Here is a 57,671-nt window from a genome sequence, read left to right as displayed (position 1 = left end):
TATACTTGAAAATATCGAACTGCAGAACAATATATTCCATGATGCCCTCATCCTTAAAGGAATGATGAGGTTCAAAGGAACCGATAATAGCCACATCCCCGGCAGTCAGTCTGAATATTCTGTCTTTGGTGTAAATACTGAATTCTCCTCTGACCACTGCTATGAGCTCCAGTTCATTATGATAATGCCACTTGCCCGTAACCTTTTCATTCCTGAATTCGTGCAAGACCCGGACAGGCTGCAGAGGATTATCATATACAATTTCTTCGCTGATATGGAACCATAGTATTCTCCTGAATCTTCCAGTAGTCCCCGATAAACTTTATTAATATTATAGCACAGCAATGTATTTTTTACTTTTTATTTTGTGCCTGCTGGGTCGGACCATAGTTAGCGGCACCGGTATATTGAACATCTTTAGCCGACGGGTAGTATACAGGCTTGTTCAACTCTCTCTGGTAAAGCCGCAAATGCTCTCCGCGAGGGAATATATCTATAACATCGCATCCTCTCCACCAAACCGAGTATTCCTCACCGCGTACCGTTTCTTTTACTACTGCTGTCTCTATGGAATGTTCCAGCTCTACTTTTCTGCCTGCCGCTACATTCCTGAATACTGCAAGGTTACCTACAATTACGGGAGTATAATCCATTCCATTGATTTTTCCCCGGATATCCTTACCCATCCATCTATAAATCCTTATTGCCACATCACACTCCTGTGCCGGAGTGACGGAAATATAGCCCCTATCCGGATACTCCATTGTCACCGCGGCTTGTTCTGTCTCCCTGTCAATGGGCATATTTACAATTACCATTCCATTATTGTATTCTACAGATCTGTTCCATACAATCTCCAGGGCCACAGGAGCCATCCCTACACAGCAGCCTGCTATGGAACGGAATTTTGACAACGATATGGAGTTTATCAAAGAGTCCCCGGTAAAACCTCCGAGCATTCTCTTGTCCATATCTCTGTAAGTTATTCCGTCACTGTCAGGCAGTGTATTGTCTGTAACAACGTAGGATGAAACCTTTACCTGATTTTCAACCAGTTGGTTCCGGGCAAACAGGGTCATATCATTCCAGTATTCCTCATATCCCGCAAGTATCAACTCGTTTGCGCACTCAATCATATCTTTTATACAACAGGTTTCACAGTGTTCTTCATTCAAAGGATGCCATTGCGCATATTCGGGAACCCAGCCGAAGGAAGATGATATGGAACGGATATAATCATATATGCCTTTACCAGCCTTTATACAGCGTTCATTACGGGTTATACGGCCAAGTCTTGCAAGTCCGGATGCAACCCAGCCTGCTGAATGAACATGACCGAAAAATTCCATCTTATAATTAAAATAATGTGAAGGACCCAGGAGATAGTTTGCAATACCGCCGGCCAGATCAATTGCAATTTCGTCATTTGCTATTTCATACCTGCGTACCAGAGCATGCAGCATGACTGCATTCCTGATTGCCTGTTCGCCCCGTCCGGTATGTCTTGTCAGGTCAAAGCCTCCATCCTTGAGATATACATCGTTGGGAAATTGGTATATAGGTTCTTTTTCTTCATAATCACCCGACCAGAAGGTTCTGACCTTTCTTTCCACGACCAGGTTCCTCATGCCTCTTATAAGCTCAGATGCCCTCTTTTCTGCTTCCTTATCCTCAGGATTATTCTCCAGCATCCTGTTCAGTGCCGGGAGTATGTACCCCATTTCATGAAAGGAACTGTGATTTGTGTGTGTCCATGGATATTGTTCATGAAAGCGCAGTCCGTGCTCTCCCCAGGACTTTAATACATGCCTGTAAAATGACTGCTGGACCGATGCTCCTTCTTCCGTTTTAAGCATTTTCCTGACCGCATCTATAGCTTCATACCATGAACCAACCAGCTCTGCATCGTCTACCCGGCAATGAGCTGCTTCAGCAGGCTTTTTATGAGGTAAAACCAGCCAATAGGGCAGATTGTCATATTTCTCATCCACCATCGATGTAAGATACCCTAAAACAAGTTTCGCATTTTTTAAAGGTTCGAATTTTTCATATATCCGATCTGACATATAAAATCCCTCCGACTGTATATTCTATTTAGTCATTACTTTGTTAAAGCAATTGACAGTTCCCGCAGGTTTATAAATAGATTATAAAGTTGATGGTCCTTAAATAAAATACAGCTTTTTGTCAGATTTATATGCTATTTTGTTATTTGGTAGATTTTGTGGTGGACGACTTCCCAACCCAGCCAAGGCGCCACCCGGACTTGAGCTTGGTCAAGTCTGAATATATGTACATGCAAAAACCCCAATCTTACGACTGGGGTTTTAATCTGGAGGCGCCACCCAGATTTGAACTGGGGATAAAGGTTTTGCAGACCCTCGATTCGTAGTTTTGTCTATTTAAATTTCATGCCAAACCCGTGTATTTTAAGGGTTTTTCGATGGCAATCCATAGGCCGGATGCAATAGTATTCGATCTGATTTTATAGGCGTAGTACCCAAATAGTACCCAATAGTTTTTTGTAGAAAGTGTCCCGAATTTTGTGGTTTTCTCATTTTAAGGCTTGCATAGGTTACATAGACTTATGCTACCGGTAAGCTTATTCTTTGCTTTCTTTAAACCGGGTACAGCTGTGTCACTCCACCAACGTTTAATATGCGGAGCCGTTTTGTAAATTCCATAAGTAGCTGCAGCAGTAAGTAGTGTACTTACTGCTATAACAAAAACATCAGTATTACTCTCACTCGTATTTTCGTTGCTATTTTCATAATATTCAACTGCAGTATATTCCTCTTCCTGCGCATTCACCTTTTGTTTAGCAAGAGCAATTGCCTGTCGAATTTCTCTTATTCTTTCCTCTGTTATATCTATTTCATCTTGTATTTCGTCATTCCATGTTCTGGTAGTCCAGTAACGATTATAGTGGGCATATCCTCCAGTCCCTCGATGATAGTCACGTTCTTCTGCATACTTTTCGCCTTTTTCCGTGACAGTATAGTCTCCGGACTCTCCATTCAGATATCCTTCTTCTTTAAGCACAAAATTCATCTCTTGAGCTGTTAGACCATAATCTTGCCCCAAAGATCTGGCAGATTTTCTCATAAGAATTCCTCCATTATACTACTTATTGACGAAGCAAAAGTTTCAAGTCCTGCAACAGTACCAGGTAGCATCTTTTGCTGCGCACCGATATCTTCTGATTTAGCAAGTTCCTCTGCAAACAGCCAATCCAATGAAATTTCCAACTCTTTAGCCAATTTAATCAGAGTATCAACTTTAGGGTACACAGTGCCTTGTTCCCACTGAGAAACGGTCTGCCTGGAAACACTCAATAACTCTGCCAAGCCCTCTTGTGTCAAATCTTTTTTGTTTCGACTCTTTATTAAATTCTCAGCAAAACACATATTGATTACCTCGCTTCGTTGTTGTACATTTATTATAAATTCTTTAGGGTCTTTACTCCACCAATCTGTATTTGCTTTTGCACAATTTGAAATTGCGCTCACATCTATAACACTAGCCTTTCTCATCAAAACACTTCCCCCAAGACAACTTTAAAATTTTCTTCTATTTCGGCATATATCCGTAAATATAAACCTCTTTAAATAAATTACTCCAGAGATTCCCATTCTTCGCAATCACATCAGGACTTTCAACTTTCTCATCCAGTATTAGTGAAACTAATTTTTGTCCGATTGCATTCCAAACTTCCTGTGGAGGTTTTGCCCAATAGTATTTACCCTCACTATCAATTTGGACAAGAGCTCTAAAAGAGCCCACAATAGGATATAGCAGACCTCTTGGAATATAATATGTTAGGTCTTTTTGTGAAAAAAGTGCATTTCCAACAACTTCACCATTATTATATTTGGAATACTTCCTTGTTCCATAGCGTTTTCCTGCACCACTTGATACTGAAGCAAAAGTTGTCTCAACAGTGTCCCATAAGTTAAAAATGTCCGGTATAATGTTTTCCATATTGATAATCATTTTTTCTCTATTAGTCTTTTGTGTTTTTTTATCGCTACTATTTAAGTATAAAAATTTCTTTAAACTAGCTTCTTTACCTGAATAGCATTGTATCGGTTGTACATCTGAAAGAGTTCCATAGGATGTTTTATATGCATATATTTCTTGACTGAACATTATTAGAATCGCAATAACCTCACGTACATCAATTTCTTCAATTTCATCATTTGTATAGTGCTCATTCATTTTATACTGAATTCTATTTGCAAACGGAAGACGCTTGAACGCTTTTTTTATAGCATCAAAACTATTTTCTAATTCAGCAATAGATTTTAAATCAACTTGCACAGATGTGTTTCTTGCTGCAGCAAGTTCGACTGGTGAATCAATACCAGTTATAAATTCAAAAAAAACATATTTATCTCCGGACAATGAGTTGTTTTTCTTTGCAGTTAAAATTGCCCTTAGGGTATGTCCCCCATCAATGTTTCCATGTTTTTCAGGATCTGACATTGATATGAGCAAATCATTTGTTTTGTTATCCCATTCAACCTTTTCATCAACCGACATAAGAATGCCCCTATTTAATTCATGAAAATTCGAGTTTTCCATTAAACTCTCTTTAATTTTAATAGCGACATTAGTAGTCATTTTTTGTTCTCTTGGATTTGTAGACATCCAATTATCAAATTCCATAGGTATGCTATTTGCTTGCACATAACATACATACTTGATGTGCCCATTGTCTTTATCAATGGGGTCCTCCATTTTCTTAAAAGCCTTTGCTTTTAATTTGAACTTTTCCATAAGCCAAATCTCCTTTACAAAATAAAAATTCTGTCTCCCTGTAGAAACAGAAAAACAGAATTACATTATCAATTGCAATAATGAGATTTTGAATTCCACATCTACAAAGAGATACTGGCAACTTACTGAGCCAATCCGCTCACAAGTTATTCGACTATTAAAGTATATTCCAATATTCACCAACTGTTAATCGTGTGTTTTAAAATAACATCTGTCCAATAAAACTTCTCTAAGTTTGAATTATTTGTTCCATTATATAATTTCATAAATTCATCTGCAAATTTCCTTACAAAATCTCGATCAAGTGCAGTAGCTAAAGTCTCGTCGTTACCTCTGGCATTCTTACTCCAGTTATATGAGCCATGCATTACAAATTCAAAATCAATTAAACAAAATTTATCATGGAGTCTATTTGATAAGTAATTACCTCTAAGCGGTACTTTTACTATTTCAAAGTTTGCCTCTAGCTTTTCCATAAGATATTGATTTGATTGTTCATCAGAAGTAATAATTCTTATATTTACTCCAGCTCTTTTTCGTAAAATAAGTTCTTCATAAATTTCATTATCAGTAAACCATGCTATAGCTGCCCATATAGTATATTGGGCATTTCTAATACCTTGAATTACTGTATCCTTTATTTCATCAAAAACAACATCGTGTTCAGTTGGTTCGTCAGTATCGAGTTCAACAGGCTTCGGCTTTATATTTAATCCTCCAAAATCATAATCAGTTGACTCTATATATACAATCGATGCCAACTCTTCTAGCGTATTTTTTAGGTTTCTTGCTACCTTCAATATAGGCACTGAAACTCTTAAATCTATATTCTCCCAACATTGCCATGACTTCCGGGTGAAATTACTTGTCTTGTTATATGTAATTATTGAATTCCTCAAAATTCCTAATAGTTCATCCTTATTTTCATACTCATCATACTTTACAATCTCTATCATTGTTTTTAAAAATTGCTGCTCGTTCATTTTATTCACCCAAAAACAACTTCTTAAGAGGTTGCTAATCTTAAATATATTACTGCAATATCTTTAAGACAATAACGTTGGGTAATACCCACCGCTATTGTCTTTCCTCAATTTTCAAGAGCTTACTTTCTTGGGAAAGTTCAACTGCTACATGAGCTTTTTTTATAATTCCTTCCGGGAGTTTATCTTTTAGTATTGATACTATTAATTGAATATTTTTGTTTTGTACAAAATCTGCTACTTTAACTAATTGATTATCATGCATTAATTCTTTTTTATCATTAAGCAAGAAATGCAAACAGGGAATATCTTCTTCATCAGCAAACAAGATATATGCCAAATCAAAGCACAATATCTCTCCTTGTTTTTTTCCTGAGCTCATATTAGCATTGAAAGCACTAAACTTGTAAACTTGTTGATTATTTTTGTTTGTTATTCTATCATATTTCAAAGCATACTTTTCTCCATATAAATCTTGGGATATAGCAGAAAAATGCTTATTAAATTTTTTAATCTGAATTTTTAATATTTCCTCAAAATCATTTGAAAACAACTTATCATCAATTATTTTAATTTCACTATTTAAATCTTTAATATTATTATCAACCTCGTCTAATTGCGAAATAATACTTTCGTATTCACCTTTAGTACGATACTTTTCATTCAATTCAACAATTATCTTTTCTAATTCTTCAAAAGAATCTCCTTTAGCTATTTTTTCAGATAGTTCTTTTTCCGTGGTTAATAATGTTATCATCATTTTTTCTTCTTCTTTTATCTTCTCGACTAAAGAAGGCAAATCTGCTGCAATGAATTTCGCCTTTTCAACTAGCATATTGTTGTGATAAGCAACTAGGTCTTCAAAAGTCTTCTGTATACCTTCCACGTTAACTGTGGCTTCTGAATACAATGTTTCTAACTGTTTTAGATCAATTGATGAAATACTTTGCTCTAATTCTGTTTTTGACTCTTCAATAAGATTTTTACGAATATTCATTTTGCTAATCATGGAACTGGCTTTGTTGATCTTATATTTTATATTGTTAAGTTTCTCCAGGTCATTTTCAAAATCTTCATTTAAATTAAAACTTGATTTCTTTTCATTTAGGGCTGATATTTCATCTTCAATCATCGATAACGCAATTTCATAAGCAGTTTTAGTTTGTTTCTTTTCTAAACGCTCTTTAAAATTATCTTCTTGTTTCATTTTTGTCAGCAAAGCTTGTTTTTTTGCCCCATCGTCAAATGTGCAACCTAATAAAAAAAGATGTAAGGTTTCATACTCAACATCAGAAGTATATCTATCTAATGTCTTAAGTGTATTATTAATACTATCATCTTTGTATCTAATATTATGTGATATTATCTGCCTAAATGTCGGCTTCTCAGATTTTTGATTTGGTATTAACAATTTTAGCAGTTCATCTTCAAAATCTTTATCAAGGACAGCGTTCCCATTTATATTTCTAACAGTGTTTTTTCTTGACAAGAAATTACGCTGTATTACAATTTCTTTTGAATTTGGATCGTTTAAATCCTCTTTCAAGATTAAAGTAATTTCAATTTCTTCATTAACTAAATAGTTTTTTACTAAGTCATAAACTTCCTTTTTGTTTTCGGTATCAGTATAAATAATTGATGGTGCTGCTCCTAAGCAAAAATCTACAAGCTTTAAAACTGTAGTTTTTCCAACATTATTTCCAGTTAATTTCACATCAGTAGTGGGAGTATTATCTATAATTAAATTCAATCCCGGCTTAAATTCAATATCTCTTATTACTTCTCTAGAGCTTGTTATTATCAACTTTTTTATGAACATAGTTCTACCCACCCATTCTCATCTATAATTGCCAAATCGATAAGATACAACCAATCCAAACTTAACATAAAGGTCGGAAAGGACATATCATTTTTGTTTTTTACTCTTTGATATAAATCAAAAACAGGTTGTTTTTCTTTTATTATTAATTCTTCCAGCACTATTGAGCCATTATAATAAATACTTAGTTCCGGATGTATATTATCTGGTAATAACATGGTTATAGCCCTCCGGATTTTTAAAGATTTTACACCTAACGAATGCATCTACAACCAATATATGCACACACATTTCTAATTCTTCATAAGGAATTTCTTTATAATTTTTGCTATTTATTATTATTCCTATTACCCCATCAATTATCGCAAAAAACAAATCGTGTGAGCTTTTACATTCTGGTAAAAGCTTGGTATACTGACTCTTTATCACACGGAAAACAGATAAACTTTTATTTGCTCCTTGTTTGTCAAATTCCGAATACTTTTCATCAAGTTTATGATAATATACCTTATATTCATCAATAGTATCGTTAACGGATACCAAGTTATTAAAATTTATTTTCTTTTCAATTTCAAACTTATTGATTTCTGGAGATTCAATATTATGTACCAAATTTTCACTTGCAAGTATATTTAATATAGTTGCTAAATTACTATCCACTTTTACAATATCAATTTCATTACCAAGTTCTTTTTGAATAAATTCATATACTTGTCTTTGCTTATTGATTGACATATTCAAAATTACATTTATTATGGTGACGGTATCAATGATATCATCTTCTGGTGAAAACATAGCGTCATATGGGTTCTCAAACTCTTGCTCACGTAATTTTTCAGCATTCTTTGAAATCGAAACAAATTTAAATCGAAATCCTTTATATGTATTAAATATTTCTTTTTTTAATGAAGATTCAACTTTTTGTTTTGTACAAGTTGATGAAACTTGAGCAATAACTTTATTTTTTTCATCAATTAAATCAATTCCCTCAACATTTTGCTTAATGATATTTAAGTTTATTAATTTATAATCAAAAAGCATATTCAATAACTCAGCAAAAAATGTTTCAGAATATATATTTAAATCTAGAAGATTAATTTTTCCACGCTTTTCTATACGTAATGCCAATAACTCTATCTTTTCCTCTATATAATTAAAATAGTTGCTTCTATTCAAGAATATGCCCCCTCTCTATCTGCCTAGATATTCTTATCTGCATTAGGATCTAAAAATAGCAAGTATGTGTCAACTTCTAATGCATCTGCAATTTTCTGAACATTATCTAATGCAATACTTCGTTTCTCTCGCTCCACAGCACTAATATATGTTCTATGCAAACCTGTTTTTTCAGCAAAGGCCTCTTGTGATAACCCTTTTAATGTTCTATATTTTTTTACATTATTAGCAAAGACCTTTATTATATCCATTATCGTTTAACACCTCAAATTTATATTACAAAATTGAATACAATGAGTCAACATACAATGAGTCACAATAGGCACATTTTTTTAGCCAACATTAAGGTCATCATCTTTATAAAGATTTTAGTTTGACAGCTTATATTTGGCAGGAATAGAAGGACTGTATCTATTGTTGCCAAATGTTAATCAAAATATGGAGACCTTTGCTTCATAACAATCCTCGATTTAGACTGAATTCGAGTGCAGAAGTCTGTAAACCAAATCACTATCATATTCGTATACTGCGCAGGATATTTTTTTCAGGCAGGTATTCATATCGCTGATCCGTTGTTGAAAATTCTTGGACCGTTGATGTTTCCAGATTCTGTTCAGCTTCTTATATGCTAGGTAAACATAACCGTGTACCAGTATATTGTTTAAAAACATCTTCTATTTCAGATAAGTATACAGATTTTGCAGATAGTTCTTTAGTGCGCTTACTGATGGTCACAGGCGACAAATTCAGTTTAGTGAACATATCCATTATACTATCAATGTTGCGATCATTCGGTTCTTTTTGTGCTAACAGAAGGGACTCCTTTTTATATAAAATCCTTTAAGCTTTTATGTTTCGCATAATAGTACATCACATCGTCAAGAGCTTGTTTATCTGATATTTCCTTTAATTGTTCATCTGCAATTTTATTGTAGTACGCATTGAGAAGATTTGGTATATGTTTTATGCCCCATTCTCTCGGAATAATAACTGGATTTACTCCTATTTCAGCTAATTCTCTTAATGTCCTTCTAAACTCTTCCAACTCTCCATCTTGAAGTTTAGATTTTGCCCTTGAATGGAGTGATATATCAGGAAATATTCTCTCAATTAACAAAGCAAGACAGTATGTTCCTGGGAAAGGCTGTTTTGAAAAATCTACAAAAACAGATTCAAGCAACCGGGAAATTACTTTGCCTAACAATGTTATCTCTTTGCTCGAAGAGTATCATACCTGGCAAAACGAAGAGCAATATAAATTGGGTGATCTGTGGAAAGGCAGCAACAAGCTTTTCACACAGACCGACGGTACTCCTATATTCCCCCTCCCGGCCTACGGTTTGGTTTCATGCCTTTCTAAAGCGCCATAACCTGCCTCCGATAACATTCCATCAGCTCAGGCATACAAATGCTTCGCTTCTCGTATCTCTCGGAGTAGATATAACAACAGTCAGCAAACGTTTAGGACATTCTCGCACATCAACCACCCTGGATATTTACGCTCATTCCTTAAAAAGCAGGGATGAAGAAGCAGCAAGTAGATTAGAAAATTTGCTGTTCGTTGATAAAGAAGCCGATAAAGAAACTCCCCAAAAATAAAAGGGTTGTTTTTTCGTAGTACCCAAATAGTGCCCAACCTAAATTCCCGCATTTTTATACTATACAGGAAGCAAAACCCCCGAAAATAAAGCTCTTTAAGAAATGACTCTATTATCGTGTATGTTATAAATATAACATACACAGTATAACCTAAAAAATCCAAAAGCCACATAAATACTGAGTTTCTCAATTTGTATAGTATAATTTTATGGAAATTTAGGGCCCAAACAAAAAAGCTATACATCGCAAAAACCCCAATCTTACGACTGGGGTTTTAATCTGGAGGCGCCACCCAGATTTGAACTGGGGATAAAGGTTTTGCAGACCTCTGCCTTACCACTTGGCTATGGCGCCGTCAATATTGAGACAGACTACATCAGCAATCTGTCTCATTTTTTTGGAGCGGGTTAAGAGATTCGAACTCTCGACTTTCACCTTGGCAAGGTGACACTCTACCACTGAGTTAAACCCGCATTTTAAATTGTAAAAACCATCGGATTACTTCGTCAGACATCCTATTCTGCGCTCCTCACTTATCACATAAGCTCCGGTGCTCGACACTCGTCTTCCTTGTACTCCTCGCTTTTTCCAATTTACTAATCATTAAACCATCGGATTACTTCGTCAGACATCCTGTTCTGCGCTCCTCACTTATCACATAAGCTCCGGTGCTCGACACTCGTCTTCCTTGTACTCCTCGCTTTTTTACATTTATAGTCGGATTACTTCGTCAGACTTCCTGTCCTGCACTCCTCACCTGTTACATAAGATGCAATGCTCAACACCTGTCTGTCTTGTACTTCTTGCTTTTCTGATTTAATGATTATAAAACCCTCGGATCAGTTCCACAGATTTTAAAAATCTAATGGTGCCCAGAGCCGGAATCGAACCAGCGACACGGGGATTTTCAGTCCCCTGCTCTACCGACTGAGCTATCTGGGCAAATTGGCGACCCGGAACGGGCTCGAACCGTCGACCTCCAGCGTGACAGGCTGGCATTCTAACCAACTGAACTACCGGGCCAATTTGTGTCTTCACGGAAATGGTGGGAACTATAGGGCTCGAACCTATGACCCTCTGCTTGTAAGGCAGATGCTCTCCCAGCTGAGCTAAGCTCCCAAGGTTATTTCCGTGAGCGACAATTGATAGTATATACAAGTTGCTGTATAAAGTCAATAACTTTTTTTCTTTTTTTTTAGAATTATTATCCGCAGACGTTAATATACTCTGAAAATCTTTCAAAATCAACGTATTATCAACTTTTTGCTGCTCTTCAGGTGTTTTCTTTTATAAGCTTTTCAATGTCTTCATGGCTAAAATTATACATTTTATTGCAAAAATGACACTGGAGTTCGGCCCCTTTTCCATCCTCAAGAATTTCCAGCAAATCGTTCCTGCCTATGCTTATAAGATTTCTTTCCATCCTGTCATGAGAGCAGTTGCAGGTAAAGCTTGTGGGGATCTTTTCAATCACTCTGGGATTCATATCCTCAAGGAGCATGTCAAGAATCTGCTCAGGCGTTGCTCCGTCAGCAAGCAGCTTTGAAATGGACGGGAAGCCGATAAGTCTTTTTTCAAGCTTCTCCACCGTCTCCTCTTCCGCTCCCGGCATCAGCTGTATTATAAAGCCTCCTGCACTTGTAACTCCATCCTTGTCCACCAGGACACCCAGTGCAACGGTGGATGGAACCTGCTCTGAGGTGGCAAAATAATAGGTGAGGTCATCGGCTATTTCGCCTGAAACCAGATCTGCAAACCCTATATACGGCTCTCTAAGTCCCATATCCTTTATGACATTTATATACCCGTAACCCACCGCTGTCCTTATATCGAGCTTTCCACGCTCATTCAAAGGCAAATCCACATCGGGATTATGAACATACCCTCTTACATTTGCCATTGAATCTGCAGCCACTACAATGCCTCCAAGCGGCCCATCCCCTTTTATCTGGATGGTAAGCTTGTCCTTCTCGCCCTTCAGCATTTTGGACATCATTCCGGCCGCTGTCAGAGTCCTGCCCAGTGCAGCCGTAGCTATGGGTGACAGGCCATGTATTGCTGAGGCTTTGTTGACAAGCTCTGTGGTTACAGCTGCAAATGCCCTTACTGTTCCTTCTGCTGCTGTCGCACGTATAATGTAATCCTTCATAAATTTCTCCAATTTCCCAATTTATACTTTTCTAAAAATATTGAAAACCCCGATATATCGAATATATCGGGGTATAATGGCTACTTCAGTATATAGTTAAAGCAATTATTATGCTCTCTGAACGTTTGCAGCCTGAGGACCCTTAGCTCCTTCAACAACTTCAAAAACTACTTCTGAGCCTTCCTCAAGTGTTTTGTATCCATCCATAGTGATTGCTGAAAAATGAACAAATACGTCATTTCCGCCATCCCTTTCGATAAATCCAAATCCTTTTTCGGCATTAAACCATTTAACTCTTCCCTTTTCCATTGATTAATTCCTCCTGAAATATAACTAAACTGTTCTGCGACATAAGTCGCTGATTTGTAACAACATATAGAAGTTTAACATATATAGTCTAACCTGTCAAATCATATTTAATGTATGAATTTAGATAACCAAGTTATTAAATGTTGTTAGTATAAAATTATTTTACCACATTGGTATACATTTATTCCATAAAACCAAACCAAATATTAGTCTTTTCTGCAAACGTAAAAATTTCGTTCACTCTTTAAGGATGGTTTTCTAAGTGTCAAATGGTCATATACTGAAATAAATTTTAAACCTGATTGATTTATAAATTGCATTATTTCCCCTTCATCATATGCTCTTTCAAAATGGGTTTCGTCAAATCTTCTATATAACTGTCCGTCCCTTACGAAAAAGGTTAAATCAAATCTTGCTTTTCTGGTTTTGGGATTGTATTCGTTTTCCCAAATGTAGGCGATGTCATCATCAACTTCATAAAAAATATTGTTTGATAATATATTTTCAAACTTATAGGGTGTATTGACGTCAAATATAAACAAACCGCCCGGATTAAGGTAATTATGTACCAGCCTGAACATCCTTTGAACCTGAGCCGGCTTTATGAGGTAATTAAAACTGTCAAGCAGGCATACGATAACATCAACCGTTCCATACAGTTCAAAACTGCTCATATCCTGGTTTAAAAAAAGTATATCGGCACCCTCCTCCGCCGCTTTTTCAGCTGCACGGTCCAGCATGTCACTGGATAAATCCAGGCAGATCATCTCATAGCCTCTTTTTGACATTTCAATTCCGAAACTGCCTGTCCCGCAGCCCAATTCCAATACCATGGACGCTTCTTTTTTATTTTTATGTATTATCTTTTCAATGAAATCCGCCCACCCGGGATAGTCTATGTCAAGGGTCAAATTATCATATACATAGGCAAAACTGTTATAAATAACAAACACATCCTTAGTTTTTATTGTATTTTTCAGTATGTATTTTACCATATATTCAAGAAAGCCAGCAAATTATATCTGCTGACTTTCCTGCAATTGAGTCTTTTTTCTTTTTGTGACCAGACCGCCTATCCTTCCGGTTTCCTTCGGGCTTAAACTTTTCCAGCCATATTTCATTACTTTTTCAATTAAACCCAATTCCTGTGCAATTTCATATTTTAACTTCTCATTTTCATCCACCTGTCAACACCTCCTAATGGTATTATGTGGATATTTTTATGATTTTATACCTGAAATTGCCTTATACAAAAAATTTTCATTAAACTATCCGGCTTCCCGTTTAAATATATTATTCATTATCTGTCCTGCAGGACCTGTACGGCTTTTTGAAGCTGAAGATCATCCTCTCGGGGTATTGCAGACACAGGTGTGTCTTTATACTTATCCGGGAGTTTTATTTCAATATCCGGCTTGATACCCTCTCCGTGAATACAAACACCGGAAGGGGTAAAATATCTCGCAATAGTCACCTTTAAACCGGTTCCGTCGTCGAAGCTGTATGTGGTCTGTACCAGGCCCTTACCGAAGGTTTTTGTACCGATGAGCGTACCCTTTTTAAAGTCCTTGATGGCTCCGGCCAATATTTCCGAGGCACTTGCACTATTCCCGTTGGTCAATACGGCAATAGGCAGGTTCAGCTCGGTTGCATCGGATTTTTGGAAGTTTTTTTTGCCCTGTCTGTCTTCGGTATAAACTATCGTCCCTTTCGGCAGAATTCTATCGGCCATGGATACAACTTCATTATAAAGGCCTCCGGGATTATCCCGCACATCAATTATTACAGATTTGGCCCCCTGCTCAACAAGCTTGTTAAGCTGGCTGATGAAGTTCTCACTGATATTTTCATCAAACATTTTTATTTTGATGTAGGCAATATTATTTTCCAGCATTTCACTCCTGATATTGCGTATGGCCTTGATCTTTTTTCTTACAACCCGCACATCAAAAGTACTGTTTTCGGATTGTCTGAGTATGGTCAGCACCGTTTCGGTATTCTCCTGCCCCTTGATCATACTGGCAACCAGTGCTTCATCTCTGAGCCCGGTAATGTCCTTTCCGTCTATTTTAAGTATCTTGTCGCCCTGCCTGATGCCGGCAGCCTTTGCAGGTGAGTCATCAAAGGGCTCCAGGACAGTTATTATCCCGTTTTTATCAAGCATTATTGGCAGACCCACACCTACATATTCATCTTCGGTATGTCTCTGCATATCGGTAAATGCTTTCATCTGGTCTTTGTTATAATATACTGTATAGGGGTCCTTAAGCGAATCCGCCATTCCTGAGATTGCACCTTCCAGCAGTTTATTTGTATCTATTTCTTCATAGAAGGATTTCTGCAAAATGCTTCTGGCTTCATTGAATTTTTGTACAGAAGATCTGGTGACATTACTTTTTTCAAACGACAATGAATACCTTCCGTTAATATAGGTAAATCCCACAAACAGCAGCGCCGATACCGTAAAACATATGATTGCTGTCATTGCTATTACTCCGGCCATTTGTCTGTTATCTTTTTTGTAGATATTCAATATGATACACCCCTAATCCTTATAATTTATCAACATGATTTCAAACTATAATGTAGTATTTATTAAACCAGCATAGATTGTCATATATATTGATATGCTTAAAAACATAATATTAAACCCGCATTTTTATATGCGGGTTTTTGAAATAGCTATAAATATTTTTGTTCAATGGTTCACCTGTTAAACATAACCCTGGGGATTAACGGTAGATCCATCCTTACGAACCTCAAAGTGCAGGTGAGGACCCGTTGACAGGCCTGTGCTGCCCACTTTGCCTATGGTGTCACCCCGTTCAACCCTGTCTCCTACTTTTACCAGGATTTTACTTTGATGGGCATACAGTGTGGCTAATCCGCCGCCATGGTCAATTATAACACAATTGCCGTAACCGCCGTTCCAGCCGGCCATTATTACTTTTCCTGAATTGGCCGCTATTATCTTGGCACCTGACGGAGCATCTATATCAATACCTGTGTGCATTTTCTTAACTTTATATATAGGATGTATTCTCATTCCATATGGTGAAGACACCCTTGTATACCCCGGAGTGGGCCATTTCATAATACCGCCGGCATATTTGGTGTTCTTATCCATTAATTGAGCCAGCTGCTTTTCCAGCTTCTTGGACAATTCAATTAATTCATCTTCTTTTTTCTCAGCCTGCTTCAGTCTGTTTTTGGACTCTTCAATTTCCGATTCGGCCTTGGCCCTTGAAATCTTATAGTCCGAAGCCTTGGCGCTCAGTTTTTTCAGCTCTGCTTCCTTGGTTTCAAGCTCCTGGTATTTTGTCTGTTTCTGAAGCTCGGTGTTTTCCTTGCTGAGAGCTATGTCCTGAATAAGCTTTTCATCATTTTTCTTGACAATTGACATCAGGTCCATCCTGGAGAAGAATTCGCTCAGGTTTTTTGATTCAACATACAGCTCCAGGGTCGATTGGTTCATATTCTGATACATTACCCGCATTCTTGTTTTAAATAACTCGGTCTTCTTTTCATAGTTAGCCTGAATGTTATCTATCTCCTGGCTGATTTTCTCAATGTCCGACTGAACATTCGAAACCTCTTTTGATTTATCGTTTAAGCTTTTTTCGACCTTTTGTGTCTGGGCCTCATAATATTCTTTTTCTTTGGTACTTTCCTTTATTTGCTGGGAAGCCGCCTTTTTCTCTCCGGCCACCTTCTTGATTTCACTGCTTACACTCTGCTGCTGCTGTTTTGTTTTATCAATAGTGGATGCTGCGCTGGCAGGTATAATGACACATGAAAATATGTAAATAGCAACCAACGCTACCGTTGATAATCTCTTCATCTTATCCCCCCATATTTATCCTATGTTTTTTTAAAATAAAATAATAAACCCACAAATCTTATTATACAACAAAAATTTATTTATTTAAAGATAATTACTAAACATGCAAATGCTTCCTGATTGACATTACACTTCCCGAAGCACCTATCAGAGCACTGATTCCCACATATATCAGAATCAGAGTACTCCATACGCCCCCAAACTGAACCATTTCAAATCCTCCGCTGAACTGTTCGGACAGCCTGGGCTGTGCAAACCCGTATATATAAGCTACCAGAACAAATGCAATAACGGCCCCCAGAAACCCCATCAATACTCCTTCAAAAACAAAGGGCCAGCGGATAAACCAGTCGGTCGCACCTATGTATTTCATTATATTTATTTCCTTGCGCCTTGCAAATACCGTCAGCTTGATAGTATTGGAAATAATAAATAACGATATAATCAGCAATAGCCCAATCAGCACAAAGCTGACAATTTTAACCCAGTTTGACACCTGCAAAATAAAATCTATGGTTTTCTGAGAATACCTGACATTGTCAACACCGGCCAGTGACTCCAGCTCTTTTGCCACACTGGCGCTGTTCTGTGGATCTTTTACCTTTACTGTAAATGATACGAACATCATGCTCTCATCATAGCCTTCCAAAATGTCCGAACCGCCCAAATCCTTTTTTTCAGTATCAAGGTATTGTTTTAATTTTTCAAAGGCTTCTTTTTTTGAAACCTCCTCGTAGCTCTCTATGTATTGGTTATTGGCAATTTCGGTTTTAACAGCCTCCACCTGCTCATCCGTCAGTTCCGGCAGGCAGTTTACCTGCATTTGAGGAGTCTTATACAATAAATCCAGATTATGATTTAAATTAATCAATATCAGGTAAAAAACTCCGAACAAAATCAGTGCAGCGCTGATAATACTTATTGATGCCAAAGACATTAATCGGTTTCTGTACGCGTTTTTAAAACTTTCCTTCAGAATATATCTTAAACTCCGTATCTTCATCCCCGTAAAGCCCTTTCTGCTGATCTCTGATAATTTTACCCTTGTCGATGGCAATAACTCTCTTTTTCATTGCATCAACGATACTTTTTTCATGTGTAGCAACTATTACTGTGGTACCTCTCTGATTTACCTCGGAAAGAAGTTTAACTATTTCCCAGGAGTTTTCGGGATCAAGATTTCCTGTCGGTTCATCAGCAATCAGTAAAGCCGGATTATTAACCAGGGATCTGGCAATGGCAACACGCTGCTGCTCACCACCTGACAGCTGGTGAGGATATGCGTTGGCTTTACGGCTCAGACCAACCAATGCCAGAGACATCGGCACCTGCCTGCGGATTTCTCTTGGGAGGCATTCGGTTATTTCCATGGCGAAAGCAACATTTTCATATACAGTTTTGTTTGGAAGCAGCCTGAAATCCTGAAACACCATTCCCATGCCGCGGCGTAAATATGGAATTTGTTTGGGTACTAAAGTCGACAGTTGATAGCCGTTAACTATTACTTCGCCCTCCGTTACAGTTTCCTCTTTCATTAAAAGCTTTAGCAGTGTCGATTTGCCTGACCCGCTTGTCCCGACAATAAAAGCAAAGTCACCCTTATTTATTTTGAGATTTATTCCTTTTAGAGCAACTGTTCCATTGGGATATCTTTTCATTACATCTATAAACTCAACCAATTGGATTACCCCTTATCTTTTAGTCATTTATATTGGCCAGGTATTTTTTGACCAATATAGCCAGTTTGAAGATAACAGCATCATCAAAGCTGGTCAGCTCCAGCCCGGTCAGCCTCTTGATTTTTTCCAGTCTGTAAACAAGAGTATTTCTGTGGATATAGAGCTGCCTTGCGGTTTCGCTAACATTCAGATTGTTTTCAAAGAACTTCTGTATTGTCAGCATGGTTTCATTATCCAATGAATCGGCAGAGTTATCCTTGAACACTTCATCTAAAAACAACTGGCATAAGGATGTAGGAATATGATACACCAGACGTCCTATTCCAAGATTGTTATAGTCATAAATATTATTTTCCTCACTGAAAATATGACCGATAATCATGGACATCTGAGCTTCCTTGTACGACTTGGTAATATCCTTTAAATTGGCGATAATAGTACCGATTCCGATAGATGCCTTTACCATCAGTTCGGCATTTAGGGTATCAATGATTATACGTGCTATTTTGAATACTTCCTTATAATCATCCTTGCTCTTGACCTCTTTTACAAGGACAACATTGTCATTGTCTATTACAACGACAAAATCCTTGCTCTTGTTTGGGAACAAGCTTTCAATAACTTCATGAACATGTATGTCACGCTCACTTGTGGCATTTACCAGGAAAACCACTCTCATGGCATTGTAATCAATGTGAAGCTCCTTGGATCTTACCAGAATATCACCCGGTAAAATATTTTCTACTATAATATTCTTAATAAATGTATTTTTATCATATTTTTCATCATAATAACTTTTTAAATTAAGGATATTTAAAGTGAATAACTCAAGGTATTTGATATCCTGGGGCTCACTGGACTGAATAAAGGTTACGAACTCAACCTTGTTTTTAACGACAACCTTGTTATAAATCCGGCCGTTGATAGTCTGCTGAAGGTTCTTTTCCTGTAGAAAGGCTGCTGCATTGGGATCCTGCTGTCCAATCATCTGAAAATTGGAATGTGATATTATAATACCACTATCGTCAGTTACCCCGACTTCTTTATTTATAATTTCGCTATATTTGTCCGATAGCGTCTGAAATAGTTTAACAGACATACTTACCTCCTGCTTTCGAAATATGTGAATTTTCTTCCAATCAGTTCACAATATATTAAAATTATACACTATAACACTTTTTTTTACTACAATGCATATTGTAAATTTATTTTGAATAGTCCTTTGTCCTAAATACTGCCAGTCCCAATAGCATTATAACCGGGAAAACGGCAGCAGCCAGCATGCCTGATTTCAAGCCCAGCTGTTCGGGCTGCAGGCTGTATTCCGCTGCCAGTCTGAGGAGCTTTTCGGATTTTTGTGAAAAATCCGATATCCATCCGGCAAGCCACGGTCCGAATGCACATCCCAAATCACCAAATATTGCAAGTATTCCAAACATAGCCGTTCCGCCCTTTGGATAGCGTCCGGCCGTCAGGCTGAAAACACCGGGCCACATCAGGCTGACAGCAAAACCGCATGCCGCACAGCTCAAAAGTGATATTACAGGCACCTGCACAAAGACCGTAATAAGATAGCAGGCTGCACAAAGTGCGGCACTGGCTGCAAGCGCTCTCTCCAGGTGAATCCTGTGTCCCCATATTCCATATACGGTCCTGCCTGTTCCCATCAGTACTGCAAACAGACATGGGCCCAGCAAATCCCCCATCACCTTTGGAACCTGAAGGCCTTTTTCGGCAAAGAGCGATGCCCATTGGGACATTGCCTGCTCGGAAGCTCCGGCACACAACATGAGCAGCATTGCTGTAATAAACAAACGTGAATTGAGCAGTTTTCTCACAGGTATTTTTTCGTGTTCGGGCATTGCTTCCACCAGAGGAACTTTTATAAATCTTATCATATTATATAATGGTATAATTGCCCAGGCAACAGGAAGCATATACCAGGAACCTTCACCCATGATCCTCAGCAGCAGGGTGGTTACCGCCACAACCCCGACCTGTCCCCAGGAATAGAAGGAGTGCAGCAGGCTCATGGCAGAGGCTTTGGCATCTCCGGGCAAAGAATCCACAATGGGGCTCACCAGTACCTCAATAAGACCTCCCCCAATGGCATATATAACAACTGAAACCATCAGCCCCGCGTACGCTGACGGGAATAAGCGGGGCAGCATGCCCAATGCTATAAGTCCGGCAGCACTGAATGCATGTGCTGAAACGATTGAAATCCTGTAACCGATCCTGTCCACATATTTGACAGCCAGGGCATCCACAACCAGCTGTGTTCCAAAATTCAGCAATATCAATCTTCCTATCATTTCGAAGGAAATTTGGAAGCTGTTCTGAAATATTATAAAAAGCAGCGGAGCCAGATTATTAACTATAGCCTGTGTAATATAACCCAAATAGCATGCATGAAGAGTACTTTTGTATGCAAGCTTCATTTCAAACTCCTTTATTGATTATCTTTTGTAAACCTGCTATTTATCATTCTAATTCAGAATATAAAAAAAGGAAAGCCTAAGCTTTCCTTTTTTGCTTTATTGTTATCAGTTAATAATTGTACGCTCGGTTTCCTTGTCGAACAGGTGAATCTTGTTTGCATCAAATGCAACCTTGATAACGTCACCGGTCTTGGTCTTTGATCTGGCGTTAACTCTTGCCGTAGTAGTTGCTGTAGCTCCTTCAATTATCATGTAAAGGAAGGTTTCAGCACCAAGCATTTCAACCAGGTCAACATGAGCTTCAACGATACTGTCTGGCATTGATTCCAGATACATGGCTTCATCATGGATATTTTCAGGTCTGATACCGACGATAACTTCCTTGCCGATGTAATCAGTTCCTTCAAGTTTCTTGGCTTTTCCTTCAGGAATTTTAATGTCGCTCTTACCGAATACGAGGTGCAAATCATTGCCGCGTTGTGTAAGAACAGCGTTTATAAGGTTCATTTGCGGGCTGCCGATAAATGTAGCAACGAACTGGTTGCAAGGTCTGTCATAAAGTGAAGTCGGTGAATCAACCTGCTGGATGTAACCGTCCTTCATAACAACGATTCTTGTACCCATTGTCATAGCTTCTGTCTGGTCATGTGTTACATATATAAATGTTGTGTTAAGTCTGTTGTGAAGTCTTCCTATCTCAGTTCTCATCTGTACTCTGAGCTTTGCATCCAGGTTTGAAAGAGGTTCGTCCATTAAGAATACTTTAGGTTCACGTACTATAGCACGGCCCAACGCAACTCTCTGTCTCTGACCACCTGACAAAGCCTTTGGCTTTCTATCAAGCAAATGCTCTATATCAAGTATTTTTGCTGCTTCATTAACACGTTTTTTGATTTCATCCTTTGGAGTTTTTCTGAGTTTCAAACCAAAAGCCATATTATCGAAAACTGTCATATGAGGATACAATGCGTAGTTCTGGAAAACCATTGCTATATCTCTATCCTTAGGAGCAACATCATTAACCAATTTATCTCCAATGTACAATTCACCTTCTGAAATTTCTTCCAAACCGGCGATCATCCTGAGTGTAGTGGTTTTACCACAACCTGAAGGTCCAACCAGAACGAGGAATTCATTGTGTTCGATATCAAGGTTAAAATCATTAACCGCAGTTACTCCACCTGCATATCTCTTGTAAATATTCTTTAGCTTTAAGCTAGCCATTTTTATTACCTCCCCAAAACTCGCTATTTGTTTTCACGCAAATTTGTATTTATTACTTCTATACTAATATGATACACTGCAAGCCTAGTACAAACCATATTGCTTTTTAACAAAATTAAATTTTTGCTTTTAGTACTTTTGTATAATGCCGTTTTTTATGTGTACATGCGGCATTTATTATGCATTTTAGCATGTATTTATGCACTTTTCATAATTTTTTAAGACTATTAATTACCAATATTATGCTATTGTACTCATTAAGTGTGATTAAACTATAAATTATTGAATTTTTATGCATTACGTTGTATAATTATAAAATCGCAGTTATGAAATCACAGCAGTGAGATCTCTGTGTGGATTGGAGGATGACTATGAAATTTAAAGTTTTTGTAGATGGAAGCGAAGGTACGACCGGACTTCAGATCAACGAAAGATTGGCTGCAAGAAATGATCTTTACATACTAAAAATAGATGCTGAAAAAAGAAAAGATATTAATGAAAGAAAAAAATGCCTTAACCAGGCTGATGTAGTTTTTCTCTGCCTGCCGGATGCGGCTGCAGCCGAAGCAGTATCGCTGATTGACAATCCCGCGACCAGGGTAATCGATGCCAGCACCGCCCACAGAACAAACGGCGATTGGGCGTACGGACTTCCTGAACTGAGCAGGCACCACCGTTCCAAAATCGAGAATTCGGCAAGAGTATCGGTACCCGGCTGCTATGCCACCGGCTTTATCAGCCTCATGTATCCGCTGGTTTCGGAAGGATTGGTGCAAAAAGACTATCCGGTGACTGCGCATGCAATTTCAGGCTACAGCGGCGGCGGAAAAAAATTAATTGCCCAATTTGAAGCACCTGACGGAAATCCTTTTGAAAGTCCGCAGCTATATGCACTTGACCTGACTCACAAGCATATACCTGAAATGACTGTTATCAGCGGTCTTAAATACGCCCCTTTGTTTTCTCCCATAGTTTGTCCCTACTATAAAGGTATGTCGGTTTGCGTACCTGTTTACCCCAGATTACTTCAGAAGCCATTGTCCAAAGAAGATATCCACGGGTTTCTGACAGACTATTACAGCCGGGAGAAGTTTATAAAAGTGATGCCTTTAGGCACTGAAAAGGAATACATCAACAACTTCATCGGGGCAACAAGGGTCAACAATACAAATTATATTGAGATATACGTTACGGGCAATACCGATCAAATCATGCTGGTATCGGTATTGGATAACCTGGGAAAAGGTTCCTCGGGAGCGGCAATTCAAAATATGAACATTATGCTGGGTTTAAGAGAGGATACCGGGCTTATATAAATATGCAGGCAAGTCTCTGTTTATAATTTCAATTTATCAGGGGGTTTTCTTATGAATTATGACAATCTTATAAAGAAGGCTGAAATACTCATTGAAGCATTACCTTATATACAAAAGTTATACGGAAAAACCGTAGTAATAAAATACGGCGGCAACGCCATGATCAACGAAGAATTAAAAAACTCCGTAATAGAAGATATCACACTTTTGAAATACATAGGCATGAATCCCGTATTGGTTCACGGCGGCGGTCCGGATATCAATAAAGCTCTTCAGAAATTTGATGTCAAAAGTGAATTCGTCAACGGTCTCAGAGTCACGGACTCCCAAACCATCGAGGTTGCACAGATGGTACTTGTGGGCAAAACCAATAAGGAAATAGTCTCATTGCTCAATAGTAAAGGCGCCAAAGCCATAGGCCTCTGCGGCATCGACGGCAAGCTCATTGAATGCGAGCAGTACAAAACCGAAATTGACGGTGAATTAAAGGATATCGGTTATGTCGGCTCCATAACAAAGATTAACTCTAAGGTTCTGGAGCTCATATCAAAAGATGAATACATACCTGTCGTTGCACCAATCGGTGTGGGACCTAACGGAGAAAGCTACAATATAAATGCCGATACCGTTGCAGGTGAAATAGCCGCAGCCCTGAAAGCCGAGAAACTCATGCTTTTGACAGATGTTGAGGGTGTAAAACCTTCCAGGGACAGCGAAAACATTATTCCGGCCCTTACAATTGACGAAGTACATGATCTCATAGATAAAAAAATCATTGCCGGCGGTATGATCCCAAAGGTTCTTGGCTGTGTCGACGCCCTGGAGAAAGGCGTGGGAAGAACCCACATTATTGACGGAAGAATCCCCCACTGCATATTGCTTGAAATTTTTACATACAAGGGCATCGGAACCATGATCATGAAGGATAAAAAGCTGTATCATGAAAATGAGGCCCTGTATTAGTCAGCTGATATTGGGGAAATATGAGCATCTGGGATAATAAAACACCGTCCTGTATAACTCTGGGAAGAATGTACCATTTTTGGCTATGTTGTTGTGATATGGCATTTCTTAATATATAATGTACTAAGAAATGTTATATCGTTTTTATTGTAGCAAATATGGAAAAATACGGTTATATAGTTCTAGGAGGCAAAAATCTTTGAACAGTGCATGTATTTCAAAATTAATTATTCCCGGAGCCTTGATCAGTTTCCGAATATTCAATCAGACAGCCTGGTCTCTGAATATTGTATCCCAATGCAACGGAGATACATTAAACATACCTCTTACAAACGACTTGATGAAAGCCTGCCTTTTTACCAATACAAATGTAGAAATAAAATATAAGAATGAATACTTCGAATATAATATAAAAGGTGTAATTTCCAAAATAGAGCTGTCTGCTTCTCCCTACATAAATGTCAAAATTGATCATGTCGCCGCAAACCTGAACCACCGTGTATTTCCCCGCCTGGATGTCTGTCTGCCCGCTACCCTTACCAACGGCAATGAGAGTTATTACTGCAGCACATCAAATCTCTCTCTCGGAGGAGTGGCATTTCTGATGGACAGGGAAATTCCCGTGAATACCTGCTGTGAAATAAACATACTGCTTGAGGATAGTTCATCGGTATATGCAAAGGGCGAAATTCTGAGAATGTCCAGAGAGGATTCCCTGTATAAATATAGCATGATGTTCAATTTTATGGAGGAAGAAAACAGCAACCGCCTGTATTCCTATCTGCTGTCCCTTGAGGATTCCTACAGCAGCTTGAGAAATAAGTATCTTTAAACAATAAAATAAAATATCATTATAATATTGCATTTTTATGCACAACAATGTATAATTATTAATTATACATTGTTTTTTATTTCCTTTATTCACCTTACAGCGGATGTAGGAGTAAACAAATTTTATTATTATTTTGTGGCCGTGCTGCGGCTCAAAGCCATAAATGGCTTAGGAGGTTAATATGTTGGTCAAGGATATACAGGAATACGATAGTCAATATTTTATGAATACATTTGGAAAAAGAACTCCTGTTGCTTTCGAAAGAGGTCAGGGTATAAGCCTCTGGAGCACAGACGGTGAAAAATATACAGATTTTTTCTCAGGAATAGCCGTCAATTCCATCGGGTATTCTCACCCCACTTTTGTTGAAATGGTATCGGAACAACTATCAAAGCTCATACATTGCTCAAACCTTTATTACATAGAATCACAGGCCATGCTGGCCAGGTCGCTGTGCGAAAATTCCTGTGCAGACAGGATATTCTTTGCAAACAGCGGGGCTGAAGCCAACGAAGGAGCAATCAAACTGGCCAGGATCTACTTTAAAAAACTTGGAATGCCTGAAAAATATGAGATCATCACTTTTGAGAAATCCTTTCACGGCAGGACAATAACCACTTTGAGTGCTACCGGGCAGGATAAATATGCAAAACCTTTCGAACCCCTTACCCAGGGTTTCAGAAAAGTGCCCATGAATGATTTCAATGCTCTGAAGGCAGCTGTAAACGTAAATACATGTGCAGTCATGCTGGAACCTGTTCAGGGTGAAAGCGGCGTATATCCCTGTGACGCCCAATACCTTGCAAAGGTGAAAGAGCTTTGCAGGGAAAAAAACCTCCTGCTCATATTTGACGAGGTACAGACGGGCATGGGAAGAACGGGCAAACTGTTCGGATATCAAAAATATGATATTGAGCCCGACATATTCACACTGGCAAAAGCTCTCGGTGGAGGTATTCCAATCGGGGCGGTCTGTGCAAAGGAAAACGTAGCACAAGCCTTCGCGCCCGGTGATCATGGCTCAACCTTTGGAGGCAATCCACTGGCTTGTACTGCCGGTCTTGCAGTTATGAAAATAATGAAGGAAGAAAAGCTCCCCGAAAATGCGCAAAAGCTCGGGGAATACATAAAAGAAAAGCTTCAGGTTCTGTCGTCCGGCTCCTGTCCGCTCATTTCGGAAATCAGAGCCTCGGGTTTAATGATAGCAATTGAATTAAACCGGCCTGTAGCTCCGTTTGTAAAAAATAAAATGTTTGAGAAGAAATATCTTATAGCCAGCATAGGCGATAAAATACTTAGAATACTCCCGCCATTGATAATTACCGAGCAGGATGCGGATAATTTTATTTCTGTCCTAGAAGAGACCATAAAGGAAGTAGCTTAGTACACAGCGCTATTTTGAACATCTTACCCAGTTTGGAGGCAAATATATGAAAGCAGTTTTGTTGTTGGAAGATGGTACTTATTTTTCGGGAGAAGGCTTTGGAAAAAGCGGTGAAACTGCCGGGGAAATAGTTTTCAATACAAGTATGACAGGATACCAGGAGATTGCTACGGATCCTTCCTATAACGGACAGATTGTAACCATGACCTACCCGCTGATAGGAAACTATGGTTTCAACACGTCGGATAATGAATCCTACAAACCTCATGTACAGGGCTTCATAGTCAAGGAGCTCTGTTCCACGCCCAGCAACTGGAGATATACCATCGATCCCGAACAATATTTTGCAAAGCATAATATCGTCGGTATAAAAAGTATTGATACCAGAGCATTGACACAGCACATCAGAAAACATGGCAGCATGTTTGGAATAATCTCCACCGAATGCGGAAATCTTGATATCCTGAGCAAAAATCTTCAGGCTTACAAGGCAATACCAAGAAACCTTGTTATGGAGGTCACCTCCAAAACTCCACTCCATATTCCCGGAAAGGGAAAAAGGGTTGCTCTCCTGGATTTCGGAGTAAAGAGCAATATCGTACGTTCACTTGAGAAAAGAAACTGTGACATACATATACTTCCCGCCTTCAGTTCCTATGAGGAAATAATGGCCTGCAGCCCGGACGGAATACTGCTGTCAAACGGCCCTGGGGACCCACGGGAGCTCACAGCCGCCAAAAAGACCATTCAGAAACTCCTGGGAGTAAAGCCAATGTTGGGAATATGTCTCGGACACCAGCTGCTGGGACTGTCCCTGGACTGCAGCGTAACAAAGCTGAAATTCGGACATCACGGCGGAAACCATCCGGTCAAGGACAACATCACAGGAAGATGCTACATTACGTCACAAAACCACAACTATGCTATTGATAACAGCTCCAATGATGATATCGTTATCACTCATACCAACGTAAATGATAATACCATTGAGGGTTTCAGACATAAGCGGCTGCCCATTATCAGCGTGCAGTACCATCCCGAAGCGGCGCCCGGTCCTCAGGATTCAGCTTATATATTCGATGACTTTGTAAATATGATGGCATAATTTAATATGAAGTAAAATTTTTATCAATATTTTTTTGGCCGCTGTTGCGGCTTAAAGTCATAACACGGCTCACGGAGGTCAATATGTCAAAAAATTCAGATATAAAAAAGGTGTTGGTAATAGGTTCAGGCCCCATTATCATAGGCCAGGCCGCAGAGTTTGACTACTCGGGCACACAGGCCTGCAAGTCTCTCAGAGAAGAAGGTATCGAGGTTGTCCTCATAAATAGTAATCCTGCTACAATAATGACCGATACGCAATCGGCAGACAAAGTTTATATTGAACCCATAACCCTTGAATTTGTAAAAAAAATTATCTATAAGGAAAAACCCGACGGAATACTGGCCTCCCTTGGAGGCCAGACAGGTCTTAACATGGCTGTCCAGCTTGCGGAGGACGGAATTCTGGACGAGATGAACATACAGCTTCTGGGCACTTCCCTCTCCTCAATAAAAAAAGCCGAGGACAGGGAACTCTTCAAGGAGACCATGCAGGAAATAGATGAAAAGGTCGCCCACAGCAAAATTGTCACCAATATGCAGGACGCGGTGGCCTTTGCCCAAGAAATAGGCTTTCCCATAATCATCAGGCCTGCCTATACGCTGGGCGGTTCGGGCGGCGGTATTGCCACCAATATGGAAGAATTCAGATATATATGCGGCAAAGGCCTCAAGCTCAGCATGATCAGTCAGGTCCTTCTGGAGCAGAGTGTTGCGGGCTGGAAGGAAATTGAGTACGAGGTCATGCGTGACAGCAACGACAACTGCATAATCATATGTAATATGGAAAATTTTGATCCGGTCGGAGTTCACACCGGGGACAGTATTGTCGTCGCCCCCAGCCAGACTCTCTCGGATATTGAGTACCAGATGCTCAGGACGGCATCCATAAAAATAATCAGGGCTCTTGACATCAAGGGCGGCTGCAACATACAGTTTGCATTGAACCCTGTCAGCTATGAATATGTCGTTATAGAAGTAAACCCGAGAGTCAGCCGGTCAAGTGCCCTTGCCTCAAAAGCAACGGGCTATCCCATTGCCCGTGTTACCGCAAAGATTGCCATCGGTATGACTCTTGACGAGATAAAGAACTCTGTAACAAAGAATACCAGCGCCTGCTTCGAGCCGTCACTGGACTATGTTGTCACCAAAGTCCCCCGCTGGCCCTTCGACAAGTTTGCAAATGCCGACAGAAGCCTTGGGACCCAGATGAAGGCAACCGGAGAAGTCATGGCCATAGGCCGCACCTTTGAGGAATCCCTGCTCAAGGCAATAGATTCACTTGACATTAAATTCAATTATCAGCTGGGCCTGAGCCTGTTTGACAACAAGAGCCGCGAAGAGCTGCTGGAGTATGTGGAACACCCCAGCGACCAGCGTATATTTGCAATTTGCAAGGCTCTTCAAAAAGGTGTTTCAGCCGGTGAAATAGTCAGAATAACCAAAATAGATGACTTCTTTATCAGAAAGCTCAAAAAAATAGTCAGACTCGGTGAGGAGATAACCAATGCCGGAATTGCATGGCTGGATTATGACCTTTACTCAAGAGCAAAGAAAATAGGCTTTGGGGATTCCTACATCGCAAACCTTACCAACGAGCCTCTGGAAAAAATACTGGAATTGAGAGAAAAGTATCCTATCAATCCGGTTTACAAAATAGTAGATACCTGTGCCGGAGAGTTTGAAGCCGTTACTCCTTATTATTACTCCACTTACGAGGAAAAGGACGATATTGAGGTTACCGAAGGAGACAAGGTTCTGGTCATAGGCTCAGGCCCTATCAGGATCGGTCAGGGTATTGAGTTTGACTACTGCAGCGTGCATTCTGTGGAAACCTTAAAAGAACTTGGAATAGAATCCATTATTATAAATAATAACCCCGAGACGGTAAGCACCGACTTTGATACCTCGGATAAGCTCTATTTCGAACCTCTTACAAAGGAATGTGTCCTGGACATCATTCAAAAGGAGAAGCCCCTGGGAGTCATAGTACAGTTTGGAGGCCAGACGGCTATAAACCTTGCTGAAACCCTCCACTCGGAAGGCGTTAAAATACTGGGTACTTCGGTTCAGAGCATAGATATCGCCGAAGACAGGGATAAATTCCTCAAGCTGCTGGAGGAGCTGGATATTCCCATCCCCGAAGGAAAAACAGCTTTTTCCTTCGAGCAGGCCAGGCACATTGCCAATGAAATAGGTTATCCGGTCCTTGTAAGACCTTCCTATGTCCTCGGCGGACGTGCAATGGAAATCGTGTATGACGATAAGACTCTTCAGGAGTACATACAGATGGCTTCCGATATTTCAACGGCCCACCCCATACTTATTGACAAATACATTACCGGAAGGGAAATGGAAGTTGACGGAATATGCGATGGAAATGAAGTTCTGATACCCGGCATCATGGAGCATATCGAGCGGGCCGGCGTTCACTCCGGAGACAGCATTGCGGTATATCCTCCGAGAAATCTTTCCAGGAAGGCCAAAACCACTATCGAAGACTATACAATCCGTCTTTCAAAGGCATTAAAGGTGGTAGGCCTGTTTAACATACAGTTTGTCATGGACAGCAGCGAAAAGGTTTATGTCATTGAAGTAAATCCGCGTGCCAGCAGGACTGTTCCCATAATGAGCAAAATCACCGGAATACCCATGGTCAGTGTGGCAACCCGGCTTATTATGGGTAAAACCCTATCTGAACTGGGCTACAAAAACGGTCTTGCAAAGGAGACCGAGTTCTACGCCGTAAAGGCACCTGTATTTTCTTTTGCCAAGCTGACCACCGTTGATACTTTCCTTGGGCCTGAGATGAAGTCCACAGGTGAAGTCATGGGAGTGGACAGGGATTATTATAATGCCCTGTACAAGGCAATTGCTGCTTCGGGCATAAAAATTCCTTCGGGCGGAAATGTACTGCTTTCTGTTGCAGACAGGGATAAGGAAGAGAGCATAGCTATTGCAAACAAGCTTCTGACATTGGGCTTCAGGCTGTCTGCCACACCGGGCACTTACGAAATACTGAGCTCTGCGGCTCTGCCGGTGGAGCTGCTGGAGGACGGATATGTACTGGACAGCATCAAGGAAGATAAAATAACTCTGGTTATAAATACTCCGACCAGAGGCAAAATACCTGAAAGAAAAGGCTTTATTCTCAGAAGAACAGCAATGGAATACAATATTCCATGTATAACTTCACTGGACACGACAAATGCCGTTTTAAGCATTCTGGAACGCCTGATCTCCGACAATAAGGCCGAGGTGTACTCTCTGGACGAGTATTCGGTTTACAGGGGTTAGGTGTGACCGGAAGACAATGAACACTTTTTTATATTATGGAGGTAATTATGGAGCATTTATTGAGTTTGAACGATTTAAGCACTGAAGAAATTCAGGATTTGCTAAAGCTGGCTGAAAAGCTAAAAAAACAGAACATGGAGGGTGTTCAGCATCATCTTTTAAAAGGCAGAACCCTGGGTATGATCTTTTCGAAGTCCTCCACAAGAACCAGGGTTTCCTTCGAGGTTGGAATGTACCAGCTGGGCGGTTATCCATTGTTTCTGAGTTCAAATGACATACAGCTTGGCAGGGGTGAAACCATATACGATACCGCCAATGTACTGTCAAGATATATAGACGGAATAATGATAAGAACCTTTAAGCAGAGTGATGTGGAAGATCTTGCAAGATTCGGGACCATTCCCGTTATCAATGGCCTTACCGATGAGATGCATCCCTGTCAGATTTTAGCCGACCTGTTAACCGTATATGAGCATAAGGGAAAGCTTGAAGGCCTGAAGCTTGCCTACATCGGAGACGGTAACAACGTAGCCCACTCCCTTCTGCACGGCTGTGCAAAAACAGGTATGGACATAGCTGTTGCATCTCCAAAAGGCTATGAATGCACCGGAATCTATGTGGAAGAAGCCAAAGCGGCTGCAAAAACCACCGGCTCTGAAATTCTGATGACCCAGGACCCCGTTGAGGCTATTGCAAATGCCGATGTAATTTACGCCGACACCTGGATCAGTATGGGTCAGGAGGATCAAAAAGAGGAAAAACTAAAAATATTCATGCCTTACCAGATAAATTCCCGGTTGTTCTCCAAAGCAAAAGAGGATGCCATTTTCCTGCATTGCCTGCCGGCATACAGAGGTTATGAGGTTACGGAAGAAATCATCGACGGACCTCAGTCTGTAATTTTTGATGAAGCCGAGAACAGGCTGCACGCCCAGAAGGCAGTTCTTGCAACCTTGTTGGGCAAATAGCCTCACCGAAAAGGGGGTAATACATGAATTATTCATTTATAATAAGAAAAGCCACCCTGGAGGATGCGCCAGCCATAGCTGTCATTATGCAGGAGGCTTTTAAAAAATATATGCTTGATACCGGCTTGTCCGGTACTATGGATGCATTGACCGAAAGCCTGGAAAACATAGAAGCCGACATTCTTGAAAAAGAGGTTTACATCGCTTTGATTGACGGTAATCCGGTAGGTACCATCAGAATAAAGATTTTGCCCGACAATACCGCCTATATAAGCAGATTCGGCGTCATGCTGGATTACCACAACATAGGAATAGGTAAATCTCTTATGAATCTGGCTGACAAAATTCTGAAAACCAGTGGCGTTAAGAAGGTCAGCCTCCATACCGCATCAAAATACCGTGATCTCATCCGGTTCTACTATGGCCGGGGCTTCTATATTGATTCCACTTCAACCGACAGGGGATATATACGGGCACTTCTGGTTAAAGAGTTCTAAAGCCGAAGTGCCGTTAACCGGTCTGAGCTCTGAAATTACCCTCCTGATACTGCTTAAATAAGCCCCAGCTTTTCCATGACTTCTACAAGTTTTTCAGTATCAAGAGGTTTTGAGGCAAAGCCCTCACACCCCAGTTCAAAAGCCTTCTGCACCATTTCGGTACCGTTGAGGGCAGTTGTCATTATTACCTTTGATCTGTCCCGAACGGGAATTCCCTTTTGTGTTTCCAGTTCCCTGATGGTTTTGAGAACCTTGATACCGTCAACCTTTGGCATCATAATATCCAGACATATAAGACTGTACGGGACATTTTCCTTTAATGAATATAAAAAAGTATCCAGTGCCTCCATGCCGTCAACCACAACATCACACTCACCGAAACGGGATAAAAACTTTTGAAGAAACCTTCTGCTGACCAGATCATCCTCAACAATTAAAATTCGCATATCCCCACTCCTTTTCTAATTTATATATATATTTTTTAGTGTCTTAAGCTCCTTATGAAAGTTAACGTAGCTATAAAGAACATCTTTAATATTGTTGCGCCGTACTGCAAGCTCAATCTGAAATGCAAGGCTTTTCAATTCCTCCGCCCCCATTTTATTGCAGAGATTCTTTATATCATGAGCAAATTTCCCCACCAGCTCCAGGTCCTTTCCATCCAGACACACTATCAGGCCGGACAGGGCATTTTCTATTTCGGCAAAAATCTCCTCATCAAATTCCTTCAGACCTGTGTTCTCTTCACTTATCAGTATTATATTTCCATCCTCGTCTATCCGGATGCCCTTAACCTCCGTTTTGTCCTGTTTATTGACAGCAGCAGCCTCTATGACCTGATATAGTTCCTTCATTGTAAAAGGTTTGGGAATATATTCGTCCATACCCAGCCCCAGGAACCTCTCCCGGTCTCCCTGCAGCGCATGGGCCGTAAGAGCTATTACGGGAGTATGCTTCCGGGCGCCTTCCCTCTCCCTTATTGTCTTTACAGCCTCAACCCCATCTATTTCAGGCATGTGGATATCCATAAGTATCAAATCGTAATTTTTCTTTTTATGGAATTCAAGTGCCTCAAGTCCGTTGCGTGCAACATCCACGCTCCAGCCCCTCTCACTGAGCATTCTCTTAATGACCGTCTTATTTACATTATCATCCTCAGCCAGCAGTATTTTGAGACTGTCAGAGATTCTGCCGGAGACAGGTTCATTGGGCTGGGCGGCAGCAGCCTCCTTTCCTTTCAGGAATCTGACGGTAAAATAAAAAGTGCTGCCCTTCCCTTTTTCACTTTCAATCCAGATCCGGCCTCCCAGCATTTCTACAAGCTGCCTGGAAATTGCAAGTCCCAGTCCGGTTCCTCCAAACTTTCTGCTGATGGAACCATCAACCTGGCTAAAGGTTTTGAAAAGTTTCTCTTTCTCTTCATCACCTATGCCTATTCCAGTATCTGAAACTGAAAACTTCAACTCAACCAAGTCCTTTTCTATCAGGCTTTTCCTTACAACTATATTAACTTCTCCATGTTCGGTAAACTTGATGGCATTTCCTATCAGATTGTTCAGAATTTGTTTGAGCCTGTTGGGATCGCCCTTAAGGAACTGAGGGATTCCGGAGTAAAAAGAATAATTGAATTCAAGTCCCTTCTTATCGGCAAGGGGCGATTGGGATTTGAATATTTCCTCTATCAATTTCTTTATATCAAAATTGACATTGTCAATAAATAATTTTCCTGCTTCCATTTTGGAGAAATCCAGGATGTCATTTATTATTTTCAAAAGTGAATTGGCGCAGCTTTTTGCCGTACTCAGATTGTCCCTCTGTTCAGGGTCCAGGTCTGTAAGCAGGGTCAGATCAATCATTCCTACAACTCCATTCAGCGGAGTCCGTATTTCATGACTCATATTGGCAAGGAATTCGCTTTTGGACTTATTTGCCTTTTCCGCTTCCTCCTTTGCCCTTTTCAGTTCAATTTCAGACTTTTTCTCTTCATCTATATCGGTTACCACCACCGCAATATGTTCTTTCTGTGGACTGTATACCGCCATGGAATACCACTTTTCAAGTACATGGGAATATATTTCATTCAGATAAATACTTTTTCCTTCGTTAATGACCTTATCAAACAGCCCTTCTTCAAAATCTACCAATCCCTCCGGAAAAATGTCCGAATAGAGTTTACCTGCGATTTTTTGAGCTTCCAGCCCAAACATCTTTTCATAGGCTTCATTTACCATCAGAAATTCCAAATCTGTTATATTGCCCTGTTTATCGGTAATGGCCCTGTGATAGGCAAACCCCCTGTGCAGGTTCATGAATAAAAACCTGTATCTCTCTTCACTTTCCAGCAGCAGAGTCTCGGTAATTTTTTTGTCATTTACATCAAGCCCCATCCCTATATAGCCGTCCCGGTTCCCGTTCATATCATAAAAAGGCTTTATGATAATATTTATCCACCTGTAATGGCCGTTTACATGCTTTATCCTCAATTCAATGTTATTCAGCCCGGGATTGTCAATTTCCCTGTTAAACTTGTCAGCCAGCCTTTCTCTCTCGTCCGGGTGGACATATTCCAGCAATCCTTCCTCCATGATCTGCTGTTCACTCTTTCCCAAAAACTCCGACAACGTATGGCCTACGTAGACATTTCTGCCCTTCTCGTCGGTCTTCCATATCATGGCAGGAAAGTTTTCCATCATCTTCAAGCTGAAATTATTAGCCTGAATAAGCTGCTGCTCCCGTTCCTTACTCTCGGTGACATCGTTTAATACAAGCAGTACATATCTCTCTCCCGAAATATGTACTGGTACAAAGAAAAAGCTGTACCAGCTGCTTTTCTGTATGCCATCAATCATCAATGTTTGCTTGTTTACCAGATCCTTGCTCGGTATGCCGGTTTCAAAAACTTTTGTTATACGCTGCCTTATCTCACATAAGCCGCAATCCATGCCTTTGCCGCAGCCGTTTTCCCTGCTGCCTATACAGCATATCCCGTCACCGTAGCACAGCCCCAGTACTTCCCTGTCGGTCAGGCCAAGCATTTTCAGAAAAGCATTATTCACCTGCTTGATTACTCTTTTATTGTCCATAATCAGCATTCCCACAGGAGAATGGTTAAAGGTCATTTCGAGATTATTTCTCTCCTCGATCAGCTGTTCCTCCATTTTTTTAATCCTGGTTATGTCGCGGAAAACAACCACCACCCCGTCAATATTGTTGTTACCGTCCTTTATGGGAGAACAGCTTGCCGATACTATAAATCTCTCGCCGCTTTTGGATATGAGGGCGGAATTGTTTTTCAGTCCTGCAATGGCATTGGAACGCATGACCTCATCGATGGGACTTTCCAGGGGTTTACCGCTCTTGATATCTATTAATGAAAATACCTCCCGGAAATCAGCTCCCAGGGCTTCCTTCTCTGTCCAACCGGTAAGCAGGAAGGCTGTATGGTTTATATAATCTATTTTGCCCTGTTTATTTGTAGCAATCACTCCATCACCTATATTGTCCAGTACCGCTGACATCCTGTTTTTCAGCTCCCTCACCTCCTCATATTCCTATGGGCTGAGTGGAAATGGTGACCTCTCCTGTTCCAAGGTCCATTTCGACAGTCCTGCTTACCTTGCCGCCAATATGGGCATTTTGTATTCTAAGATTTAAATTGTCCAGAGTTCCGATTACAGCCTCGATATTCCTTCTTCCAATATGGAATATGTCTTTATCACTGATTGAATCCGCTCCTCCGAAAATCTGAATTTGCAGTTCACCTTTCAAACAGCCGTATCTCATACAAAATTTTTCTATCATCAACGGAATTCCCGTTGTTGCATAATATCCCGGTCTGAAGAAGCCGTCCTCAAAGGTTTTGGGTTCGGGCAGCGCCACATGGATCATTGCCCCCACCCTTCTTATGGGGCTGTATGCCGTCACCGCTACGCAGGACGCAAGGGCATAAGTCTTTAACGCATTAATCCCGCTGTCCGATACGGCATATTCCCCGATTCCTATTACCAGTTGCATTTTATCACCTACTTCAACATTGCCAATAAAACCTGCGGTATATTCTCCAGGGAGGTCTGCTTCTCCACAGCACCAATATCGAAGGCAACTTTGGGCATTCCATATACTATGGAGGACTGTTCATCCTGACCGATGGTCCTGGCTCCCCTCCTCCTCATGGCAAGCAGTCCCCGGGCTCCGTCATAGCCCATTCCGGTGAGCATGATCCCTATTGCGGAGCTTCCGGCCTCTCTGGCGACAGATTCAAACAGAACATCCACTGAGGGACAATGCCCGTTGACTTTTTCCCCCTCAAATGTTTCAATTCTTATCCTATCCCCAATTTTTTTAATTTTCATATGCCGGTCACCTGGAGCTATCAATACTTTCCCCGGCTCCAGCCAGTCACCAGTCCGGGCCTCCTTCACATTCAACAGGGTTTGATTGTTCAATCTCTGGGCAAACATGTTGGAAAAAACGGGGGGAATGTGCTGGACTATGAGAATTCCCGGCATCTCGGCCGGCAATGCTTTCAACAGCTTGTATATTGCCTCGGTTCCCCCTGTTGACGCACCGATGGCTATTATTTTATTTGTGTTTATTTTGCCCGCTGAGGAATTAACTGTGTCTGCCGTATTGCTCCTGCTGATTTTTGCATTGGCGGCAATTTTTATTTTTGATATGATATCCAACAAAAATTTTTCTACGCTTTTTGACGATTGAACTTCCGGTTTGGTTACAAAATCAACAGCACCTGCATTCATTGCGTCAAATACCGCTTCGCTTACGGTGCTGATTACAATCACCGGCAGCGGATGCTGGGGCAGCAGCCTTCGTATGAATTCAATCCCGTTCATTTTGGGCATTTCAACATCGCAGGTCATTACATCGGGTTCAAACTGAAGTATCTTGTCTCTTGCATCGAAGGGATCGGCGGCCCTGGCAACCACTTCAATGGAGGGATCGGTTTCAATCCCTCTGGCTATTACCTCTCTGAAAAGCAAACTGTCATCTACCACCAATACTTTTATCCTTTTGCCGTTCATATGACCTCTCCTCATTATTCCTTCCTGTAAATTGATGGCAATACATACTTGAATCTTGTCGTTTCCCTGTTCAGGGATTCCGAATGCCCTATAAACAGGTATCCCCCATATTCCAGATGATCATAGAATTTTTCCACAAGCCTGTTCTTGGTCCCATTGTCAAAATAAATCATCACATTGCGGCAGAAGATAGTATGCAGCTTTTTTCTGAAAGGGAATACGCTGTCCATAAGATTTAACTTTCTGTATATTACTTCATTTCTGATTTTATCTGTCAGAATGGAATTTTCATTATCATAAGCTTTAAAATAATTCCTTTTCCAGCCGGCAGGCAGGGGTTCAATTCTTTCATTGCTGTAAATTCCCCTGACGGCCGTATCCAAAACCTGTTCCGATATATCTGTGGCAAGTATCTTTGTATCCCACCACATTTTTGCCTTTCCAAAAAACTCATCCATAAGCATGGCCAGGGTATAGGCTTCTTCTCCTGTGGAACATGCCGCACACCAGATGCGGAGATCTTTTTCCCCAACTGTTTCCGACAGGTAAGGCAGTACCTTGTCCCTGAAATAGTAAAAGTGGCTGGCTTCTCTCATAAAAAAGGTATGATTGGTTGTAATCCTGTCTACAAGCGTAGTTACCGCATTTCCGGTTCTGTCCGAAACAAGGTGGCTGTAATATTCGGTAAAACTTGAGAACCCCGCCTGCTGCAATACATTATGAAGTCTTCCCGATACCAGCGTCATCTTTTCTTCTTTAAGCCTTATCCCGTAGTTTTCCTTGATATAGTCGGATAACTGTTGAAATTCCTTTTTAGTTATTTCTACCACGTTATCACCCGCAATTCATTGTTGTTTTATAATTTCGGGAGTGGTTTTTACTCTGCCACTCCCGAAATTTTTGCCTTGCATAACTCTTGAAATATCTCTATTAATACTTACCAAACTCCCTGTCACTTAAAACAATCTTTTTGGGAGCCGCGGGAGCACTCTCTTTATGTGCCTCACTGAAATTTGCCAAACTCCTGCCGGTATTCATCTGATCCAGCAGTCTTAATATGTCGGGGTTTATTTCGTCCCCTCCCTTATAGGTATGGACTGCATTCTGAGATCTTCTCAGCCTGAATCTCGACACCTGTTCTTTCAGCAATTCAGCCTGGCTGGAAAGCTCTTCACTGGCAGCGGCACTTTCCTCAGAGGTAGCCGAGTTTGTCTGAACAACCTCCGAAACCTGCATAATACCCTGGTTGACCTGGGCAATCCCAGACGCCTGCTCGTTTGATGCCACAGCTATATTGCTTACCAGATTGGCTACCTTTGTCACATCTTCAACAATCTTATTAAGGGCCTCCGCTGTCTGATTTGCAATTTTTGTACCGCCTTCAACCTTTTTAATGGAGCCCTCTATCATATCTGTAGTTTCCTTGGCAGCATTTGCCGACCTGGCTGCAAGGTTACGCACTTCTTCGGCCACCACGGCAAAACCCATTCCGTGCTGACCTGCCCTTGCTGCTTCAACAGCGGCATTAAGGGCAAGTATATTGGTTTGAAAGGCAATGTCATCAATAACCTTGATTATTTTGGATATGCTGCCGGAGGATTCGTTTATTTCCTCCATGGCATTGAGCATTTCTTTCATCTGGTCATTTCCCTGGACGGCATTGCCCTTTGCCGTTATTGCCAGGGAATTTGCCTGATTTGCATTATCTGCATTCATCCTGGTTTGAGATGCGATCTCCTCAAGGGATGCGGTAAGTTCTTCAACCGAACTTGCCTGTTCGGTGGCCCCCTGTGACAGGGCCATGCTGGAATCGGATACCTGCCTTGAACCTGAAGCAACCTGTTCTGCCGCAATATTGATATTTGACATCACATCATTCAGATTATCCGTCATTTTTGTAAATGCCGCTGCCAATATGCCCACTTCGTCATTTGTATTTACATCTATACTTACATCCAGATTTCCATCGGCTATCTGATTTGCAGAGACAACCAGCTTGTTGAGAGGCTTGCTTATAATCCCCGCAATTGCCAAACCAAGTCCGATTGACAGTACTATGCCGGCCAGAATAATTGCCATCATGAGTATGGACTGGCTCTGATAATCTGCAGTGTTTTGGTTTGATTTGCTGAGAGCGTTTTCAGAATTATATTCGACAAGTTTATTGATGGTGTTTTCAACTTCCACCCTGGCATTTGTAAACTCAGGCATTCTTCTTATGGCTTCATCATATTTTTCCGATTTTACCAGCTCCAGGTGTTCGGAACGTATTGACCTGTATGCTGCCAGATCGGACTTGAGCTGCCCGAATAAGTCTTTGTTGGTTTTATCGTTGCCAATGGTTTTTTCATATTCGGTCAATATGCTGTCGGTATCACTTGAGTAACTGTTTATTTCTTCAAATCTCTCCTGGAATTTTGAAGCATCCCTGTCATATACCATCAGTAAGTAATCGGATCTTATTATAAGCATTGACCTCTGGATTTTTGCCAGACTTGTAGCGGGAACAAAATTGTTGTAATACATATCGTCTCCCCGCTTGTTTATGGTATTCATATTATTTATGCCCAGCAATCCCACGACACCTGTAAATATGGTCAGTATAATGAAACAGACAATTAATTTTACCCTTATTTTCAAATTTCCGAACCATTTCATAAAAAAGTTCCTCCCTTTATATGTTTAGTAGATTTTCGGTGTCTTCATCATTCAAAAGCCTGTTGCAGTCCAGTAAGAGTATCACATCGCTGTGAACCTTACCGATACCTTTTACGTATTTGTTTCCGCCCTTGCCCACTTCAGGCGGCGCTACGATTTCAGTATCCGGGATGGCAATAACCTCCGAAACGCTGTCAACAATCAATCCTATTGATAAATCATCAATGTCGATTACAATAACACAGGTCCTGTCATTGTACTCCCTGAAATTCTTTTTGAACCTGAGTCTTACATCCATTACAGGAATGATTTTTCCCCGCAGATTAATGATTCCTTTGATATAATCCGGGAGTTCAGGAACCTGTGTTACAGGCTGAATACCGATTATCTCCGTAACATGGGTTATTTCAATACCATAGGCTTCTTTATCAAGATTAAATGTGAGGAATCTTCCCTTCTGGGTGTCTTCCTCTCTTTCATCAGTTTCCTTTCCCATTAATTCCCTGTCCAGGTTTTCTGACATATATAAACTCCTTTCTGCTTAATTTAGGCAAAACTATATATTCACAAGTCCACCGATATCCAGGATCAGGCTGATGCTGCCGTCCCCCAGCAAGGTGCAACCGGTAAGTCCTTTTACCTTTCTTTTTGCCTTGATATATTTCGGAAGTGACTTTACCACTACCTGCTGCCCCAGAAGCTCATCGGCAAATACGCACAGGGTTTTGTTCTCATGCTCAACCATTATCAAAATTCCGTCAATAAACCGGGTAATTCCGGTTTTGACCTTATACAGCTGATGAAGCCGTAAAATCGGATAGCACCTTCCCCTCACCATGATCATTTCATTTCCGTCCGGGTCTTTTATAAGATCATTTGCATTGGGTCTGAAGGATTCTTTTATAGCTTTTGTGGGTATGGTATAACGGGAGCTGCCCACCTGTATGTTCATCCCGTCAATAATGGCCAGGGTCAGAGGAATTTTCAGTGCTATTACCGATCCTTTTCCTTCTTCACTGTCCACAGAGACTGAGCCTCCCACCGATTCTATATTTCTTACCACAACATCCATACCAACGCCTCTGCCGCTGAACTCGGTTACCTTTTCCTTTGTGGAAAAACCAGGCAGAAATATAAGATTGTATATTTCGCTGTCAGACATTTCATTTGCCGGTTTATACAGTAGTCCGTTTTGGGCGGCCTTTTCGAGGATTTTTTGTTTATTGAGCCCCTTGCCGTCGTCCTTGACCAGAATTACAACATCACTGCCGGAATTCTTTGCTTCCAGGGTGATCTTACCGGCCGGCGGCTTGCCGGCTGCCTCCCTGTCGGCTGCTGATCCTATCCCGTGGTCGATTGAGTTCCTGACAAGATGCATCAACGGATCGGAAATATGCTCAATTATATTTTTATCCACTTCTGTTTCTTCACCTATGAGCTCAAGACTTATTTCCTTATCAAGCTTTTTGCACATGTCCCTTACGACCCTGTGCATCTTCTGGAAGGTCATGGCCAGGGGAACCATTCTTATGGACATCACCATATCCTGGATATCACTGGTAACCTTGTGCAACTGGCCTGCCGCCTTCATGAAATTATCCAGTTGAAGTCCATTCAAATCAGGGTTTTGTGTGACCATAGCCTCCGAAATCACCATCTCTCCCACAAGGTCCATGAGCTTGTCAAGTTTTGTAATACTGACACTTATGATACTTTGACCGGCGCCTGTGGTCATTTCCTTTTCGGCAGTTTCGGCACTGTAGGAATTTACTCTGGGAACCACGACAGGATTTTCTTCAGCCTTAACTGTTTTTGCTGTTAGGAATCCCTTTAATTCAGTATCATCTTCAAGCCGGACAAGCTCCAATTCTCTAAGAAATACCGTCTGATTAAAGAAAGCATCCAATTCCTTATAATTTTTTTGGGTTTTGAAGTAGACCTTAAAGCCCTGTTCCCTGATGACATTTACGCTCTCGTCATTATCAATGATATCCTCGGGGTAAAAATAGACTTCGTCTGAAAATTCCCTGATATTATGAATAACAGTAAAAGCTCTGATATTCTCCATCTCACAGCCGGCTTCAAAGAACAGAACCGCTTTAAACGCGTTTGTATTAATATTTATGTCACTTTTGTTGGGGGTAATATAGTACCGGGGCTGTTCGGCCAACTCCTGCTTCTCTTTTGCCTCTGAACCGTTATAAGGGTTTTTGAGTTTTATCTGACTTAAAAAAGCTTTTATGGCTTCTATTATTTCAGAAGGGTTGCCGTCTGCCTTTTCTCCATCCACAATTTTTTGAAGTTCAACCTTTATAAAGTCAACTCCTGATAAAATATGATCTGAAAGAAGCGTATAATCAATATTTTCAGGCTTTTGCTCTCTCAGGTAATAAAAAAGATCCTCAATTGAATGGGCAAGGACCGATATATTATTAAAAAGCATCATTGCTGATGAGCCCTTGATTGTATGCATGATTCTAAATATTTCATTTATTGATGTCTGGGAATAACAGTTGGATTTCTCCGAATCGAGAATGCACATTTCCAACTGTTCTATGTTCTGAGTCGTTTCAAATATGTACATATCAAGCATTGGTTCACCGGAAAACTGACCTGCCAAGGGACCGCCTCCTTTAAAGCCAGTACAATATTCCGTATATTCAGGGTGCATCCTCCGAAAATCCACTCCAAATTATGCACCCAATATGCAGAATATTGTACTGGCTAATTTTTACATATTGGCTATCTTATTTAATGTCTGTATTAAATGCTCTTCTTTGAAAGGTTTTACAATAAAGGTCTTTGCACCGCTGATAATGGCTTCTTTGACCCTGGCCTCCTGTCCCATGGCGGATAATATTACTATTTTTGCCTTCTGATCCAGTTCCAAAATAGATTTCAATGCCTGTATTCCATCCAGCTCGGGCATGGTAATATCCATTGTAACAACATCGGGTTTGAGTTTTGTATAAAGCTTTATGGCTTCATATCCGTTTTCGGCTTCACCTGCCACTTCAAATCCATTGCTCTCCAGCATTGTTTTTAATGATAGTCTCATAAATGATGCATCGTCTACAATAAGTACTTTCTTCAAAATCTGTCACTCTCCTTATGCCTTTATAGTTACATTTGAATGCTGCATTACCGCTCGCTCCCAGGCTGTACATTGCATGGACTGCATTTGTACAGGAAAGGATATTTTCATAAAAAGTTAACAAAATACTCTTAATATGATTACAGATTTCTTATAATATTACAATATTTTCTTACAAATTTCATCATAATTATATGATTTTTAACATTTTATGTCAACGTATGACAGGCAAGTATTTAACACCCCGATTGCATTGTGTATACACGGTTATTTATTTGTTTCCAGAGTGCCCTGCTTCTCATTCAATAGATAGTCCAGGATCAAATTATCCATCTCTCTGCTGAGTTCCAATACTTCGCTGCTGTCACAGTCATAAACTTCAACCATATCATTAAGCTTTTTTCGTAACTTCTCTATCTCGGTAATCATATATTCAACTCCTATATCTTAAACCGCTCAACAAGAGACATTAACTCTCTGGCTCCCTGTGAATTCTGATCTGCAAGCCTTGTTTCCTGAATTGTTTTTTCAACTATGTCGTTTGTTTTCTCAGCAATATCCTGTACGCCCTTGGCACTTTCATTGATGGTGGCGGCCACTTCATTCATTGCCGTGGATATGCTTGAAACTGCAGTGTCAAGCTGATTTGCAGCAAGTTCAAATTCCGACATAAGGTTATTGATATATTCCGCATCACTGTTGTATTGCTCACTCACCTCTGTCAGCTTTTCATAATCCGCCAGAACATTTTTATCAACAAAGGTGAGTATGGCTTCTGAATTCTCCTTCATATGGCCTACTGAAGAGTAGACATTTTTTACAATTCCCTGAATACCGGCCGCTGTTTTTGAGGATTCCTCGGCCAATTTTCTTATTTCATCGGCCACAACCGCAAAACCCTTTCCTGCCTCTCCGGCCCTTGCAGCCTCAATTGCCGCATTCAAAGCCAGAAGATTTGTCTGAGCCGTAATTGAGAGTATGGTCTCGGCCAATAAACTTATCTGGGTAATTGTGTTTGATTCCTGTATGGCATTTTCCATTTTGGTTTTAACATTTTCATAGATTTCCCTGGCATTTTTTGCAGACTCCATTGCATCCAGTCTCAGGGTATTCGCTCTTTCTGTTATCTGTCCGGATTTTTCCGCTCCGTCTTTGACCCTTTGAGCGATTGCACCGACACTGGAATCAATTTCTCCGGTTGTAGCCGTTATTTCTTCTGAGGAGGCTGCCGTTTGCTCCATCCCTGCCGACAATTGCTCCGTTGTTGCAGAATTGTCATGGGCATTTTCCTGAATGTTGTTTGACAGGTTTTCCATCTTCTCGGCATTTTCCATTACAACCTGTGATACGTCGTGGAGCTTTCCGGCCATTTCCCTCAGCACCTGGCGGGTTGTGAATGTGGCCTTTGCGATAATTCCTGTCTCATCCCTGTTCTTGATAAGATATTCATATTTATCATCATATTTTAAATCCAGATCTGCGGTTTTATTTATAAGCCGGGTAAGTTTTATGATTGGGTTGGATATCCTGGTGGCTATCAAAAACCCTGAGAGCAGAGACAATAACACCAAAATCCCGCCTGCGGCAAGTATATAATATATCATGCTGTTTACAGGTGCCATTATGTCACCAATATCACCTGTTACAATGACAGTCCATTTGGTCTCGCTTATCACCCTGTAGGCGGCCTGTTTCAATTTTCCCTTATAATTGTATTGAACTACATCCGGCTCTACCGTCTCTCCTTTCTTTATTCTTTGCACAACGGCATTTATCTGTTCATTCTCAACCGGTTTGCCGATTTTTTCCTTGTCGGGATGATACAGCATATTTCCCATTTCATCCACCAGATATGAATAGCTTGAATCAGTATCAAGTATACGGGTATCGGTTAAATACCTTACCATGCTGTCGGTATTCACAGCTGCTGCTGCAAAACCTGCAAGCTGCCCATCAACCTTTACCGGATAAACAAAAACCACTATATATGCACCTGTTGACTTGGATTTAAGATTTTCACTGATTACAGGCTGACCGGAAGTCAATGCATTTTTTGTGTAATTTCTGTCATTAATGTCTGTCCCAAGCAGTTTTGAATCACTGTCGGCACAAATAATCCCCCGTGTATTAACAATAAAAATGTGTTCAATATTTCCTGCATCTTTAACCATCTGTTGAAGTTTCAAACCAAAATCCGCCTGTATATCAGTGAATACTTCACCATTTTTTGATTTTGCAAGTATCTCTTTGACTTCCTCCTGATCGGCCACCAACTGAATATTCCGTTTTTCCTTATCAATCATTGAACGGATGATGGTTGCATCCTGCTGGTTTATTTCTGTCATGGAAGACCGTGTAATATCACTGATAGTACCCGTGGACTTTAACAGAGCTATAGTCCCCATAATCGCTATTGTCAACAGCATCATTGTAATCATTGCAATAGACAATTTAACCCTTAATTTCATAGATTTGAAACCTCCTGAAAAGCAATTTTATTCTGTTCCTCGATCTTTTTCGTGATATCTGCTTCCTGCATGGGTTTGCCCACGAGGTAGCCCTGTATTTTGTGGCATTTATGTTTGATAAGGTAATCCATTTGCTCCTGTGTCTCGACACCTTCAGCCACCACGCACAAGTCCATGGACCGCCCTATTTTTACAATCAGGTCTGTAAGAGATTTATCATTGCCGGTATTTGATATTGTATCTATAAAGGACTTGTCCACTTTTAAAGTTGTTATTGGCAGGTTCTTCAGATAATTCAGGGAGGAGTATCCCTTCCCGAAGTCATCCAGCGCGATGTTGATCCCCCTTGCACGCAGCAATTTAAGCTTTCCTGCAATTACCTCGTATGATTCCATCAATATGGACTCGGTTATTTCAAGCTCGATCTGTTTGGGATTCAACCCAAAAGAGTCTATGATATCCATGACCATATGGGCAAAATCGTCCTGCAGCAGTTGGAGCATGGATATGTTTACCGCAATATTAAAGCCATTGTAGCCCGCTTTCTCAAGCTTGCACAGAAATCTGCAGGCTTCCCTGAGCACCCACTCTCCAATCGGTATTATCAAATGTGTTGCCTCGGCAATACCGATAAACTTCATTGGAGGCACAGAGCCCAGTTCAGGATTTTTCCAGCGCATCAGCGCCTCAAAGCCTGAAATCGCGCTGCGTTTTATATCCAGCTGCGGTTGATAGTGTAATTCAAATTCATTATTGTCCAGGGCATTTCTAAGATGTTTCTCTATTGTCATTCTTTCAGTTATTTCTTCGTTCATGGGAGTATTAAAAAAAACTATCCTGTTTCTGCCCCCCTCCTTTGCTTTGTATACTGCAATATCAGCACTCTTAAGTAATTCATCGGTTTCATTTCCGTGTTCGGGATAGGTGGATACGCCAATGCTGATGGTGGTATAGGTATTTAAGTCACCGACCACAAAGCAGGGCTTGAATGCCTTAAGAATATTGACAGCTATTCTTTCCAGATTTTCTTTTTTATAATATTTTTCAACCAGGATTAAAAATTCATCTCCGCCGATCCTGTATACTGTTGAATTTGAAATCTCGTTTCCCAAAAGTCTGTCACTTATCTGCATCAGCAGGAGATCTCCAAATCTATGCCCCATTGTGTCATTTACATACTTGAAATTGTCTATATCTATATAAATCAAGGCAAACTTTTTATCTCTGCTTTCGTTAATAAGAGAATTCAATTTTTCATTCAGTGCAAATCTGTTTTTTAAGCCCGTAAGCTGATCATGATATGCCTGGTGGTGCAGCCTGTGTTCATATTCCTTCAACTCCGTTATATCGGTATAAGAGCCGGCCATGTGGCAAAACTCCCCTTTTGCATTAAAGTAGGCTCTCCCCCTTGCATAAATCCAAATATACTTTCCGTCCTTCCTCCTGAAACGGTATTCACAATTGAAATAAGGAGTTTTACAGCTCTTGTGGATCAGCATCCTGTCTCTGACCAAAGCCCTGTCTTCCGGATGGATAAAGCTCTCCCAGCCCCCCTCCGCCTCCTCAATGTCGGATATGCTGTAACCCGTAATCTGATACCATCTGTCGGAGAAAGTAGTTACACCGTTCACTTCCTGCCAAATGGCATCATTTGTCGCTTCAGATATAAATCTGTACCGTTCTTCACTTTCCTGGATCTTCTTTTGATCAATCAGTATTTGCTGGTACTGCTCTTCCAGCTCCTTTTGTGACTCTGCCAGCTGCCGGTTTGCCTTTTCAAGCTTTATGTTGGCATCTGAGAAATCATTACAGCTTTGCTTTAAATCAGCCTCTGTTTCCTTTATTTGATTTATGGATTTGTTTATAAGAAAATATATCAGTAAACCTGAAATAACAACATACAAACAACCCTTGATTAAACTGAAAACGGTTACCAATTCCAAATCTTTTACCAGAAAGTTCAGTACCTTATCAGATAAAAGTATCCATGCAGCCCCTATCAACAAATAAATAGCCGTAATTTTTAATGTAATTTTATCCGGTTTGCCAGAAAACAACCTTCTCCCCCCATCCTGATATTACTATGGAAGCCCTTGCTCCAGCGGTCCGTCACATCTAAAACGCATATTGTCCGGTGAAAAAATTCAACTGCCGGCAGTTTATGAATTAAGATATTGCAAACCACTATTATCCTTGAAAAACAAATAAGGATAAACCTGTATTTATATTCCAATAATACAAGTTTATCCTTTGAACCAGAACAGAAATATGTTAGAATTTACCCCGAATTTTTTCGGTTTTTGTAGAATTTTTACTTTTTGTGGCGAAATTCAGATAAAGATTTGCCGGTATGCTTTTTAAATAACTTTCCAAAATACTCAGCATCTTTAAACCCCAGTGTCTCGGCTGCCTCATAGGACTTTAACCCCTTGCCCATCAGCTGCTTTCCTCTTTCAATTTTAACCCTGGTAAGGTATTCAATGAAGGACAGGCCTGTTTTCTGCCTGAATACCTCACTTATATAGGTTCTGTTCACGTATAGATTCTCAGAGACGGTTTGCAGGGAAAGCCCATTGTCAATATTCCGGAGTACATAGTTGCAGACTTCCCAGACAATTCCCTTTTCCGGATACCCCAATTGCAAAGTGTTAAAAACAGCAATAATCCTGCCGACATCCTTCATTATAAAATCCAGTATTTCATCAAAATCATCAAACCGGTGTATGTTAACTATGCCCAGTTCAGCTACGTCAATATATTTTTCAAACCAGCCATTCGTATCGAGAATTGCTTCGATTACCTGGGGAACACCTTTTTTCATCACGCCCTCGACCTTCATTGTGTCATAGTCCAGACCCGCCCCGATTCTTTCCATAATATGTCTGATCTTTTCAGCCGCTTTGCTGTCCCTGCTTTGAATCAGTTCGGCGATTTCATCTATGTCGGCCTCGTGGAAAAATTCTTCGGTTTTTTCTTTGAATACCTCTTCAAGTTTTTTAACCCGCTCTGTCTCACGCTGCTTACTGACTATATGTTCATGAGCTCTTTCAAGTAATTTTTCCAGCTCTTCGGCATTGGCCGGTTTGGCCAAAAAATCAAATGCCCCCAGGATTAAACCCTGTCTGGCATAGCTGAATTCACTGAAATCACTCAGCAGGACAACACAGGGGCATAGATTTTGCGCGACAATTTTACTTAACAATTCCATTCCGTCTATTTTTGGCATTTTTATATCTGTAATCACCAGATCTGCTTTGTTTCTTTGAAGTTTTTCAAGGGCCTCTTCACCATTTTTTGCTTCATCAACAACAGCAAAGCCTGATTTTTCACCCCAAACATGCATCCGTTTTAATTCCAGCCTCACCACATCCATATCATCCACAAGCATAACCTTTAGCAAATATCCTACCTCCTCGACAAGTACATTGTATGACGCCGTATTTTCAAGCATTTTTTTCAATATAAGGAAGGGTAAAATAAATTGTTGCCCCAACTCCCTGTGTTCCCTCTATCCAGGTGCTTCCTCCATGTTTTTCAATTATTTTCTTTATAGTGACCAGACCGATCCCCGAGCCCTCAAATTCATCACTGGTATGAAGTCTTTGAAAAATGCCATAGAGCTTGCCTGAATAGCTCATATCAAAACCAATTCCATTATCCCTTACATAAAATGTATACTCTTTCTCAGTCAGCGCAGAGCCTATTCTGATTTGTGCCTTTTCACGACCTTTCGTAAATTTGAAGGCATTTGACAATATATTATTTATTACCTGTTTCAGAAGGATTCTGTCGGCCGTTACATTGGGAAGTCCGGTTTCAATGATCAGGTCTATATTCCTGTCGGGGTATGCTGCTTTCATTTCATTAAAACAGGCCAGGAATAAATCTTCCGAGTTGACCTCTTCGAAATTCAGTTCCGATCTTGAGGCAGTTGTATACAGGAGTAATTTATTTATCATCTCCATCATTTCTTTGGATATATTCCTTACACTTGTGAGCATTCCGGCTGCATCTCTGTTTATTGTCCTCCCGTAATCCTCCATAATGATTCTGATATAGCTGTCCACAGCTCTCAGAGGTGATTTCAGATCATGGGACACGGTATAGGTAAAGGACTCCAGCTGTGAAACTGCCGACTGAAGCTCCTGTGTCCTCTCCTGGACTCTCTCTTCCAGCTCCTCATTCAATTTGCGGATTTCCCTTATTGCCGATTTATAATTGGTTATGTTCTCAAATACCACTCCTATCTGGTTCTCATTCAATTTAAAAGCATTGACAAGAAAGAATTGATTATTTTTGGCATCATGGGCCTCAAACTGTTCTGTCTCTCCGGTCAGTAAGACTCTCAGGTATACCGGCTGATTGCGGTTTACAGTTCCGAAAACCTCGGTCCAGGTCTGACCCAGGCTAATAGAAACACTGGCTTTCATCTGCTGCAAATAACTCTGGTTGTATTCAATGAATCTTATATCCTGAATTTTATTCTCCCGGTCCAGAACAGGCTCAAATACAACGTAACCATTGAGCATCTTTTCATATAACTGCCTGTACCGGGTTTCACTCTGAACCAGGTTTTTCTGCATTTCAGTCAGCTCATCATACTGTATCCTGAGTTCTTCGTCGGAGGCTGTCAACTCTTCGTACAACTGCGATAATTCCGAATTGCTGTCGGCCAGCTCCCGCTTTATTTTATTGATCCTTCTGAGATAAAACAGCAATATTATAATAAAACCGCTCAGCAGCACTATTATTATTGAGGCTGATATAAAAAAATTTTTATATTCACTGAATACCGAATAAGGGTTGTTAATTATTATGCTTCGGCGTGGAACAAGGCTTGTTTTGATATTAAACAAACCAAGTACTTTATAATCAAACATGTACTGAGTTGTTTTGTCCATGTAAACCGGAATATCCGAAATATTCTCCCCGTTCAGCACCCTCAGAGCCATTTTTCCTGCAAGCTCGCCCTGAACCCGTCCGCTGAGCATACTTCCGCCCGCAACACCGTGACCCAGTCCGAATTCATAGAGATGATATACCGGAACTTTACTGGCCTGGCATACCATTTCGGTAAATTTTTCAAAGCCTAAGGTATTGCCGTCGGTATCGCTGTAATAGGTGGTCATAAGTATTATTCCATCCTTGCCCACATCTCCGGCTCTATTGAGTATGGCTGTGTAATTTCCGGAGTTTAACGGCACCAGTCTTATATATGGACAAACTTCAGCGGCTGCTTTGTTTATCAATTCCCAGGTTGAAATACCGCTTTCAGAATTATCGAAAACCACGTAAATCTCCTTTAATTCAGGATTGATTCCCAGAGCCGCTTTGATCGTACCCTCAGCATCCACTTTCTCGGCCACTCCCGTTATGTTTTCCTTTCCGGAAGTCAGGACTCTGACTCCTTCGGGGTTTACACCGCAGAAAACAACTGGCGCATTGTCAAACAGCTCGGCCCTGTTATCCAGTGCAAATTTAAGAGCGGCATCATCAGTGGAAATAATCACGTCAATTTTCCTTTGATAATATTTATACTTCATATAATTATGCAGATATTTCAGATTCTCCCCTGAGGGATAGGTCTTCCAATCCATATATTCTACGGATATATCAAACATTTCGCCGGCTTCCTCAAGTGTGTCCAAAATTCCGTCGCTCTCATTCTTGGTCCAGGATAAGCCTTCCGAATATGAATTTATGATCAGTATATTTTTTTTATTTAGATTATTTGCATATGTACTGAATCCGGGAAGAATAAAAAGTGTCAAAAAAGTAAATATCAAAAGTTTAAGCCCTATACCAAAACTCCTTTTTACATCCAAGAAAATAGCACTCCCTCCCGCTGGATTTATTTAATTATTATATAGAATACAAGAACTTATGCAAGTGGTTTTGATTAATTATTTTATTCCCTTTTATATACAAAATAAAACAGTAATAAACATAATTTACTAATTTTTTATAGGGTAAAAAATTAGTATTGATTTTAGCATCTCTGACTTCATAAATGTCGCAGAATATAATCGGCTAAAAGAGTAAAAATATAGAATAAATAATATTTTAGGAGGAGTATGCATTATGTCCGATAAAGATATAGAAAAATCCTATCAGCGCAGCGCAGGTACCATGCGCGGCGATAATACCACCTTCGGAACAAAGCTTACAAATGAGCACTCAAACGATCCCAATACCCACACCCATATTCATAACCGCATACAGGTGGATTACGACAAAATTCAAAAGTCTCCGGCCATGGAGGACGTTCACAATTGGCAGAGAGAACATATCCAAAAGAATGATCAGTCAAAGGAAGGCTATCCACTGAATGTTATAATCGACCCTGCAATGAGAGAGATGTACCAGGTAGTTCATGATGCAGGAATGACAAATGTGTTCGACAGGTTCAGCCAACAGCAGCCCATCCAGTGTAAATTCTGTATTGAGGGCCTGTCCTGCCAGCTTTGTGCCAACGGGCCCTGCCGTATAAACGACAAGGTTCCGAGGGGAACCTGCGGCGTGGACGCACACACCATGGTTTCAAGAAATTTTGTATACCGTCATGTCACCATCGGAACCTCCGCCAATATATTCCACTGCCATCAGGCCGCCAGGACCTTGAAGGCGGCCGGTGAGCACCCCGAGAGCGGACTCAGGCTCAGAGATCCTGAAAAGTTGAAAAAATATGCCGACATGGCAGGCCTGAACATAAACGTACCCCTGGAAAAGCTTGCGGTAGATTTTGCCCAGTGGGTCATTGACGACATACATTCACCTTTTCACATACCTTCAAAAACAGTTGAAGCCTTCGCGCCCGCAAAACGCAAGGAACTGTGGAAGCAGCTTGGCCTCTTCCCGGGCGGCGGCTACAGTGAAGTGGCATATGCCCAGACGCGCTGCATGACCAACTTCACCTCCGATCCGGTGGAATTCCTGCTCAACAGTGTCAGACTTGGAGTTGCAAATGAGTACCAGGGCCTCTTCCTCCTGGATATAATCCAGGAAATCCTGATGGGCACTCAGGAAATTGCCATGAAAAAACAGAATATGGGCCTGTTGAAGGAAGGAATGATCAATGTGGTAACCAACGGGCATATGCCTTTGCTGGCACATGTCGCCATTGATCTGGCCTCCACCGGCGAATGGCAGCAGAAGGCCAAAGCCGCCGGAGCCGACGGGATACAGATTCTGGGGCATGTTTGCGAAGGTCAGCAGCTCATCAATTATGACGGCACCCACAACCAGAAGGGCTACGGCGGTCAGGAGGGTGAATGGCTTTCGCAGGAATACCTGCTTGCAACAGGCGTTGTGGACATGTTCATGTTTGACTACAACTGTACCGTCCCCACCATGCCTCTGTATGCAAAACGTTTCGGAACCAAGCTCCTCAGCACACATCCCGTCATCCGTCTCCAGGGCACCGAAGCTCTTGATTTTGTGCCTGAAAAGATGAAGGAGCAGGCTGAAAAAGCTCTTGAAATGGCCATAGACGCCTTTAAACAAAGAAAGTCCGAGAACCGTAAAACTTATATTCCGCCCCACACCTCCGACTGTATGGTGGGTTTCAGCACCGAGTCGGTCAGAAATGCCCTTGGCGGAAGCTTTGACCCCCTTATAGAGCAGATAGCCAACGGCAATATCAGAGGTATAGCTACCATAGTGGGTTGTACCACCGCACGTTATGGACAGGGGGGCAGCAACATTTTCAGAATCACAAAAGGACTTATCGAAAATAACATCCTTGTGCTTTCAGGCGGCTGCACCTCTTCCGTCATGGAATATACCGGCCTTACCAATCCCGCCGCTGCAGACGAATGCGGCGAGGGCCTGAAAGCGGTCTGTAAGCAGCTGGGCATCCCGCCTGTACTCACCTATGGCGCCTGTGTGGATATCGGCAAAATGACCCATACTGCCAAGGAACTGGCTGATGCCCTTAATGTTGACACAAACCTGCTGCCTCTTGTAATCGGTGCACCGGAATATCTTGAGCAAAAAGCCGTTGCCGACGCCTGTACGGCAGTCGCACTGGGCTGGCTGGTCCATGTGGCACCCGTGCCTTCCATAACGGGAAGTGATGTTGTGGTAAAAACCCTTACCGAGACAACAGAGACACTAGGACTTGGCAAGGTTGTAGTGGAGCTGGATGCAGAAAAAACAATTCAGATATATGTGGACCATATTGAAAAGAAACGCAGGGAGCTGGGTTTGAACTGATCGGATTCAACAGCATTAACCTGTAATAATCTGCAAAATGAGCCGGACACCAGCGGTACATTTCAAGAATGTCCGCCGGTGTCCCGGCTCATTTTTATGCGTTTATTCAATTTAACTGGTTAGGACGGTCAACCCTGCTCCAGTTGAGGAATTCTCTTGATTCTTTCATCGGTAAATATATCCGAAAAATCATCCGAATTTGTAGAAAATTCAGAAATGACCGCTCCCTCGTCACCGGCCTGGAACCAATGGAGAGTATTGGGATACAGGGTATATTGCTCTCCCGGCTTCAGTTCCACCTCTTTCCATACGGTGTAGTATTCCTCACTGCCCTTTGGAGGTTTGCAATGCGGGGTTCCTGTTTTTTCACCCTCCACATACAAATATACCTTGCCGTACCGGCAGCGGAAGGTTTCTTCCTTCCCGGGAACTCCGCTCCTGTCAGGATGCCTGTGCTCAGGACAGGTCTGATTGGGGAAAAGCACCATTTCCTTTGAACATACTCTTTCGGTATTAACATAGGTTATAAGCTGAAGCCCTGTTTGTTTGAGATCATTCAGCCCGAAATCGGCAACTTCGATTTTATTCTTTTCTGCATCGGTAAGAATTATGGACGCTTCCTCAAAGTAGGATAAAGCCCTTTTAACTGCACTGTCATATTCCTGCTTGCTGATCAAGAATAACACTCCTTTCCCATCAACGCTATTTATTTATTAATCAGTTCAACAACGGCATAAAGAGGTAACTGATGGATTTTGATGTTCATGACATCTCCCTCCATACCGGTTTCATATTCCAATTTCCGGCCTTGCAGTGTATGGACTATTATATCACCAAATTCCTGTTCCTTCACGCATACTTTTATATTGAGCTCCTCTACCGGCTCTACCGCATCCAGCTCCCTGGAGTAGCCGTAATTTACAAGATGTATTGCCAATCCGTTTTCCAGCGCATGGGTTTGCAGCCCCACCGAAGCGTTATCCGTCCTGACTTTCCATATATCCCCGTACACCGCTTCAAAAGCCCTGTTAAATTCTTTGAGCGCTTTTGGTTTATAGCTGTCATTCAGACAGTATACAACATTCTTATACTCTTTCATTTTCTCAAGCCAGCCGTCTATATTTTCTGCAGCAGCTCCGAAAATTAATACCTTTCCGCCGCCGGCAGCATATTTATCAATTATTTCGGCCTGATTTGCGGTAAGAGTGCTGCATGCAGGAAGTACCACCAACTCATAATTCCGGATGTCCTCCACACCAAAGGAGTCCTCCCTCAAGTCCCCGTCGGCCATAAACTTAACATCATATGAAATCTGGTTTTGAGACAATTGTCTCACCACCTCCCAGAACGGCATTCTCACACCGTTTGGATCGTCGGGATCTATTACGCTGTAGGAGAGAGTTCCCTCCTCCTCACCGTCCAGTACGCTGCTCGAATACCCTGCAATAGCTTCGTTCCAGTAATTGCTGGGGAAGCTGTACAACACCAGCACATTGGCACCGGATTTTTTTGAATACAGTCTTTCATTGTTCAGCAGAAAATCCTGCACTTCCACAGTTACATTGCGCGGAGGCCAGAAAGCATCCTTTACGGTATTTCCCATCCAGGCACCGTACGGCACCGACATATTGCACCCGTATGCAGAAGCTTCTATGAGCAGGAGTCTGTAAAGATCATATCCCTTTCCGGCATTCAACAGGTCCACCAGTTCATATACGGCACTGCCGTAGGGATTTTCTGCGACAATTACAGGTTTGTCCCCTGCAAAGCCGGCCACGTACCTGTACCAGTGCGCCTGTTTTAATATGCTCTGCTTCATTTCGGTTATTATAACGTCGGCACTGGGTTCCATAGGGTAGTAGCACGGCATTATATCAAAGAAATTACCCGAAACAAGTACCTCTCTTCCCTGCTGCCTGCCATATCCCTTTGCATAGTCGGCCAGTTCCTTAAAATATTTCTTTATTGCACCAAGCTGGAATTCCCAGTAGAATTTATAAAGAGGCAGCTCTTCAATATTGCCCGGATAGACAACCTTCCTGGCTTTGAGGTATTCACCGTAGTTGAAGGTATCCAGATCAACACCCTTTAATTCCTCGGGCAGCCGGCCTTTTGCCTCCAATTCCTTTAGATATGCATTGAACTGTTTCATACAATCTTTACAGAAGCAACCCCCATACCTTACCGAAGTCATGGGAAGCTCGCATTCATCCAGCTGTATTCCTGCAACACCGGCGTCTATCTGAATTTTCATTATCTGTTTCAGGTATTCTCTCCAAACAGGATTATTCCTGCACATGGAATAGGCTATATGTTCATGATTCTTTACTTCCACCCATTCCGCATGGCAGGGCACCCCGTTGAAATCCCTGGCACAGCATTCCTCCCAGATGTTTGTAACCTCTTTGCCGTCACTGTTATATAATCCGTCAGGGAAATAGTCGGAGAATTTCTTTCCGAAAACTTCATAGTTCCGGTCTTTGGTAAATTCACGCAAGCCGTACCAGTCGTGGTCTTTATTGTCCTTTATTACATTGAGCTCCTTAAAGGATTTCTTGTCATCGCTGTATATTGCAGGAAATTCCCAGCCCTGAACCTCGAAAACTATTCCAAAAACCTTTATGCCGCGCTTGTTGCATTCGGCTATAAACTCGGAATCATTCATATATCCATAAAAACGCAGTCTGGGGTCAACCTCTCCGAAGGCTTCATGTTCCAGATAGGGCAGTGATATCACTCCTCCGCCCAGCGCCGACCATACCAGCAATGTGCCGTTATATCTCTCCAGATCTTCGATCATCTGCATGCTTCTCAGCGGCAAACTGGGATGATAGCAGTGATTATCCTTGTACCAGCCGTCAAAATAAATACCTCTCTCCATTTCAAGCACCTTCCTTTTTATTTATTAACATAACGTTGTATTGTATATAAGTTCAGATTATTTACAATTCCATCACATAACCGGCGTACCATGACATTACCCTTTTACTGAACCGGCAGTCATACCTTCAATTATCCTTTTTGAAGCTAATAAATATATGATAATGACCGGAAGTACCGCTATCACCATTGCTGCCATCAATTGGGGATAATTTACCGAATATGCTCCATTAAAATTCGACAATCCGATGGGAATGGTCTTGAGGCTCTGCTTTCTAAGCAGGATCAGAGCAAAGGGGAACTCATTCCATGAATTCAAAAAAGACAGAATAAGTATTGTTGACAGTACGGGTCTGCATACCGGTAAAACTATTTTAAAAATAATGGTACTTGTATTGCTGCCGTCAAGATAGGCAGCTTCTTCAATTTCCACCGGCACCGACTTAATGAAGCTTTCAAACAGGAATATGGCCATGGGCAGCCCGAATGCCACATACGGCAATATTAAAGTAAACCGTTTGTCCAGCAGCCACAGGACTTTAAATTGAATAAATAAAGGTATTAGCAGGCTGTGTACCGGTACGAGCATTCCAAACAGGAACAGTACATATATGAGGTTTCTCATTTTAAAGTTATACCTTGACAGGAAATATGCAATAACGAATCCTATTATAATGATAAGCACAACTGAAAATACGCTGTTGAAAAGGCTGTTCCCGAAAAACATATGCATTTTTCCTACTTTTATTGCTTCCATATAATTATCAAAGTGCAGAATACCCGGTAAAGATATTATATCCAGACTGAATTCCTTTTGTGTTTTCAGTGAAGAGTAAAACATCCATATCAGCGGAAACAGGCATGTTATGGAGAATATGACCATAAACAGGTTAATAAATGTCTGTGAGGCGATCTTTAATATTTTAAGCTTCATTGTTTTTCCCTCCCCAAAGTTTTC

General features: G+C 41.0%; 50 protein-coding genes and 5 tRNA genes (2 of these 55 cut by a window edge). 10 read left to right on the top strand and 45 right to left on the bottom strand.

The genetic code is table 11. The features are described from left to right. The 11 genes from T344_RS0109870 to T344_RS0109820 form a co-directional block, all read right to left on the bottom strand. Positions 1-226, bottom strand: the 5' end (the start) of a protein-coding gene (locus T344_RS0109870) for an AraC family transcriptional regulator (protein ID WP_051571740.1). 587 nt of this gene lie to the left of the window's left edge; only the first 226 of its 813 coding nucleotides appear in the window; its start codon is at positions 224-226; its stop codon lies off the left edge, out of view. Positions 227-353: 127 nt separating this feature from the next. Beyond that, a complete protein-coding gene (locus T344_RS0109865; RefSeq protein WP_027628556.1) occupies positions 354-2,066 on the bottom strand; it encodes a glycoside hydrolase family protein in 1,713 nt (570 codons plus the stop codon). A 493-nt stretch (positions 2,067-2,559) separates the two neighbouring features. Then, positions 2,560-3,105, bottom strand: coding sequence for a hypothetical protein (locus tag T344_RS0109860; protein WP_027628555.1), 546 nt, complete (start codon positions 3,103-3,105; stop codon positions 2,560-2,562). Continuing rightward, positions 3,102-3,533, bottom strand: coding sequence for a helix-turn-helix transcriptional regulator (locus T344_RS29695; RefSeq protein ID WP_051571737.1), 432 nt, complete (start codon positions 3,531-3,533; stop codon positions 3,102-3,104). The genes T344_RS0109860 and T344_RS29695 overlap by 4 nt, the downstream gene beginning before the upstream one ends. 37 nt (positions 3,534-3,570) lie before the next feature. Beyond that, positions 3,571-4,779, bottom strand: coding sequence for an AIPR family protein (locus T344_RS0109850; RefSeq protein ID WP_034861009.1), 1,209 nt, complete (start codon positions 4,777-4,779; stop codon positions 3,571-3,573). 176 nt (positions 4,780-4,955) lie between these two features. Beyond that, positions 4,956-5,762, bottom strand: a complete 807-nt coding sequence (locus T344_RS27970) for a phospholipase D-like domain-containing protein (RefSeq protein WP_084331177.1) — start codon at positions 5,760-5,762, stop codon at positions 4,956-4,958. 94 nt (positions 5,763-5,856) lie between these two features. After that, positions 5,857-7,581: a DUF2326 domain-containing protein gene (locus T344_RS0109840; protein WP_027628553.1), complete on the bottom strand. Its 1,725-nt coding sequence runs from the start codon at positions 7,579-7,581 to the stop codon at positions 5,857-5,859. Then, entirely contained in the window at positions 7,572-7,799 is a 228-nt protein-coding gene (locus T344_RS0109835; protein ID WP_027628552.1) for an ABC-three component system middle component 6, read from the bottom strand. Before T344_RS0109835 ends, T344_RS0109840 begins: the two co-directional genes overlap by 10 nt. Then, on the bottom strand, positions 7,783-8,757 hold the full coding sequence (locus T344_RS0109830; protein ID WP_027628551.1) for an ABC-three component system protein: 975 nt from the start codon (positions 8,755-8,757) through the stop codon (positions 7,783-7,785). The genes T344_RS0109835 and T344_RS0109830 overlap by 17 nt, the downstream gene beginning before the upstream one ends. Before the next feature lie 23 nt (positions 8,758-8,780). Then, complete coding sequence (locus tag T344_RS0109825) at positions 8,781-9,008, bottom strand: helix-turn-helix domain-containing protein (protein ID WP_027628550.1); 228 nt, start codon at positions 9,006-9,008, stop codon at positions 8,781-8,783. A 575-nt stretch (positions 9,009-9,583) separates the two neighbouring features. Further along, positions 9,584-9,961 (bottom strand): hypothetical protein, encoded by a 378-nt coding sequence (locus T344_RS0109820; protein WP_027628549.1) that lies wholly within the window; start codon positions 9,959-9,961, stop codon positions 9,584-9,586. On the opposite strand from T344_RS0109820, the gene T344_RS31915 reads away from it, so the two are divergent. Then, positions 9,886-10,356, top strand: coding sequence for a site-specific integrase (locus T344_RS31915; protein WP_084331175.1), 471 nt, complete (start codon positions 9,886-9,888; stop codon positions 10,354-10,356). The genes T344_RS0109820 and T344_RS31915 overlap by 76 nt on opposite strands. Before the next feature lie 280 nt (positions 10,357-10,636). On the opposite strand, the gene T344_RS0109810 is transcribed toward T344_RS31915, so the two are convergent. The 16 genes from T344_RS0109810 to T344_RS0109735 all read right to left on the bottom strand — a co-directional run bounded on the left by T344_RS0109810 (position 10,637) and on the right by T344_RS0109735 (position 21,999). After that, positions 10,637-10,710 (bottom strand) — tRNA-Cys (locus T344_RS0109810). Positions 10,711-10,754: 44 nt separating this feature from the next. Then, a tRNA-Gly gene (locus T344_RS0109805) sits at positions 10,755-10,829 on the bottom strand. A gap of 393 nt (positions 10,830-11,222) precedes the next feature. Beyond that, positions 11,223-11,298, bottom strand: a tRNA-Phe gene (locus tag T344_RS0109800). A 4-nt stretch (positions 11,299-11,302) separates the two neighbouring features. After that, positions 11,303-11,379, bottom strand: a tRNA-Asp gene (locus tag T344_RS0109795). A gap of 20 nt (positions 11,380-11,399) precedes the next feature. Beyond that, positions 11,400-11,475 (bottom strand) — tRNA-Val (locus tag T344_RS0109790). A gap of 154 nt (positions 11,476-11,629) precedes the next feature. Continuing rightward, the gene (gene hslO / locus T344_RS0109785; RefSeq protein WP_027628547.1) at positions 11,630-12,505 is read right to left on the bottom strand and encodes an Hsp33 family molecular chaperone HslO; all 876 of its coding nucleotides are present in this window, start codon (positions 12,503-12,505) and stop codon (positions 11,630-11,632) included. Positions 12,506-12,613: 108 nt separating this feature from the next. Next, complete coding sequence (locus tag T344_RS0109780; RefSeq protein ID WP_004627690.1) at positions 12,614-12,814, bottom strand: cold-shock protein; 201 nt, start codon at positions 12,812-12,814, stop codon at positions 12,614-12,616. A gap of 206 nt (positions 12,815-13,020) precedes the next feature. Then, positions 13,021-13,809, bottom strand: a complete 789-nt coding sequence (locus tag T344_RS0109775) for a class I SAM-dependent DNA methyltransferase (protein ID WP_084331174.1) — start codon at positions 13,807-13,809, stop codon at positions 13,021-13,023. 21 nt (positions 13,810-13,830) lie between these two features. Then, complete coding sequence (locus T344_RS0109770) at positions 13,831-13,998, bottom strand: alpha/beta-type small acid-soluble spore protein (protein ID WP_027628545.1); 168 nt, start codon at positions 13,996-13,998, stop codon at positions 13,831-13,833. A gap of 116 nt (positions 13,999-14,114) precedes the next feature. Then, positions 14,115-15,347 carry a S41 family peptidase gene (locus tag T344_RS0109765; RefSeq protein WP_242842052.1) on the bottom strand — a complete coding sequence of 411 codons (1,233 nt, stop codon included), beginning with the start codon at positions 15,345-15,347 and terminating at the stop codon, positions 14,115-14,117. 180 nt (positions 15,348-15,527) lie between these two features. Beyond that, positions 15,528-16,655 carry a murein hydrolase activator EnvC family protein gene (locus T344_RS0109760; protein WP_027628543.1) on the bottom strand — a complete coding sequence of 376 codons (1,128 nt, stop codon included), beginning with the start codon at positions 16,653-16,655 and terminating at the stop codon, positions 15,528-15,530. Between the two features lie 97 nt (positions 16,656-16,752). Next, positions 16,753-17,658 carry a permease-like cell division protein FtsX gene (gene ftsX, locus T344_RS0109755; RefSeq protein ID WP_004627696.1) on the bottom strand — a complete coding sequence of 302 codons (906 nt, stop codon included), beginning with the start codon at positions 17,656-17,658 and terminating at the stop codon, positions 16,753-16,755. Continuing rightward, positions 17,615-18,334, bottom strand: coding sequence for a cell division ATP-binding protein FtsE (gene ftsE, locus T344_RS0109750; RefSeq protein WP_004627539.1), 720 nt, complete (start codon positions 18,332-18,334; stop codon positions 17,615-17,617). The genes ftsX and ftsE overlap by 44 nt, the downstream gene beginning before the upstream one ends. Positions 18,335-18,353: 19 nt before the next feature. Beyond that, positions 18,354-19,433 (bottom strand): PucR family transcriptional regulator, encoded by a 1,080-nt coding sequence (locus tag T344_RS0109745; RefSeq protein ID WP_027628542.1) that lies wholly within the window; start codon positions 19,431-19,433, stop codon positions 18,354-18,356. Between the two features lie 106 nt (positions 19,434-19,539). Continuing rightward, positions 19,540-20,775 (bottom strand): MFS transporter, encoded by a 1,236-nt coding sequence (locus T344_RS0109740; RefSeq protein WP_027628541.1) that lies wholly within the window; start codon positions 20,773-20,775, stop codon positions 19,540-19,542. Between the two features lie 105 nt (positions 20,776-20,880). Further along, complete coding sequence (locus T344_RS0109735; protein ID WP_027628540.1) at positions 20,881-21,999, bottom strand: ABC transporter ATP-binding protein; 1,119 nt, start codon at positions 21,997-21,999, stop codon at positions 20,881-20,883. A gap of 371 nt (positions 22,000-22,370) precedes the next feature. Here T344_RS0109735 and argC point away from each other — a divergent pair, with 371 nt between their 5' ends. The 8 genes from argC to T344_RS0109695 all read left to right on the top strand — a co-directional run bounded on the left by argC (position 22,371) and on the right by T344_RS0109695 (position 32,360). Continuing rightward, a complete protein-coding gene (gene argC / locus T344_RS0109730; RefSeq protein WP_027628539.1) occupies positions 22,371-23,315 on the top strand; it encodes an N-acetyl-gamma-glutamyl-phosphate reductase in 945 nt (314 codons plus the stop codon). Positions 23,316-23,366: 51 nt separating this feature from the next. Continuing rightward, on the top strand, positions 23,367-24,278 hold the full coding sequence (argB, locus tag T344_RS0109725; RefSeq protein ID WP_027628538.1) for an acetylglutamate kinase: 912 nt from the start codon (positions 23,367-23,369) through the stop codon (positions 24,276-24,278). A gap of 199 nt (positions 24,279-24,477) precedes the next feature. Next, positions 24,478-25,110 (top strand): PilZ domain-containing protein, encoded by a 633-nt coding sequence (locus T344_RS0109720; RefSeq protein WP_027628537.1) that lies wholly within the window; start codon positions 24,478-24,480, stop codon positions 25,108-25,110. A gap of 181 nt (positions 25,111-25,291) precedes the next feature. Then, positions 25,292-26,494, top strand: coding sequence for an aspartate aminotransferase family protein (locus T344_RS0109715; protein WP_027628536.1), 1,203 nt, complete (start codon positions 25,292-25,294; stop codon positions 26,492-26,494). 46 nt (positions 26,495-26,540) lie between these two features. Continuing rightward, on the top strand, positions 26,541-27,599 hold the full coding sequence (gene carA / locus T344_RS0109710) for a glutamine-hydrolyzing carbamoyl-phosphate synthase small subunit (RefSeq protein WP_027628535.1): 1,059 nt from the start codon (positions 26,541-26,543) through the stop codon (positions 27,597-27,599). Positions 27,600-27,682: 83 nt separating this feature from the next. Next, positions 27,683-30,895, top strand: coding sequence for a carbamoyl-phosphate synthase (glutamine-hydrolyzing) large subunit (gene carB, locus T344_RS0109705; RefSeq protein WP_027628534.1), 3,213 nt, complete (start codon positions 27,683-27,685; stop codon positions 30,893-30,895). Positions 30,896-30,942: 47 nt separating this feature from the next. After that, positions 30,943-31,863: an ornithine carbamoyltransferase gene (gene argF, locus T344_RS0109700; protein WP_027628533.1), complete on the top strand. Its 921-nt coding sequence runs from the start codon at positions 30,943-30,945 to the stop codon at positions 31,861-31,863. A 23-nt stretch (positions 31,864-31,886) separates the two neighbouring features. Then, entirely contained in the window at positions 31,887-32,360 is a 474-nt protein-coding gene (locus T344_RS0109695; protein WP_027628532.1) for a GNAT family N-acetyltransferase, read from the top strand. Positions 32,361-32,413: 53 nt separating this feature from the next. Here T344_RS0109695 and T344_RS0109690 read toward each other — a convergent pair whose 3' ends face one another. The 14 genes from T344_RS0109690 to T344_RS29685 all read right to left on the bottom strand — a co-directional run bounded on the left by T344_RS0109690 (position 32,414) and on the right by T344_RS29685 (position 51,444). After that, entirely contained in the window at positions 32,414-32,806 is a 393-nt protein-coding gene (locus T344_RS0109690) for a response regulator (protein WP_027628531.1), read from the bottom strand. A 15-nt stretch (positions 32,807-32,821) separates the two neighbouring features. Next, complete coding sequence (locus tag T344_RS29690) at positions 32,822-35,878, bottom strand: PAS domain-containing hybrid sensor histidine kinase/response regulator (protein WP_051571736.1); 3,057 nt, start codon at positions 35,876-35,878, stop codon at positions 32,822-32,824. A 25-nt stretch (positions 35,879-35,903) separates the two neighbouring features. Further along, on the bottom strand, positions 35,904-36,374 hold the full coding sequence (locus tag T344_RS0109680) for a chemotaxis protein CheD (RefSeq protein WP_027628530.1): 471 nt from the start codon (positions 36,372-36,374) through the stop codon (positions 35,904-35,906). A gap of 8 nt (positions 36,375-36,382) precedes the next feature. Further along, positions 36,383-37,399 (bottom strand): protein-glutamate methylesterase/protein-glutamine glutaminase, encoded by a 1,017-nt coding sequence (locus T344_RS0109675; protein WP_027628529.1) that lies wholly within the window; start codon positions 37,397-37,399, stop codon positions 36,383-36,385. A gap of 14 nt (positions 37,400-37,413) precedes the next feature. Next, positions 37,414-38,229, bottom strand: coding sequence for a CheR family methyltransferase (locus T344_RS0109670; protein ID WP_027628528.1), 816 nt, complete (start codon positions 38,227-38,229; stop codon positions 37,414-37,416). A gap of 100 nt (positions 38,230-38,329) precedes the next feature. Beyond that, entirely contained in the window at positions 38,330-40,057 is a 1,728-nt protein-coding gene (locus T344_RS0109665; RefSeq protein WP_027628527.1) for a methyl-accepting chemotaxis protein, read from the bottom strand. A gap of 16 nt (positions 40,058-40,073) precedes the next feature. Then, positions 40,074-40,580: a chemotaxis protein CheW gene (locus T344_RS0109660; protein ID WP_004627575.1), complete on the bottom strand. Its 507-nt coding sequence runs from the start codon at positions 40,578-40,580 to the stop codon at positions 40,074-40,076. A gap of 33 nt (positions 40,581-40,613) precedes the next feature. Then, positions 40,614-42,677 (bottom strand): chemotaxis protein CheA, encoded by a 2,064-nt coding sequence (locus tag T344_RS0109655; protein WP_027628526.1) that lies wholly within the window; start codon positions 42,675-42,677, stop codon positions 40,614-40,616. Between the two features lie 111 nt (positions 42,678-42,788). After that, positions 42,789-43,151: a response regulator gene (locus tag T344_RS0109650; RefSeq protein WP_004627532.1), complete on the bottom strand. Its 363-nt coding sequence runs from the start codon at positions 43,149-43,151 to the stop codon at positions 42,789-42,791. Between the two features lie 267 nt (positions 43,152-43,418). Further along, positions 43,419-43,580 carry an aspartyl-phosphate phosphatase Spo0E family protein gene (locus tag T344_RS30315; protein ID WP_084331172.1) on the bottom strand — a complete coding sequence of 54 codons (162 nt, stop codon included), beginning with the start codon at positions 43,578-43,580 and terminating at the stop codon, positions 43,419-43,421. An 11-nt stretch (positions 43,581-43,591) separates the two neighbouring features. After that, complete coding sequence (locus tag T344_RS0109640; RefSeq protein ID WP_027628525.1) at positions 43,592-45,619, bottom strand: methyl-accepting chemotaxis protein; 2,028 nt, start codon at positions 45,617-45,619, stop codon at positions 43,592-43,594. After that, positions 45,616-47,676, bottom strand: coding sequence for a putative bifunctional diguanylate cyclase/phosphodiesterase (locus T344_RS27960; protein WP_051571735.1), 2,061 nt, complete (start codon positions 47,674-47,676; stop codon positions 45,616-45,618). The genes T344_RS0109640 and T344_RS27960 overlap by 4 nt, the downstream gene beginning before the upstream one ends. Positions 47,677-47,930: 254 nt before the next feature. Continuing rightward, positions 47,931-49,019, bottom strand: coding sequence for a response regulator transcription factor (locus T344_RS0109630; protein ID WP_162178030.1), 1,089 nt, complete (start codon positions 49,017-49,019; stop codon positions 47,931-47,933). Between the two features lie 43 nt (positions 49,020-49,062). Further along, entirely contained in the window at positions 49,063-51,444 is a 2,382-nt protein-coding gene (locus T344_RS29685; RefSeq protein WP_051571734.1) for an ABC transporter substrate binding protein, read from the bottom strand. 256 nt (positions 51,445-51,700) lie between these two features. Here T344_RS29685 and cooS point away from each other — a divergent pair, with 256 nt between their 5' ends. Then, positions 51,701-53,833, top strand: coding sequence for an anaerobic carbon-monoxide dehydrogenase catalytic subunit (cooS, locus tag T344_RS0109620; RefSeq protein ID WP_027628523.1), 2,133 nt, complete (start codon positions 51,701-51,703; stop codon positions 53,831-53,833). 128 nt (positions 53,834-53,961) lie between these two features. Here the strand turns inward: cooS and T344_RS0109615 are convergent, their stop codons facing one another. The 4 genes from T344_RS0109615 to T344_RS0109600 form a co-directional block, all read right to left on the bottom strand. After that, positions 53,962-54,510: a D-lyxose/D-mannose family sugar isomerase gene (locus tag T344_RS0109615; protein WP_004627695.1), complete on the bottom strand. Its 549-nt coding sequence runs from the start codon at positions 54,508-54,510 to the stop codon at positions 53,962-53,964. 29 nt (positions 54,511-54,539) lie between these two features. Further along, positions 54,540-56,714: a hypothetical protein gene (locus T344_RS0109610; RefSeq protein ID WP_027628522.1), complete on the bottom strand. Its 2,175-nt coding sequence runs from the start codon at positions 56,712-56,714 to the stop codon at positions 54,540-54,542. Between the two features lie 96 nt (positions 56,715-56,810). Further along, positions 56,811-57,647: a carbohydrate ABC transporter permease gene (locus T344_RS0109605; protein WP_027628521.1), complete on the bottom strand. Its 837-nt coding sequence runs from the start codon at positions 57,645-57,647 to the stop codon at positions 56,811-56,813. After that, a protein-coding gene (locus T344_RS0109600; RefSeq protein WP_027628520.1) for a carbohydrate ABC transporter permease crosses the window boundary here: on the bottom strand, positions 57,637-57,671 show its 3' portion. Its footprint extends 856 nt past the window's final position; the window shows 35 of its 891 coding nt (coding positions 857-891); its start codon lies beyond the right edge, outside the window — the gene reads right to left on this strand; its stop codon occupies positions 57,637-57,639. The genes T344_RS0109605 and T344_RS0109600 overlap by 11 nt, the downstream gene beginning before the upstream one ends.

Source organism: Ruminiclostridium cellobioparum DSM 1351 = ATCC 15832 (assembly GCF_000621505.1).
Classification (GTDB): domain Bacteria; phylum Bacillota; class Clostridia; order Acetivibrionales; family DSM-1351; genus Ruminiclostridium; species Ruminiclostridium cellobioparum.
This window is presented reverse-complemented; position numbering and strand designations above follow the sequence as displayed.

What these genes read in the sequence shown, in the direction of transcription:
- T344_RS0109865 (WP_027628556.1), bottom strand. Translation starts at nt 2,066, where the DNA reads ATGTCAGATCGGATATATGAAAAATTCGAACCTTTAAAAAATGCGAAA.
- T344_RS0109860 (WP_027628555.1), bottom strand. Translation starts at nt 3,105, where the DNA reads ATGAGAAAATCTGCCAGATCTTTGGGGCAAGATTATGGTCTAACAGCT.
- T344_RS29695 (WP_051571737.1), bottom strand. Translation starts at nt 3,533, where the DNA reads ATGAGAAAGGCTAGTGTTATAGATGTGAGCGCAATTTCAAATTGTGCA.
- T344_RS0109850 (WP_034861009.1), bottom strand. Translation starts at nt 4,779, where the DNA reads ATGGAAAAGTTCAAATTAAAAGCAAAGGCTTTTAAGAAAATGGAGGAC.
- T344_RS27970 (WP_084331177.1), bottom strand. Translation starts at nt 5,762, where the DNA reads ATGAACGAGCAGCAATTTTTAAAAACAATGATAGAGATTGTAAAGTAT.
- T344_RS0109840 (WP_027628553.1), bottom strand. Translation starts at nt 7,581, where the DNA reads ATGTTCATAAAAAAGTTGATAATAACAAGCTCTAGAGAAGTAATAAGA.
- T344_RS0109835 (WP_027628552.1), bottom strand. Translation starts at nt 7,799, where the DNA reads ATGTTATTACCAGATAATATACATCCGGAACTAAGTATTTATTATAAT.
- T344_RS0109825 (WP_027628550.1), bottom strand. Translation starts at nt 9,008, where the DNA reads ATGGATATAATAAAGGTCTTTGCTAATAATGTAAAAAAATATAGAACA.
- T344_RS31915 (WP_084331175.1), top strand. Translation starts at nt 9,886, where the DNA reads ATGTTCCTGGGAAAGGCTGTTTTGAAAAATCTACAAAAACAGATTCAA.
- hslO (WP_027628547.1), bottom strand. Translation starts at nt 12,505, where the DNA reads ATGAAGGATTACATTATACGTGCGACAGCAGCAGAAGGAACAGTAAGG.
- T344_RS0109780 (WP_004627690.1), bottom strand. Translation starts at nt 12,814, where the DNA reads ATGGAAAAGGGAAGAGTTAAATGGTTTAATGCCGAAAAAGGATTTGGA.
- T344_RS0109775 (WP_084331174.1), bottom strand. Translation starts at nt 13,809, where the DNA reads ATGGTAAAATACATACTGAAAAATACAATAAAAACTAAGGATGTGTTT.
- T344_RS0109760 (WP_027628543.1), bottom strand. Translation starts at nt 16,655, where the DNA reads ATGAAGAGATTATCAACGGTAGCGTTGGTTGCTATTTACATATTTTCA.
- ftsX (WP_004627696.1), bottom strand. Translation starts at nt 17,658, where the DNA reads ATGAAGATACGGAGTTTAAGATATATTCTGAAGGAAAGTTTTAAAAAC.
- T344_RS0109745 (WP_027628542.1), bottom strand. Translation starts at nt 19,433, where the DNA reads ATGTCTGTTAAACTATTTCAGACGCTATCGGACAAATATAGCGAAATT.
- T344_RS0109740 (WP_027628541.1), bottom strand. Translation starts at nt 20,775, where the DNA reads ATGAAGCTTGCATACAAAAGTACTCTTCATGCATGCTATTTGGGTTAT.
- T344_RS0109735 (WP_027628540.1), bottom strand. Translation starts at nt 21,999, where the DNA reads ATGGCTAGCTTAAAGCTAAAGAATATTTACAAGAGATATGCAGGTGGA.
- argC (WP_027628539.1), top strand. Translation starts at nt 22,371, where the DNA reads ATGAAATTTAAAGTTTTTGTAGATGGAAGCGAAGGTACGACCGGACTT.
- argB (WP_027628538.1), top strand. Translation starts at nt 23,367, where the DNA reads ATGAATTATGACAATCTTATAAAGAAGGCTGAAATACTCATTGAAGCA.
- T344_RS0109715 (WP_027628536.1), top strand. Translation starts at nt 25,292, where the DNA reads ATGTTGGTCAAGGATATACAGGAATACGATAGTCAATATTTTATGAAT.
- carA (WP_027628535.1), top strand. Translation starts at nt 26,541, where the DNA reads ATGAAAGCAGTTTTGTTGTTGGAAGATGGTACTTATTTTTCGGGAGAA.
- carB (WP_027628534.1), top strand. Translation starts at nt 27,683, where the DNA reads ATGTCAAAAAATTCAGATATAAAAAAGGTGTTGGTAATAGGTTCAGGC.
- argF (WP_027628533.1), top strand. Translation starts at nt 30,943, where the DNA reads ATGGAGCATTTATTGAGTTTGAACGATTTAAGCACTGAAGAAATTCAG.
- T344_RS0109695 (WP_027628532.1), top strand. Translation starts at nt 31,887, where the DNA reads ATGAATTATTCATTTATAATAAGAAAAGCCACCCTGGAGGATGCGCCA.
- T344_RS0109690 (WP_027628531.1), bottom strand. Translation starts at nt 32,806, where the DNA reads ATGCGAATTTTAATTGTTGAGGATGATCTGGTCAGCAGAAGGTTTCTT.
- T344_RS29690 (WP_051571736.1), bottom strand. Translation starts at nt 35,878, where the DNA reads ATGTCAGCGGTACTGGACAATATAGGTGATGGAGTGATTGCTACAAAT.
- T344_RS0109680 (WP_027628530.1), bottom strand. Translation starts at nt 36,374, where the DNA reads ATGCAACTGGTAATAGGAATCGGGGAATATGCCGTATCGGACAGCGGG.
- T344_RS0109675 (WP_027628529.1), bottom strand. Translation starts at nt 37,399, where the DNA reads ATGAACGGCAAAAGGATAAAAGTATTGGTGGTAGATGACAGTTTGCTT.
- T344_RS0109665 (WP_027628527.1), bottom strand. Translation starts at nt 40,057, where the DNA reads ATGAAATGGTTCGGAAATTTGAAAATAAGGGTAAAATTAATTGTCTGT.
- T344_RS0109660 (WP_004627575.1), bottom strand. Translation starts at nt 40,580, where the DNA reads ATGTCAGAAAACCTGGACAGGGAATTAATGGGAAAGGAAACTGATGAA.
- T344_RS30315 (WP_084331172.1), bottom strand. Translation starts at nt 43,580, where the DNA reads ATGATTACCGAGATAGAGAAGTTACGAAAAAAGCTTAATGATATGGTT.
- T344_RS0109640 (WP_027628525.1), bottom strand. Translation starts at nt 45,619, where the DNA reads ATGAAATTAAGGGTTAAATTGTCTATTGCAATGATTACAATGATGCTG.
- cooS (WP_027628523.1), top strand. Translation starts at nt 51,701, where the DNA reads ATGTCCGATAAAGATATAGAAAAATCCTATCAGCGCAGCGCAGGTACC.
- T344_RS0109610 (WP_027628522.1), bottom strand. Translation starts at nt 56,714, where the DNA reads ATGGAGAGAGGTATTTATTTTGACGGCTGGTACAAGGATAATCACTGC.
- T344_RS0109605 (WP_027628521.1), bottom strand. Translation starts at nt 57,647, where the DNA reads ATGAAGCTTAAAATATTAAAGATCGCCTCACAGACATTTATTAACCTG.